At 50.8% G+C, this 57,397-nt stretch carries 56 protein-coding genes and 1 pseudogene (2 of these 57 only partly in view); 9 read left to right on the top strand and 48 right to left on the bottom strand.

What is annotated here, in order from left to right; all coding sequences use genetic code 11:
* On the bottom strand, positions 1-396 hold the beginning of the coding sequence (gene aspA / locus NK662_RS13215; RefSeq protein ID WP_254759411.1) for an aspartate ammonia-lyase. The gene continues 1,035 nt to the left of window position 1, outside the view; only the first 396 of its 1,431 coding nucleotides appear in the window; its start codon is at positions 394-396; its stop codon lies off the left edge, out of view.
* Between the two features lie 524 nt (positions 397-920).
* Here aspA and NK662_RS13210 point away from each other — a divergent pair.
* From NK662_RS13210 to NK662_RS13200, 3 genes are all read left to right on the top strand, one after another.
* Entirely contained in the window at positions 921-1,934 is a 1,014-nt protein-coding gene (locus NK662_RS13210) for an LCP family protein (RefSeq protein ID WP_254759410.1), read from the top strand.
* Positions 1,935-2,277: 343 nt separating this feature from the next.
* Entirely contained in the window at positions 2,278-3,537 is a 1,260-nt protein-coding gene (locus tag NK662_RS13205; RefSeq protein ID WP_254759409.1) for a VanW family protein, read from the top strand.
* Between the two features lie 101 nt (positions 3,538-3,638).
* Positions 3,639-4,193, top strand: coding sequence for a TVP38/TMEM64 family protein (locus NK662_RS13200; RefSeq protein ID WP_254759408.1), 555 nt, complete (start codon positions 3,639-3,641; stop codon positions 4,191-4,193).
* On the opposite strand, the gene NK662_RS13195 is transcribed toward NK662_RS13200, so the two are convergent.
* From NK662_RS13195 to NK662_RS13180, 4 genes are all read right to left on the bottom strand, one after another.
* Positions 4,190-4,699, bottom strand: a complete 510-nt coding sequence (locus NK662_RS13195) for a hypothetical protein (protein ID WP_254759407.1) — start codon at positions 4,697-4,699, stop codon at positions 4,190-4,192. The genes NK662_RS13200 and NK662_RS13195 overlap by 4 nt on opposite strands.
* A 76-nt stretch (positions 4,700-4,775) precedes the next feature.
* On the bottom strand, positions 4,776-6,401 hold the full coding sequence (locus NK662_RS13190) for a M4 family metallopeptidase (RefSeq protein ID WP_254759406.1): 1,626 nt from the start codon (positions 6,399-6,401) through the stop codon (positions 4,776-4,778).
* A 198-nt stretch (positions 6,402-6,599) separates the two neighbouring features.
* Positions 6,600-6,887 (bottom strand): hypothetical protein, encoded by a 288-nt coding sequence (locus NK662_RS13185; protein ID WP_254759405.1) that lies wholly within the window; start codon positions 6,885-6,887, stop codon positions 6,600-6,602.
* Positions 6,884-8,158, bottom strand: a complete 1,275-nt coding sequence (locus tag NK662_RS13180) for a helix-turn-helix transcriptional regulator (protein ID WP_254759404.1) — start codon at positions 8,156-8,158, stop codon at positions 6,884-6,886. The genes NK662_RS13185 and NK662_RS13180 overlap by 4 nt, the downstream gene beginning before the upstream one ends.
* A gap of 203 nt (positions 8,159-8,361) precedes the next feature.
* Between NK662_RS13180 and NK662_RS13175 the strand changes: the two genes are divergently transcribed.
* A complete protein-coding gene (locus NK662_RS13175) occupies positions 8,362-9,828 on the top strand; it encodes a nicotinate phosphoribosyltransferase (RefSeq protein WP_254759403.1) in 1,467 nt (488 codons plus the stop codon).
* A gap of 20 nt (positions 9,829-9,848) precedes the next feature.
* On the opposite strand, the gene NK662_RS13170 is transcribed toward NK662_RS13175, so the two are convergent.
* The 10 genes from NK662_RS13170 to NK662_RS13125 form a co-directional block, all read right to left on the bottom strand.
* Complete coding sequence (locus NK662_RS13170; RefSeq protein WP_254759402.1) at positions 9,849-10,253, bottom strand: GNAT family N-acetyltransferase; 405 nt, start codon at positions 10,251-10,253, stop codon at positions 9,849-9,851.
* Positions 10,237-10,683, bottom strand: a complete 447-nt coding sequence (locus NK662_RS13165) for a GNAT family N-acetyltransferase (protein ID WP_254759401.1) — start codon at positions 10,681-10,683, stop codon at positions 10,237-10,239. The genes NK662_RS13170 and NK662_RS13165 overlap by 17 nt, the downstream gene beginning before the upstream one ends.
* On the bottom strand, positions 10,680-12,947 hold the full coding sequence (helD, locus tag NK662_RS13160; protein WP_254759400.1) for an RNA polymerase recycling motor HelD: 2,268 nt from the start codon (positions 12,945-12,947) through the stop codon (positions 10,680-10,682). The genes NK662_RS13165 and helD overlap by 4 nt, the downstream gene beginning before the upstream one ends.
* 148 nt (positions 12,948-13,095) lie before the next feature.
* Positions 13,096-13,764, bottom strand: a complete 669-nt coding sequence (gene modB / locus NK662_RS13155; protein ID WP_254759399.1) for a molybdate ABC transporter permease subunit — start codon at positions 13,762-13,764, stop codon at positions 13,096-13,098.
* A gap of 109 nt (positions 13,765-13,873) precedes the next feature.
* Entirely contained in the window at positions 13,874-14,971 is a 1,098-nt protein-coding gene (locus tag NK662_RS13150; RefSeq protein WP_254759398.1) for a Ger(x)C family spore germination protein, read from the bottom strand.
* Positions 14,944-16,056, bottom strand: coding sequence for a GerAB/ArcD/ProY family transporter (locus NK662_RS13145; RefSeq protein ID WP_254759397.1), 1,113 nt, complete (start codon positions 16,054-16,056; stop codon positions 14,944-14,946). Before NK662_RS13145 ends, NK662_RS13150 begins: the two co-directional genes overlap by 28 nt.
* A gap of 94 nt (positions 16,057-16,150) precedes the next feature.
* Entirely contained in the window at positions 16,151-17,032 is an 882-nt protein-coding gene (locus tag NK662_RS13140) for a metal-dependent hydrolase (RefSeq protein WP_254759396.1), read from the bottom strand.
* 23 nt (positions 17,033-17,055) lie between these two features.
* Positions 17,056-17,979 carry an alpha/beta hydrolase gene (locus NK662_RS13135; protein WP_254759395.1) on the bottom strand — a complete coding sequence of 308 codons (924 nt, stop codon included), beginning with the start codon at positions 17,977-17,979 and terminating at the stop codon, positions 17,056-17,058.
* A 13-nt stretch (positions 17,980-17,992) separates the two neighbouring features.
* Positions 17,993-18,382 carry a globin domain-containing protein gene (locus NK662_RS13130; RefSeq protein WP_254759394.1) on the bottom strand — a complete coding sequence of 130 codons (390 nt, stop codon included), beginning with the start codon at positions 18,380-18,382 and terminating at the stop codon, positions 17,993-17,995.
* Between the two features lie 275 nt (positions 18,383-18,657).
* Positions 18,658-19,782 carry a nitric oxide synthase oxygenase gene (locus NK662_RS13125; RefSeq protein WP_438503618.1) on the bottom strand — a complete coding sequence of 375 codons (1,125 nt, stop codon included), beginning with the start codon at positions 19,780-19,782 and terminating at the stop codon, positions 18,658-18,660.
* A gap of 104 nt (positions 19,783-19,886) precedes the next feature.
* On the opposite strand from NK662_RS13125, the gene ytvI reads away from it, so the two are divergent.
* Both ytvI and NK662_RS13115 read left to right on the top strand, forming a co-directional pair.
* The gene (gene ytvI / locus NK662_RS13120) at positions 19,887-20,918 is read left to right on the top strand and encodes a sporulation integral membrane protein YtvI (RefSeq protein ID WP_254759392.1); all 1,032 of its coding nucleotides are present in this window, start codon (positions 19,887-19,889) and stop codon (positions 20,916-20,918) included.
* 119 nt (positions 20,919-21,037) lie between these two features.
* Positions 21,038-21,676 carry a LysE family translocator gene (locus NK662_RS13115; RefSeq protein ID WP_254759391.1) on the top strand — a complete coding sequence of 213 codons (639 nt, stop codon included), beginning with the start codon at positions 21,038-21,040 and terminating at the stop codon, positions 21,674-21,676.
* Positions 21,677-21,718: 42 nt separating this feature from the next.
* Here NK662_RS13115 and NK662_RS13110 read toward each other — a convergent pair whose 3' ends face one another.
* The 14 genes and pseudogenes from NK662_RS13110 to NK662_RS13050 all read right to left on the bottom strand — a co-directional run bounded on the left by NK662_RS13110 (position 21,719) and on the right by NK662_RS13050 (position 35,596).
* Positions 21,719-22,405 carry a PspA/IM30 family protein gene (locus NK662_RS13110; RefSeq protein WP_254759390.1) on the bottom strand — a complete coding sequence of 229 codons (687 nt, stop codon included), beginning with the start codon at positions 22,403-22,405 and terminating at the stop codon, positions 21,719-21,721.
* Positions 22,406-23,227, bottom strand: a complete 822-nt coding sequence (locus NK662_RS13105) for a hypothetical protein (protein ID WP_254759389.1) — start codon at positions 23,225-23,227, stop codon at positions 22,406-22,408.
* Positions 23,228-23,379: 152 nt separating this feature from the next.
* Positions 23,380-24,207 carry an MBL fold metallo-hydrolase gene (locus tag NK662_RS13100; protein WP_254759388.1) on the bottom strand — a complete coding sequence of 276 codons (828 nt, stop codon included), beginning with the start codon at positions 24,205-24,207 and terminating at the stop codon, positions 23,380-23,382.
* 112 nt (positions 24,208-24,319) lie between these two features.
* Positions 24,320-25,144 carry an NAD(+) synthase gene (nadE, locus tag NK662_RS13095; protein ID WP_254759387.1) on the bottom strand — a complete coding sequence of 275 codons (825 nt, stop codon included), beginning with the start codon at positions 25,142-25,144 and terminating at the stop codon, positions 24,320-24,322.
* Positions 25,145-25,217: 73 nt separating this feature from the next.
* Positions 25,218-25,499 (bottom strand): annotated as a pseudogene (locus NK662_RS24340) (MOSC domain-containing protein); the annotation flags it as partial.
* A gap of 53 nt (positions 25,500-25,552) precedes the next feature.
* Complete coding sequence (locus NK662_RS13090) at positions 25,553-27,247, bottom strand: methyl-accepting chemotaxis protein (RefSeq protein ID WP_254759386.1); 1,695 nt, start codon at positions 27,245-27,247, stop codon at positions 25,553-25,555.
* Between the two features lie 35 nt (positions 27,248-27,282).
* Positions 27,283-27,672, bottom strand: coding sequence for an STAS domain-containing protein (locus NK662_RS13085; RefSeq protein ID WP_254759385.1), 390 nt, complete (start codon positions 27,670-27,672; stop codon positions 27,283-27,285).
* 2 nt (positions 27,673-27,674) lie between these two features.
* Positions 27,675-28,094 carry an ATP-binding protein gene (locus NK662_RS13080; RefSeq protein ID WP_254759384.1) on the bottom strand — a complete coding sequence of 140 codons (420 nt, stop codon included), beginning with the start codon at positions 28,092-28,094 and terminating at the stop codon, positions 27,675-27,677.
* The gene (locus NK662_RS13075; protein ID WP_254759383.1) at positions 28,081-29,751 is read right to left on the bottom strand and encodes a SpoIIE family protein phosphatase; all 1,671 of its coding nucleotides are present in this window, start codon (positions 29,749-29,751) and stop codon (positions 28,081-28,083) included. The genes NK662_RS13080 and NK662_RS13075 overlap by 14 nt, the downstream gene beginning before the upstream one ends.
* A 192-nt stretch (positions 29,752-29,943) precedes the next feature.
* Positions 29,944-30,771, bottom strand: coding sequence for a carbohydrate ABC transporter permease (locus NK662_RS13070; RefSeq protein WP_254759382.1), 828 nt, complete (start codon positions 30,769-30,771; stop codon positions 29,944-29,946).
* A gap of 13 nt (positions 30,772-30,784) precedes the next feature.
* Positions 30,785-32,104: a carbohydrate ABC transporter permease gene (locus tag NK662_RS13065; protein WP_254759381.1), complete on the bottom strand. Its 1,320-nt coding sequence runs from the start codon at positions 32,102-32,104 to the stop codon at positions 30,785-30,787.
* A gap of 79 nt (positions 32,105-32,183) precedes the next feature.
* The gene (locus NK662_RS13060) at positions 32,184-33,494 is read right to left on the bottom strand and encodes an ABC transporter substrate-binding protein (RefSeq protein WP_438503619.1); all 1,311 of its coding nucleotides are present in this window, start codon (positions 33,492-33,494) and stop codon (positions 32,184-32,186) included.
* A 26-nt stretch (positions 33,495-33,520) separates the two neighbouring features.
* Positions 33,521-34,540 (bottom strand): LacI family DNA-binding transcriptional regulator, encoded by a 1,020-nt coding sequence (locus NK662_RS13055; protein WP_254759379.1) that lies wholly within the window; start codon positions 34,538-34,540, stop codon positions 33,521-33,523.
* A gap of 315 nt (positions 34,541-34,855) precedes the next feature.
* Entirely contained in the window at positions 34,856-35,596 is a 741-nt protein-coding gene (locus tag NK662_RS13050; RefSeq protein ID WP_254759378.1) for a helix-turn-helix transcriptional regulator, read from the bottom strand.
* 133 nt (positions 35,597-35,729) lie between these two features.
* Here NK662_RS13050 and NK662_RS13045 point away from each other — a divergent pair, with 133 nt between their 5' ends.
* Positions 35,730-38,012 carry a glycoside hydrolase family 65 protein gene (locus NK662_RS13045; protein WP_254759377.1) on the top strand — a complete coding sequence of 761 codons (2,283 nt, stop codon included), beginning with the start codon at positions 35,730-35,732 and terminating at the stop codon, positions 38,010-38,012.
* Between the two features lie 55 nt (positions 38,013-38,067).
* On the opposite strand, the gene NK662_RS13040 is transcribed toward NK662_RS13045, so the two are convergent.
* From NK662_RS13040 to NK662_RS12950, 19 genes are all read right to left on the bottom strand, one after another.
* Complete coding sequence (locus NK662_RS13040; RefSeq protein WP_254759376.1) at positions 38,068-39,486, bottom strand: glycosyltransferase family 2 protein; 1,419 nt, start codon at positions 39,484-39,486, stop codon at positions 38,068-38,070.
* Complete coding sequence (locus NK662_RS13035; RefSeq protein WP_254759375.1) at positions 39,464-40,510, bottom strand: HEAT repeat domain-containing protein; 1,047 nt, start codon at positions 40,508-40,510, stop codon at positions 39,464-39,466. Before NK662_RS13035 ends, NK662_RS13040 begins: the two co-directional genes overlap by 23 nt.
* Before the next feature lie 90 nt (positions 40,511-40,600).
* Entirely contained in the window at positions 40,601-40,837 is a 237-nt protein-coding gene (locus NK662_RS13030; protein WP_254759374.1) for a hypothetical protein, read from the bottom strand.
* Positions 40,838-40,917: 80 nt separating this feature from the next.
* Positions 40,918-41,577, bottom strand: a complete 660-nt coding sequence (gene thiE / locus NK662_RS13025) for a thiamine phosphate synthase (RefSeq protein WP_254759373.1) — start codon at positions 41,575-41,577, stop codon at positions 40,918-40,920.
* A complete protein-coding gene (thiD, locus tag NK662_RS13020; RefSeq protein ID WP_254759372.1) occupies positions 41,574-42,389 on the bottom strand; it encodes a bifunctional hydroxymethylpyrimidine kinase/phosphomethylpyrimidine kinase in 816 nt (271 codons plus the stop codon). The genes thiE and thiD overlap by 4 nt, the downstream gene beginning before the upstream one ends.
* On the bottom strand, positions 42,386-43,198 hold the full coding sequence (gene thiM / locus NK662_RS13015; protein WP_254759371.1) for a hydroxyethylthiazole kinase: 813 nt from the start codon (positions 43,196-43,198) through the stop codon (positions 42,386-42,388). The genes thiD and thiM overlap by 4 nt, the downstream gene beginning before the upstream one ends.
* A 453-nt stretch (positions 43,199-43,651) precedes the next feature.
* Entirely contained in the window at positions 43,652-44,899 is a 1,248-nt protein-coding gene (gene bcbE, locus NK662_RS13010) for a bacillibactin exporter BcbE (protein ID WP_254759370.1), read from the bottom strand.
* Positions 44,900-44,984: 85 nt separating this feature from the next.
* Positions 44,985-45,497, bottom strand: a complete 513-nt coding sequence (locus tag NK662_RS13005; RefSeq protein ID WP_254759369.1) for a DUF3231 family protein — start codon at positions 45,495-45,497, stop codon at positions 44,985-44,987.
* A gap of 242 nt (positions 45,498-45,739) precedes the next feature.
* Entirely contained in the window at positions 45,740-46,885 is a 1,146-nt protein-coding gene (locus NK662_RS13000) for a cation:proton antiporter (RefSeq protein WP_254759368.1), read from the bottom strand.
* Between the two features lie 260 nt (positions 46,886-47,145).
* Positions 47,146-47,838, bottom strand: a complete 693-nt coding sequence (locus NK662_RS12995; protein ID WP_254759367.1) for a hypothetical protein — start codon at positions 47,836-47,838, stop codon at positions 47,146-47,148.
* Between the two features lie 172 nt (positions 47,839-48,010).
* Positions 48,011-48,775, bottom strand: coding sequence for a C39 family peptidase (locus NK662_RS12990; RefSeq protein ID WP_254759366.1), 765 nt, complete (start codon positions 48,773-48,775; stop codon positions 48,011-48,013).
* 125 nt (positions 48,776-48,900) lie between these two features.
* Positions 48,901-50,178: a sensor histidine kinase gene (locus NK662_RS12985; RefSeq protein WP_254759365.1), complete on the bottom strand. Its 1,278-nt coding sequence runs from the start codon at positions 50,176-50,178 to the stop codon at positions 48,901-48,903.
* An 11-nt stretch (positions 50,179-50,189) separates the two neighbouring features.
* On the bottom strand, positions 50,190-50,861 hold the full coding sequence (locus NK662_RS12980) for a response regulator transcription factor (protein WP_254759364.1): 672 nt from the start codon (positions 50,859-50,861) through the stop codon (positions 50,190-50,192).
* A gap of 281 nt (positions 50,862-51,142) precedes the next feature.
* A complete protein-coding gene (locus tag NK662_RS12975) occupies positions 51,143-52,459 on the bottom strand; it encodes a hemolysin family protein (protein ID WP_254759363.1) in 1,317 nt (438 codons plus the stop codon).
* A 60-nt stretch (positions 52,460-52,519) separates the two neighbouring features.
* Positions 52,520-52,915: a MerR family transcriptional regulator gene (locus NK662_RS12970; protein ID WP_254759362.1), complete on the bottom strand. Its 396-nt coding sequence runs from the start codon at positions 52,913-52,915 to the stop codon at positions 52,520-52,522.
* Positions 52,916-53,073: 158 nt separating this feature from the next.
* Positions 53,074-55,491, bottom strand: coding sequence for a heavy metal translocating P-type ATPase (locus NK662_RS12965; RefSeq protein WP_254759361.1), 2,418 nt, complete (start codon positions 55,489-55,491; stop codon positions 53,074-53,076).
* Between the two features lie 72 nt (positions 55,492-55,563).
* Complete coding sequence (copZ, locus tag NK662_RS12960) at positions 55,564-55,770, bottom strand: copper chaperone CopZ (RefSeq protein WP_254759360.1); 207 nt, start codon at positions 55,768-55,770, stop codon at positions 55,564-55,566.
* A gap of 12 nt (positions 55,771-55,782) precedes the next feature.
* The gene (locus tag NK662_RS12955) at positions 55,783-56,103 is read right to left on the bottom strand and encodes a metal-sensitive transcriptional regulator (RefSeq protein WP_254759359.1); all 321 of its coding nucleotides are present in this window, start codon (positions 56,101-56,103) and stop codon (positions 55,783-55,785) included.
* A 115-nt stretch (positions 56,104-56,218) separates the two neighbouring features.
* Positions 56,219-56,608: a DUF302 domain-containing protein gene (locus tag NK662_RS12950; protein ID WP_254759358.1), complete on the bottom strand. Its 390-nt coding sequence runs from the start codon at positions 56,606-56,608 to the stop codon at positions 56,219-56,221.
* Positions 56,609-56,758: 150 nt separating this feature from the next.
* Here NK662_RS12950 and NK662_RS12945 point away from each other — a divergent pair, with 150 nt between their 5' ends.
* Both NK662_RS12945 and NK662_RS12940 read left to right on the top strand, forming a co-directional pair.
* Entirely contained in the window at positions 56,759-57,247 is a 489-nt protein-coding gene (locus NK662_RS12945; protein WP_254759357.1) for a hypothetical protein, read from the top strand.
* 1 nt (position 57,248) lies between these two features.
* A protein-coding gene (locus NK662_RS12940; RefSeq protein ID WP_254759356.1) for an FAD:protein FMN transferase crosses the window boundary here: on the top strand, positions 57,249-57,397 show its 5' portion. 724 nt of this gene lie beyond the right edge of the window; the window shows 149 of its 873 coding nt (coding positions 1-149); the start codon lies at positions 57,249-57,251; its stop codon lies beyond the right edge, outside the window.

Genomic DNA, 57,397 nt, shown 5'->3' with positions numbered 1-57,397 from the left:
GTTCGGGCTGATTGTCTTGTAATCACCCTTCTCCTTGCCAAGCAATTCAAGAGCCCGATTGGCAATCACTTCGTTTGCATTCATATTAATGGAGGTTCCTGCCCCTCCCTGAATCGGGTCGACAATGAATTGGTCGTGCAGTCTTCCCTCCATAATCTCATCGGCAGCCTCGATGATAGCATGGGCGATGTCCCGGGGAAGGTAGCCTGTTTCCATATTGGCCGATGCTGCAGCCTTTTTCACGATTGCCATCGCATGAATCAAGGATGGATGCAGCCTGTAGCCGGTGATGGGGAAGTTCTCTACGGCCCGCATGGTTTGGACGCCATAGTATGCTTGCTGAGGAACCTCCTTTTCTCCAAGAAAATCCCTTTCTATTCGCACATTGTCATGCATGTGTCCATCCCCTGTCTTTCATCCATTTTTAGTGGCGAAATCGCTTGTTTCCGCGGAAATACTGCCTGTTATACAAAATCCTTTTCCACCGCTTTCTGCTTCCGTCTTCACAATATAACAGATGGGGGAAGGCGCGATTGTCTTCATGGTATAACAAATCGTATGAATGACTCTCCCTTTGCCGCTGAAGGGCCGGGAGATTTTCTTATCTTTCCCCGCACTTCAGAAAATCAGGCATTCCGCCTGTCTATCCCATTTGATTCCTATCAGGTGTGTGCCATAGATTCCTGACATATGCACAAACTATACAGGATTCTGTCTGCTATACTCCCCGCATTTTGGGCACAAATCCCGCAATTGAAAGTATAGTCAGAGAAATTGGCAATTTGTATCAACAATGTAATGGTAAATGAATGGGTACATCATGTACAATAGGAATTGGTCATGCAGCTTTCCCATATGGACAGATATCATAAATATTGATACATTGGATAATAGTAATTATCACTAAAGGAGTCAGTTTAATGAAATCGAACTTACGACAGGAAAGAAACGAGAAGCGCAGCTCCAGGAAGCGCCGGATTATGCTGCTGGTGATTCTCCCCTTGCTGCTTATCATTGGCGGAGCAGTCGGATACGGCTCTTATATATACAACAAAGCAAGAGCTGTGGTGAATAACTCCTATAAGGAACTCGACCGTGGCACCAAGTCCAACAAACGTGAAGAAACCGTTCAGCCTCTGAAAGACAATGTCTCCATTCTCATTATGGGCGTCGATGAAAGCGAGCAGCGGAAAAAGGAATACGGGGATGCCGTACGGACAGATGCGCTGCTTGTCGCCACCATTAATAAGACTGACAAATCAGTAAAGCTTCTCAGCATCCCGCGCGATACCCGCGTATATATCCCGTCCCGGCAGAAGAAGGACAAAATTAACCATGCACATGTATTTGGCGGAGTCGACAGCACAATCGAGACTGTAGAAGGATTCTTGGACATCCCTATCGACTATTATGTGAAATTCAACTTCGAATCTTTTATCAAGATTGTAGATACCTTAGGCGGCATTGATATGGATGTGCCTGTCACCTTTACCGAGCAGAACAGCAAAGACCAAGCCGGTGCTGTCCATCTGAAGAAGGGCTATCAGCATCTCAATGGAGAGCAGGCTCTTGCACTGGCGCGGACACGCCACATTGACAGTGACCAAATGCGCGGGCAACGGCAGCAGCTCGTATTGGAGGCTATCGCAAATAAAGCCCTGTCTGCAGGGACAATCAATAAGCTTGGGCCGCTCATCGACGCCATCGGAACAAATATGAAAACAAACCTCACCTTTGATGATATTATGGCAATCGGCAAAAATATGGCCGGTTCGAACCTGAATATGGAGAAAGTACAGATTGAAGGCGAAGACCAGTATATTGATAAGATTTACTATTATGTTCCAAAGGAAGAAAGCGTAAATAAGCTTTCAGAGCTGCTGCAGCAGCACCTTGGAGTATCGGGCAAAGAAGAGCATAAAACAATTAAATAATTGTGCTGTATGATGTAAGGCAGTTTATAGAGGATCTTTGACAAAGGACTCTACAGGCTGCCTTTTCCTTTTGCAGCCAAATGAATTTCCAGTAAAAACTCAGGAGGGAAAAGCGCACTCTCCACATATCTGCACAAGATTATCCCATAATATGAACAATCTTGCATTTCCAAGGCTGCCTGTATGCAATTGAAAAAAATGGATTGAATTTTACGGAATAGTAACAAAAATTATGATTTCATTACACAACTCTCATGATTGATAGTATAATAGAGGCTAAGTACATGGAGGCCTTGCAATCTCAGATAAGCATGATTGCATATGCGTTTTTGGGGGGAAGTATATGAAGATGCGCAATTGGATGATTGGCACTGTAATTGCCGGTACCCTTGGGATCGGTGCGTTAGGGGCAATGGCTTACAACTACACCACAAAGCTGAATCATGAGCTCGATACATACGTATTGCCCCACACAACCTTCGAGGGCGTTTCCCTTGACGGCAAAACAAAAGATGAAGTGCAAAAAACCATTCAGCAAAAGGTGGAGGAATGGAACAACAAATCTATTACGTATTCTCTGCAGGGCAAAGACAGCACTTACTCTTGGAAGGAATTAGGGGTTAGCTACAAGGGACTGGACATCGCAGACACCATCTTTAAGGAACAGAAAGGCTCTCTGCAGGAGCGCTATCAGCTGCGCAAGAAAGCAAACCAGAATGGCTTGAATCGTTCCTATAAGCTAGAACCATATTTAGATACTGCAAAATACGACGCAACGATGAAGGATCGTTATAATGAACTGCTGACAAAGCCAAGCAATGCCTCTATCAGCATTGCCGGCACGGCTGTTGCGATTACTCCGGGCACAGACGGACAGAAGGTCAATAAAGATAAGCTGAGGGAGCTGTCCATACAGGCAATCAAAGACACAGCAGCCAAAGTGGAAGTCCCTCTGACTGCGGTAAAGCCGGAGCGCACCGCTGAAGACATTGAAAGCATGGGCATTAAGGAAGTCATCGCGGAGTACCGCACCTCCGTTTCCGGCCGCAATTCCAGCCAAGTCTTTAACGTGGCACGCGCCGCCAACACGCTGTCAGGCGTGTTTATCGCACCTGATGAAACCTTCAGCTTCAACAGCCGCGTTGGCATCACGGACGCTGCGAACGGCTACAAGACAGCGGCTGTATATGTAAATGGCAAAGTAGAGCAAAGTGCCGGCGGCGGTGTATGCCAAATGAGCAGCACGCTGTATGGCGCCATTCTGCAGGCCGACCTTTCCATTGTAGAACGGAGCAACCACTCCATGCCGGTCCACTATGTTCCGCTCGGCCAGGATGCAACAGTGGCAGACTACGGTCCGGACCTGAAGTTTAAAAACAACACCGGCCACCATATCTACATCCAATCCTTTGTTGAGGGCGGCAGCACGGTTGTCCGCATCTTCGGCACCAAAACCGGCAAAGAGGTATTTGTCTCGTCACAGGTTGTCGGCGAGAATGATAAATCCATTACTGTCGTAACATATAAGACAGTGAAGCAAAACGGCCAAGTAATCCAAAGCGGCATGTTAAACAGAAGTGTATACAAAAAATCAGCAGCATAACAGAAAAGAAGGCAGGAGCCCGCAGGCCCTGCCTTCTTTTCTGTTGCTTATCCTCCTGCCCTGTCATACAATCAAAAAAACTGTACATAGAGGACAAACCGATGAATTGGGATATACCTGCATTTTTAGAAGGATACGGGCTTTGGGCTGTTCCCGTCAGCATTTTACTGAACATCTTAATTAGTGTCGCAGGGCTGCTGCCCAGCTTCTTTCTCACAGCTGCAAACCTGGCGTCGTTTGGTATCGTGGAGGGGACCTTGATTTCCATTGCCGGGGAGGCAATCGGGGCCATCGTTTCCTTCCTGCTGTACCGCCGCGGACTGCGCCGCACTGCTGCAAGAAAGACCTCAGCTTTCCCGGCCATGCACCGGCTGCTCCAAATCGAAGGACAGGAAGCCTTTTGGCTGATTCTCTCTCTGCGGCTGCTGCCCTTTGCGCCATCCGGGCTGGTTACCCTGTTCGCCGCCTTGGGAACAGTCTCGTTGCCCGTATTTGCGGCTGCCAGTACAATCGGCAAGATTCCTGCTTTGCTGCTGGAGGTATACTCCACCTATCAGGTGCTGAAGGGAACATCACAGGCCAAATGGGTGATTGGCGCTCTTGCTGCTTTTGGCGTCCTTTATGTATGGCGCCGGAACAGGCAAAGCAAATCTTAAATGCTTTCCGAAGCGCCCTCTATGCTTTGCCCGCCTTCAGCCGGCCGGTACCATACCGTAAAGAAAATTGTGCCGCCCCAGGCGAGAAAGGCGCAGATGCAGCCAATGACAGCCAATAGCATTTGCTCAAAGGATTTGGTTACGCATTCGTATAAAAACAAAACAAACAGCATCAGATAAGGAACACTTCCCAGAAGTCCTCTTCTCAAGCGGCCGCCCATCCCTTCCGTCCGGCAAGCCCCCAGCATGCGCCAAATGGATACACTGGATATCCCCCAGCAAGCCGCGGCTGGAATGGATAAATACGGCGTAATGTCGGAGCTGCCGGCAACGCCAAGCAGCGCGCAGGCTGCCAGCAATCCATTCAGCCCCAATATGAAAAAACCGGTCTTGCGCCAGCCCTCCTGAAGCATGAGCTGAATCCGCTCCTGGTTCCATTTCATATAAAAAGCAAGCAGGATACACAGCACCATACTGAGTATGCCAAAGACACCGAGAAGACTCATATGCATCAGCGCTCCTTCCCATTTTTTCCATTATACAAAGAAAACAGGCACACGGCTATGCCGTGTGCCTCGCTTTTTAATATACGCCGACTGCGTCGAACGCCTTCTTGACGGAAGTTACAACGGAAGAAGTGGAACCATACAGGTCCACTGCCGCTTGTACCACTGCCGCACGCGCCTGGCTGAAGGTCGCAGACTGTGTCAGATAGTAGTTGTTGGCGCGGTAGAAGACCGCACCCGTTGCATCGTTGCCAACGCCTGTCACGGTTACGCCATAGTGCGTGCCGCCGTTTGCCAGCAGGTAGGCCGCTTTGTTGATGATGCTGCTGTTTGTATGAACGCCGCCATTATCCTGCGTGCCTGTATAACGCTTGGAGTAATGGTCAGGGTCGCCGTACTTGGACGGATCGCTCAAGGAGCGGAGCGCGTCACCGGCTGTTCCCGGCGTATAGATATCTTCGCCCATTTCCCAATCCGGTGTCCGGTTGTTATAGTATTCTACCAATGTACCAAAGATGTCGGAGATAGATTCGTTCAGTGCGCCGGACTCGTTTTGATATACGAGGTTGGAGCTGTATTCTGTCACCGCGTGGGACAGCTCGTGCGCCACAACATCAAGGCCGCCGGACAGAGAACGGAAGGTTACGCCGTCGCCGTCGCCGTAAACCATCTGGGAACCGTTCCAAAACGCATTGTTATAGCTGCGGCTGTAGTGGACGGAGGAATATAAAGGTGCTCCTGCGCCGTCATAGGAATTGCGGCCGAACTTGTTCTTGTAGTAGTCATAGGTTACGCCTGCATAGTAATGGGCGTCAACAGCCGCCGCATCATAGCTTGCGTTGAATACATTATCCACATCAGACCAAAGGGAGCCTGGGAGTGTTGTACGGTTCTTTGCATCGTATGTGTAGATCTTTGCACCGCGCGTGTTATCCTGCAGGTAGTAGTAGGAACCGGACTTTGTCGTATTGATGGACTTTGTATCCCCCAGTACGCCGCGTCCTGTTCCGACTGCGTTTGTTCCTGTAACCTCGTGCAGTGTGTTGAACTTATTCAGGATCTTTCCTGTTGCCGCATCCACGAAATAATAGTAGTTGCCCGCTTCCGGCTCCAGGAAGTTCAAATTCACAACATAAGCGTATACAGCTTCTGCGCCATTCTGGTACACATATACTTGTGGAGATGGCTTCTTCTCATACTTTGGCTGGAAGCCAAGGTCTGCTTCTGCTGCCTTTACAGCATCCGCTTCAGAAACCCTCTTGTTTAAGAATGATAGGCCTGTCTGCTTGTCCAAATCAGCAGCAACAGAGCCGGAAACGACCTTCAGTGTACCATCCTGCTGCACATGGGCGACCTGCTGGGAGCCCCATACCGGATACCCGTTATACATCTGCTGCATACGCATAACCGTCGTGCCAAACTGGTCCTGCTCCTTCTTCAGCATTTTAAAGGATTCCTTCGCTGCCTTTTTGCCCAGCTTGTACTCGGCCTTGTTTGCTTCCAAGTAGTCAAAGACAATTGTCTCTGCATCCTTGGAGGATGGCTTTGTCAATGCGCCAGATGCGAATTCCAAAGACTTTGTTGCCTCATTGAACTTCTTCGTGGACAGCACATTTTGGGACGCTGCAAATGTTGCAGACGGCGCGAATGCCGTAATTGCCAAACCTGCTGTCAGGGCTACTGCCAAGCTTTTCTTTCTCATAACCTTCCCCCTAACGGATCTCTTCTCTTCTCTTTTTTCGGAAGAGTAACCACATCTTATCATTTGCCAGATAGTTTGAAAATACTGAATTGACACTTTATAACTTTCTCAAGTTTTGCATGCATTTCTTAAACAATTTTTATATAAATTAAAAAGTCCTGCTTTACCAGGCACGGTAAAACAGGATTTTTTACTGGCTTATACGGTTGCCTGCACATCGCTTCCCTTAGCGAACAGGCCTGGATGGTCTGCGTCAAACTGCGGCGTTACTGCTCCACGCTTGGCAAATAAGCCTGGATGGTCTGCGTCAAACTGCGGCGTTACCGCTCCACGCTTGGCAAATAAACCTGGATGGTCTGCATCAAACTGCGGCGTTACCGCTCCACGCTTGGCAAATAAACCTGGATGGTCTGCATCAAACTGTGGCGTTACTCCCCCTAGTACAAGGGAACCCAAAACCAATCCTGTTAATAAAATTTTTCTCATATTTTCTCCTCTCTCCCCTGTTCTGCTATTTGTACAGCTAATTTATAATAGCGTGCACTTTCCTTATATTCTAGCTTCATTTCAAAATATTCTGCAAGCTGTAAATATACTTTTTTCAAATTATGCCAACTTTTTCTATCCTTAAAAAATGGAATGGCTTCCTTCTCCAGAAACTCCTTATAGAGTTTAGAGTTTGAACAATATTTGTAATAGGCTGCCTGGAATATGTATTTCCAGTGTTCTTCCACCACTCCTTGAAGTGCAATCTCTACCCCGACAGTAATCCAGCTTTTTGCCTCCTCCAGCAAATTTAGAGACAAGTATTGGCTCACGAGTTCCTGCAGAGTAACCAGGTAGCTGTCGGTACCTGACTGTTTATGCCCTAAGCTTTTCAAATACCATTTAATTGCGCTTTCAAGATTATGCTGATGAGAATGTACGTGTCCCATATTGTGATACACAATGGCATATATCTCACTTCGATCCGAGAATGAAGCCGCCGCCTGCAAAATCTTCTCGTAAGTCTGCAGTGCCCGCTCATACTCCCCTAAGCGGGTATAGTTGATAGCCATAATGATCTGGCAGTTAATAATTACACGGAACATATAGTCATTCTGCAGCCCATCCATCGCAATCTGTGCAAAATACAGCGACTTGTATACGTTGTGCATCCTGCTGTGGGCCAGCGCGAGATTGTAGTACATGCCTGCTTCAAAGTATTTCAGCTCTCTTGCTTGCTTTTCGGCTTCTGTCAGGACATGGATCCCCTGCCCCCACTCGCCCTTTATACAAGCCATGATTCCGCATACATATGTGTAAAGCATACGGTGAAACGGCGCATACTTTGCCGCCGCTTTCTTTAGATCCTTAGCCAGTTGTTCCGCTTCCTGCATGTCCCGCACCAGCACCTTGTATCGCAGGCGCAGCACATTATAGTAGTTTAATATCTCCGCGTTGGAAATGCGTGCAAGCTTTGCCTCCAGCTCCCCGTACAGCTCTGCGGCTGCTTCACGTTCCGTATCCCGTAATGCGGCATTCCATTTATCCAGCTTGTCAGCTACATCTTCCTCCATGTCTCTTACACTATCTTCTTCAATTCCGAGGCGCTCGCACAGCAGTCGCAAAATATCAGCAGAGGGGACAAGCCTGTCGTTTTCAATCTTACTCAAGTAGGATACCGAACAAATACCCCGGCAGAGCTCCTCCTGCTTCATCTTCTTTTCCAGACGCTTATAAAAGAGGTCCTTGCCAACCAGCTTTGTCGACTGCAAGTTCATCCCTCCATCCCTTCTTCATTGTGTCTCTATTTTACTCTCTCTGTTCTGGAAAGAAAACAAGGAATCGTCAGACTTTTGTTACATTTTCAAGTCCCGGCAAGGCTGTGGACAAGGAATTTCATCCCTTCATATAGAAGGGAATTTTTAACAGCATTCTGACTCATACTGTATAACAGACCAAGGATGGAGGGGTCCAGATGGAGAAACATTATGCGGATGACAGCTTCGGGCTGCATACGGACTTATATCAAATTAATATGACAGAAACATACTGGCGCGATGGCATCCACAATCGCCGGTCTGTGTTCGAGATTTATTTTCGCAAGCTGCCTTTTGGCAATGGCTATGCGGTATTTGCCGGTCTGGAGAAAATCATTCAATACCTGCAATCCTTCCGCTTCACAGAAAGTGATATCGCCTATCTGCGGGAGGAATTGGAGTATGAAGAAGAATTCCTGGATTACTTGAGCAAGCTCCGCTTCACCGGGAATCTCCGGTCCATGCAGGAGGGAGAACTTGCGTTCAGCAATGAGCCCCTTATCCGGGTGGAGGCACCGTTGGCAGAGGCACAGCTGATTGAAACGGCTCTGCTCAATATTGTCAATTATCAAACCTTAATCGCCACGAAGGCATGCCGGATGAAGCAGGTGGCCGGCAATGGCGCACTGATGGAATTCGGGACACGGCGGGCGCACGAATTTGATGCTGCCATTTGGGGAACACGCGCAGCCTTTATCGGCGGGTTTGCCGCTACGAGCAACGTGCGTGCCGGCAAGAAGTTCGGCATCCCTGTTACAGGGACACATGCCCACGCTCTCGTACAGGCCTATCGGGATGAATACAAGGCCTTCTGCGAGTACGCAGCCTCACACCGAAAGTGCGTGTTTCTTGTGGATACGTACGATACACTCAAGTCCGGCGTGCCGAATGCTATCCGTGTGGCCAAGGAATTTGGGGACAAAATCGAGTTTGTCGGCATCCGCCTCGACAGCGGGGATATGGCCTATCTGTCGAAGGAAGCGCGGAAAATGCTCGATGCTGCCGGCTTTCCGCAAGCAAAAATCATTGCTTCCAGCGACCTCGATGAATACACGATTATGAACCTGCAGGCGCAAGGGGCCAAGATTGATATGTGGGGTGTCGGCACCAAGCTGATCACAGCCTTTGAACAGCCGGCCTTGGGGGCAGTCTACAAGCTCGTTTCGATTGAAGGTGAGAAGGGCGAGATGCTGGACACAATTAAGCTTTCCTCAAATCCTGAAAAAATCAGTACGCCCGGCTTAAAGCGGGTGTATCGAATCATCAATAAGGTGAATGGCCATTCCGAAGGAGATTATATTGCTTTGGAGCATGAGGAGCCGCAGCACGAAGAAAGACTGCGCATGTTCCACCCTGTGCACACCTTCATCAGTAAATTTGTGACTGACTTTGAAGCGAGGGAATTGCAGCACGATATTTTTCAAAACGGCAAGCTTGTCTACACCTTGCCCGACATCCGCGATATTCAGGCGTATGCTGCCGGCAACTTGGGCCTGCTGTGGGAGGAATATAAGCGGACGATGAATCCCGAGGAGTATCCGGTCGACCTCAGCCAGGCCTGCTGGGATAATAAAATGCAGCATATTCAACGTGTGCGGGAAGAAGCCGCGCGAACATCACAATAAAAAGCCGCGGCTGCGGCTTTTTATGCTTTCTTATACAATGCAGTCCGCGGGTTGTCAAAGGTGCGGAATTGCTGCTTTTCATAAAAGCCGGCGGCTTCCGGGGCGGTCAGCAGAAACAGCATCGTCCCTTCCTCCAGCAGCCCGGTCAGCTGCTTCAGCAGCTCTTCGCCAATGCCTTTTCCCTGATAATCCGGATGAACAGCCAGGTCATTCACATAGCAATCAAAGCAGGCATCCGTGAAGGCGCGGAGAAATCCGACAAGCCGTCCCTCATGACGCGCGGCAATCCGCACTGTTGCCCGGTCCAGCATCATCCGCAGCTTTGCCGCTTCCTGCGGCCGATTCAGCCCGGCTTCCCGGTACAGCTTCAGCACCTCTCCCACTTCGACTCCGCCATTAATTTCGTAGCTAATCTGCTGCTTCATCTCTTCTTCTCCCCTTATGTCGTATATATTTGCAAAAAAATCTCTCCACCCCTGGATACTTCTCTCCCAAACTTGAAACAGCAAACCCGCAGCTTCGATAGAATCCGACGGCATCGGCATCTGTTTCTGCTGTCAGCTGCTGCAGATGATACAGCCGGCAAACACGGCGAATCATATTGCCGGCAATGCCTTTCCTTTGACAAGAAGGAGCGACAGCAAGATGACAAATCTCCGCTGCACCCGCCCCGGACAGTTCAATCCCAATGCAGCCGACAATATTTTCATTCTCCATCCAAGCATATAATCCTCTATTTTTGTTTATTACATATTCCTTATAAATAGCAGGAATTTTGTCTGCCGCCGCAGCCAAAGAAAGCAAATCATACAGCTCCGGTTGTATGATTTGCTCGGTCATCTTCTTCATCTTCATAAGCTCAGCAGCCCTTCCGGCACACTGCCGAGCAGCACAGCACCAGGCTCTTTCGCATATACATGCAGCCGGTGCAGCGGCCTTGTCATCCCGACATACAGCAGCTGGGCGTCCAGCTCCTCCGGCTGATAAGCCTCGTGATAGGAGACAATCCCGACACAGTCAAACTCCAGCCCTTTGGCAACATGGACAGGGATGACTGAGAGAAAGTCATGATCCAGCTCCTGCTGCTCAGTCATCAGCTGGACAGGAAGCAGGCTGTACTTCTCCAGCACTTTTACCACCCGCTCGCACTCTTCCTTCGTTTTCCCCAGCAGGGCAAAGGATTTCAGCTTCGCTTCCTTTCCTGTGCGCACCATGTCCTCCACAAAAGCAGCCAATTCACCATCAGTCTCATATCGCCGGCACTCCGGCAGTCTGCCGTGGCGGACAACCGGCACCGCCAATGGCACCTTCACCTCACAGTAGCTGCTCAGGACATGATTGGCCAGATTCATAATTTCAATGGTAGTCCGGTAGCTTTTTTCCAGGGTCATATAGCTTGCCTGCGGAAACAGCTGCTGCTGCAGCTTCTCCCAGCGCCCAATGCCGCGGTAGCTGTGGATGCCCTGCGACAGGTCGCCGAGGATGGTGAACAGCTCGGTCCGGCATACCTTTTTTAAGGCATACATTTCAAACATCGTATAGTCCTGTGCCTCGTCAATCACGACACTTTTCGTTTTGACTTCTACCTTTGTTCCGTACAAATAGTGCTGCAGGTACAGAAGCGCCGCAGCGTCCTCAGCCCGGTAGCTCCGCTTCTTCGGCAAACGGGAGGCCTGCAGCTCTGCCGACAGCTCCTCGCTCAGCTGCGGGCCGTACTGCCGGAGGACCGCTCCATCTGTCAAAAACTCCTCATAGTAGCTATAGATGTCCCGCTTGTGAAACTTCTTCATGTATGCGTTCGCTGCCGTCCGGCATTCCCGCTTAAATTCCTCCAGGAGCGCTTCCTTTTTCTCCATGACCCGGGTGACCATTTCCTTCCGCTTCTCATCGTTCTGAATGGCCAGCGCCTTTTCCAGGCTCACCTCGTACCGTTCCAGGATGCGCTCCTCCAGCTCCTTTTTCTTCGTCCGCACGTAATTCTGCAGGACATTCTTCAGCTTTTCCATACGGCGGTAGACGGGCAGATACTTATATTCATGCAAAAAGAGCTTGCGGATCCGCTCCTGCCGCATCACTGTGATGGAGCCGATTTTGAAATCCTCCTGCGGCACGAGCGCTTTTTCCACATCCTTGGCATATTGCTGCACCATGCGGGCATACTGCAGCGATCCCTTAAAGGCGACAACCTCTTCACGCTCCTTGATCCCCGACAGAAGCGGAACCAGGTCCTGATCCATTCGGGTGAATGCCAGCTTCTCGTCTACACATTCCCGGACAAAATCGAGAAAGGTCTTCTGCTGTACCTGATCCACCCCAAGCTCCGGCAGCACCTCGGAAATATACGTCAAGAACAGCTTGCTCGGCGCCAGAATCATGATGGACTGCGGCGAAAAATGCTGTGCATGCTTATAGATGAAATAGGCGATCCGATGCAGAGCAATTGTCGTTTTCCCGCTGCCCGCCACGCCCTGCACAATAAGGGGGCGGTACAAGTCAGCGCGGATAATCCGGTTCTGCTCCTCTTGAATGGTTGATACAATATCGGTGAGGCGGTTTTGCGCACTGCCTGACAGGGCCTCCTGCAGCAGGTCATCATGGGTTGTGATATCAATATCCCGGATTTCCTGCAGCTCCCCCTCCTCGATGATATACTGCCGCTTAAGCGAAATGTCCCCTTCAATCACTTCATCTCCGACCTCATAGGAGACATAGCCGATTCGGCCGTCATAATACACATTGGCTACAGGAGAACGCCAGTCCACAATGATATTCTTCTGCGTATACCGGTCATATAGGGATACCTTGCCGATATACAGAGGTTCCGGCCTGCTTTGTGTGGTATCCTGAAAATCAACTCTGGCAAAGTAAGGGCGGTTCTGCACCCGCTCCAGCTGCTTCTGCTCCCGCTTGACCATTTCCAAAAACTGCACGTTTGTAAGCAAGCTTGTGTAGCCAAGAGAACTGTCCAGGGAATTCAGATTCGCAAAGGCCTCCCATATATTCTCCTGAAACTCCTCACCGCTCTGCCTTGCTTCCTTCAGCACCTGTTGAATATACGTTCTCGTAGACTGTAAGTAAGCCTGCTCCTGCTGATAATCCGGATGCTGCTTTGCTGACATGTGTATGCCTCCTTCCAAGGGCAAGAAAAGGACAAGCCTCATGCAGCCTGTCCTTGCTTCCTGTACCGTTCTTACTAAAACAGAAAAATATTATAACAGCTATCCCCATCTATTTCCAGTTATTTCTTTACAAAAATCGGGAAAGCCTTTAGCCAAGCCACTTTGTATGTAACACTTGGATGACAGCCAAGAAAGCCAGCGACAAGCTGACTGTCAGCAGCACCCACAGCCACGCCAACTCCATATTTCCGGCGTCCATCGCCATATAAATGGCCAGCGGCAAGGTTTGGGTCCGGCCGGGAATGTTGCCCGCAAACATGAAGGTTGCCCCAAACTCCCCCAATGCCCGGACAAAGCTGAGAATGGCCCCGCTCAACAAGGCCGGGAAAGCGAGCGGCAGCGTGATGTGCCAGAACACCCGCCTCTCATCCGCCCCAAGGTCACGGGCGCTTTCCTCAAGCGCCCGATAGTTGCCGGAAAAGCCGCTTTTGGCAGACTGATACATCAGCGGGAAGGCAACCACGGCGGAGGCAAAAACTGCCGCCCACCAGGTGAACATAATGGGCTGCTGAAATACCGCTTCAATGAACTGGCCGATTGGGCTGGTCCGTCCAAAGATGACAATCAAGAAGAAGCCGACTACAGTCGGCGGCAGCACAATCGGCGCCAGAAACAGCGTCTCAAGCAGCACCTTCCCGCGAAAGGAAGACTTGGCCATAGCACGGCCGGCAAGCGTGCCCGAAATCATGGCGATCAGGCCGGCCGCACAGGCTGTTTGTATCGATAGCATGACAGGTGTCCAAAATTGTGAATGCATGATTTTCACTCAATTCATTGAGATTTGAAGCAGTGCTTCTCCCTTTATTATAGGAAGCAGGCATATGAAACAGCAACGCCAAAATAAATAAGTCTCCCCTGCCGGAGACTTATTCAGTCAAGCCTGTGCTTGTCAAATCCACATCGGCCTTCACCTGGAACCGCAGCTTTGGGTAAATCCCCTCCCAGGCCTTCATTTCAGCGGCAACCGAATCTGTATGCCGCGCCCGGTAACGCATCCCGAGCCCCAGCGGGTCGATATTTTCCTTCTGCATATCCTCCAGAAACTGCTGAACCTGCTTTGCCAGCGCCGGTTTGGCCATCCTTTCATACTTCGGCATATCCTTCGCCTGCAAATCCTGAAGCGATTCTTCAATGATTCCCTTGAACGTAACATGAAATGCCGCATAAGGCTGATCTCCATCTGTATGCAGCACATATGAAATCTTTGGATTATTGGCTGACACAACAAAATGTATATTGTCGTTTGAAACATTTAAACCCACATTGCTGAAGGAGTTGGTCAGCACATTCAGCATCCGCGTCTGCCGCTTATTCAGGAGAACCTCTTTCTGATCATGGATCACCACTGCTTGATTAATAGAGAAGAGGTCTTTCTCTTCATTCGCCTGCATGACAGGCAGTGCCGGATCAATCCCTTCATCGAACAGTTTGCGGCGGAAATCAAATAGATAGGTGGACGTAATGAAAGGGGTTTGCGTACCCGCCTGGCCGAAGGAGAGGAAGATGCTGTTGGAAGGCAATCGCTCCGATTTTGGCTTAATGAGGAGAACTGTCTTTGCATCCGGCTTCCCTTGGGCCATCCAGGCAATCTGCTGAATATCACGGCGTCTGGCAAAAAAATCCACAGTCTGGCGTAAATTGTCATGGATAATTTTCTCGCCAAGTATAATCACTTTGGCATGGCCAAAGTCCAGCTCCTTGTCAACCTTCGACTTGATGACCCGGATTGCTTCGGAAATGGAAGTCGCCTGCTCTGAAACCACAATGAACGTATTATCCGCCACCTTTGGTGTGCCGTTCGGAACTGCGAGCTTGAGCGACACCTCATATGGCTTTTTGTCATCACTGCTTCTATCGACCCCAATCGTCACAACGAAAAACCGTTTGTCAATATCCTTGAAGGAGCAGCCTGATACAAGCAGAAAACATGTACAGATTAAGAGCTTGATTCTGATGGCCGCCATTTCTTTTCCCTCCAAACAATCCAAATCATCAATCCTGCAGCAAGTATATTAATTGGCAACAGCGCCTGCAGATAGATTCTCCCTATGTTATAAATCAAATACTCATCCACTTTCAGTGCAAGACTAATGGAGATGGAGCAAAAAGCAAGCAGAAAGATGCCGGGCACAACAGGCATGCCCTTCCACTTCAGCTTTTGGCCCGGCAGCACTTCCTTCCCCAGCTCGATAGAGACATGCCACAGAATGGAAACATAAACCAGTGACATAGCCAGGTACAGCAGTAAAAAAACAAACAAAACCCGCTCAATGAAGCCGTATTCCATCCGCAGTGCATCGGCAGTCATAATCCAAGGGTATACATAGTCCTGAATCCCTTCCACGCCATTGACGCCAATGGGGATGTACATGGTTGTAAATAGATTGACCATTCCCCCGACACCGATAAGCAGCCAATATTTCCAGGTGATTTTTCCCTTCAGAATCCGATTGAACACAGCAAGATTTGAAATGCCAAGCATCGTATAAGATGCGGCGGCAACCCCATTCCATGACGGTGGCTCCCTATAATGGCTGAGCGACTCCAGCACCGCGTCCCAGCTCATGTACTCGTTCGCATAAGCCTTGAAAAAAATCAGAAGAACCAACGGCACACAGAAAATCATCACCAATTCCAGCGCATACAGAATCCGGTCGGACTTCATCACAGCGCCAAAGCAAACTACAACAAGATAGATGCCAATCAGGTACCCTGGATTAATTTCCGGGTCAATAAAGCGTTCCGAGAGATGGGAAAATGCCTGTAGTGTCAATAGTCCGGCCGCAAACCACATAAGGGAAACAAACAGGACATAGACGGTCACCAGCCATCCCGGCATATGTCTCTTGACAATCTGCGGATATGTTTCCCCGGGAAATTTCGACATAGTCTTGTAAAAGATATATGAGAACAGCAGTCCAATGGGCACGGCAATCAGCATAGACAAAACACTGCCCGAGAGGCGCTCCTCAAGCAGCATGTGCGGCACATACGCCACCACATTCGTCAGCATATTTAACATAATTAAGTATAAAAAGTAGCGGTTCATGCGCTCTCCTTTCCTTATGCCATTTCTCTCCAGTTATTCTCTTCCCCCCAACCCATTTCTATCCATAAAAAAAGAAGAACCCTGCTGGTTCTCCTCACCTTTGCACTTCCCCATGCTTTTGCATATACTCAAACAAAAAGGACTGGCCGTTCCGATAAAAGCGTGGATCATACACACCAATCCGCTTGTTGTCATCCACGACCACAACAAATGGCGCCCATTGATACAGGGTTTTTGCTGCCGGCACGGCTCGAAACAGCGCCGTTAAATTGGCTTCCTCCTTGGAAGCGAGAGTGGTTTGCAGCTTCGCTTCGCTCAATAAACTGTCATCTATAATATCCACTCTTTCCCCCTTCTTGCCGATGACCGAATAATGCCACGGCAGAAAGCTGGCAGACAGGGCAACCTGGTCGTACTTGCCGGCATACTGCTGATACAGCACATACCCTTGCGCGCTTTGCAGCAGCACATGCAGAGCCATGGCCGCGAAGGCCCAGCGGTATATAACAGGCGCCTGCTGCCTGTGCGTTCTCGCCATGAGATATGCCGTCAACAAAATAAACCAAAACACAAAATCGACAATGGGGATGGTGCCGAATGTGACCCTCATCTTGGAAAATGGTTCAAAATAGCCGGTGCCCCAGGCGTTGAACAGGTCGCTGGTGCTGTGGATCCATACAGCAAGCAAGGCCAGCCAATATAAGCGGCGGTCCCGCACCCCAAACAGCAATACGCCCAGCCCGTAGAACAGCAATGCCCACAGCGGCATCAAGAAGAGAGAATGCGTGATGCCGCGATGCCACATTTGATACAGCCCTTCTGTATCCCATAGCTGGGATACAACATCAATATCAGGAATTTGGCTTGCCCCCACAGTTGTCAGCAAGCAAGCCCGTCTCTCCTGCTTTGTCATCTCATCCTTGCGAACAGTCCCGTACAGCCCGAGACCGAACAGAGTATGTGTAATTGTATCCATGGAAAGCTCCTTCCCGAGCGGATTTACAATTTGGCCCGGAGCCATTGCCAAATATCTTCATGCACTTCCTCCCGGTTCACCTCATGCAGCATTTCGTGCCGCCCCTCCGGATACAGCTTGCAGGATACGTCCTGCAAGCCCGCTTCCACGAAAGCCTGATAGGCGTGCAGCACACCCTTTGTTTGCTGTCCGACAGGGTCCAGACTGCCTGATACAAAGAAAACGGGAAGCTGCTTGGGCACACTGGCGATGCCCCGCTTATCCATGATGGCTTCTGAGCCTGTGAATAAGTCGTAGAAGAAGCCGGCGGTGAAAATACCGCCGCACAGCGGGTCCTGTATATAAGCGTCCACTGCTTCACTGTCACTGCTCAGCCAGTCGAACGGCGTGCGGTTCGGCTTAAATGACCGGTTGAATTGGCCAAATGATATCTCATTCAGCACGTGGCTCCGGGCACGGCTGCCCCGAATTCGCTTCTCCATGCCGGCAATCAGCTTTCCAAGCTTCAGGAGAAAAGGCGGGTTGTCGCCTGTTCCCGATAGAATAAGCCCCCGTACCTCTTTTCCATACAGCTGCACATAGCGGCGGGCCAGGAAGGAACCCATGCTGTGCCCAAACAGCACGATCGGAATACCCGGATTCTCCTGCTGAATCCGCTCTGTCACCGCATGCATATCCTCCACAACCTTCTCAAAGCCGGCTTCATCCGCAAAATAGCCGATATCTCCGGCTGCCGCTGCAGTCCTGCCATGCCCGCGATGGTCATTTCCATATACCGCAACACCCTTACTGACGAGGAAATGGGCAAATGCATCGTATCTGCTGACATGCTCAGCCATGCCATGGGCAATTTGGACGATTGCCCACGGCTGTTCCGTGCCGCTCCACCGCTGCACAGAAAGCTGAATATCATCTGGTCTGCTGATTGTGAACCTATGCTGTTCCATGCGCCTTGCCTCCTTAGTTTGTCTGCAGCATGGTATTGACCATAATGGGCGCAATTTGCGTCAGCCGGGCAAACAATGCCTGCCCCGCTTCCGTTTCGCTCAGCCCCATTTCATCGAAAACTTCCTTCATCAAACGAAGCCACTCCTGGGCACGCTCCGGCGTAATCTCAAATGGCAGATGGCGCATCCGCATATTCGGCGGGCCAAATTCCTGTGAATACAGCGGCTCCCCCCCTGTAAGCTGTGTCAAAAACATATATTGCTTCCGCATGATTTCCTCCATGTCGCCATGAAACAGCGGGCGCAGCTTTTCGTTGCTGTATACCTTCGGGTAGAAGGTTTCGACAATACGGCGGATAGTTTCCGCTCCGCCAACTTGTTCATAGATGGTCTGCAGCTGCATATCTGCACCTCTTTCGCAGCTCTCACTCCAGCGGCTTGCCGCAGTGAGGGCATAGATTTTTTTGATATTCCCTGGCAATGCGCCTATTGCAATGGCGGCATGCCTTCAACAGAGCTGCCGGCCGATTGTCCATGTCATTGGAAAAACCGTAGCTGTCGTTCAAAAACTTTAAGGCAAAGCGTATAAGCAATCCAAGAATCAGACCGGATACAAGAATGGGGATGAGCAATGACGGTAACCCTCTTTCCTATTTCATCTCCCAACAGTTTACCATATCAATACGGCCGATCCTGATACAAATAGTTTGGCGCAACATACTTGTTCTCATAATTTTTATGGAACATGTGCGTGGCTGCCGGCGACATCGGCGGAATGAGCCAAGACCATTCCCCCGTCACAGGGCGTTCTGCGGCTGCTTCCTGCTCCTCAAACAGCTTAAATTGCTGGGCTGCTGTATGATGGTCCACGATGCTGGCACCCGCCTCTTTGAAGGAATACAACACAGCCGCATTCAGCTCCACCAAGGCCCGGTCCTTCCATAGAGAGGAGTTCCGCTTTGTATCCAGCCCCATGAACTCCGCGATTTTCGGCAGCAGGTTGTACCGCTCCGGGTCTGCCAGGTTGCGGGCGCCGATTTCCGTGCCCATGTACCAGCCGTTAAAGGGGGCCGCTGTGTATATGAGTCCGCCAATTTCGAGCTTCATATCCGCAATCATCGGCACAGCATACCAGCGGAGCCCCAAATCCTGAAACCAATCCAAATCCGGATGGATGAGCGGCACCTCCAGCACAAGCTCCCTGGGCACCTCAAACCATTTGGGCGGCCGGCCGTCCATGCCGATGACAAGCGGCAGAATATCAAATGATGTCCCTTCTCCCTGCCATCCCAGCCCCTGGCAAACCTTTGTGAAAGGAACAGAGGCCGGATCGCCCAGAATGCCATGCTCGGTTTCGTAGCCGGCGTAGCGGATGAGCTGATGGTTCCAAAGGCGAATCTCCTTCTCCTCTCTTTCGGCACGGAAAACAGTGATGGCCGGCCTGATTTTCCCATCGTTTGTCGCGTATCGAATATGGCGGAGGAGCGCCGCATATACTTCCTCCTCTGTTTGGCATTGCCGCTCATCCCAGACCGTCAGCATATTCCAAAAGAGCCGGCCGATGCAGCGGTTGCTGTTGCGCCAGGCCATTTTGGCCCCATGCGCCAGCTCCTCAAAGGTATGCTCGTAGGTTCCGGTTTCCTCAATCATCTTTTGAATTTCCCGCATTCTGCTGTCAATCTCCTGCGGCCTCCCCAACTCCTGATAGCAGGTGTGAATAAAGGCTGCTGCTTCTTGCAATAAATTTTCTTGAGTTAACACAGGTTCCTCCTTGTTTTTGCCCATGATGTACGATACCTTCATTATAAGAGACTTGACTTCGAATAGAAAAGAAAGCGTATTTGACAAAATGGTGTCAGAGCATTCGGCACACATTTTACCGCGACTGAGGGAGGGGGACATCCGACATGTGGAAGAAATGGCTGTTGGTTGCCTTGCTTGTGCTGATTGGCATCTTGCTGATTCCATATAGTTTACCAATTATTTTTGCCGGCTTGACTGCTCTGCTGCTGGATGGCGCCGTTTCCGCCATACAAAGATATTGGAAATGGCGGCGGCTGTATGCCGTGCTTGTCATTTTCCTTCTATACATAGCTTCCTTGGCAGCTGCTGCTTCGTTTTTAATTAACACCATTTTTAAACAGATGGTCATTCTCGCACAAAAAACGCCGGCATTTGCCCAGGAGTTCTATCACTCTACCCTGATTCCCCTCATTGATGAAGGGAAGCGGTATGCAGAGACGCTCCCGGGAGAAGTGCTGCTTTCAGCAGAACGGGCGCTGGAGCGCAGCATCAATTCCTTGGACAGCTTAGCCCAAGGCTTAATCCAAAAGGTGTTTGGCGTGGTCACAGTCGTGCCGGGCTTCATGCTGGAATTCCTGATTTATATGGTGGCTCTGTTTCTGATCAGCCTGGAGCTTCCGCGTCTGAAGGAAAAAGCCCAGTCGTACTTGACTCCGTCCACAAGCCGCAAGGTGCAGCTGGTCACCTCACAGCTGACCAGTGCCGGCGTTGGCTTTCTGAAGGCGCAGGTGATCCTGAGCGCCCTGACATTTCTGATGGCTGCTGCAGGGTTGTGGTTCCTCGGCGTTCCTTATATTGCCCTATTATCCCTGTTGATTGTGCTTGTGGACATTTTACCGATTCTCGGCACTGGCTCCGTCCTTGTTCCATGGGCCATCGTGGCGCTGCTCCGTGATAATCAGACGCTGGGCATCGGCCTGCTGGTGATGTTCGTTGTGATTACAGTCGTGCGCCGGACGGTTGAACCGAAAATCTACTCCCAGCATATGGGGATTTCACCGTTGGCCGCTCTTGTCAGCCTGTATATCGGTTTTAAGCTCCTTGGCTTTGTCGGCTTGTTTGCCGGCCCGGCTCTTGTCATTCTCTATGAAACGCTGAAAAATGCCGATGTCATCCATATCCGTTTCAAGCTATAAGACAGCCTGCTGCCCGCAGGCTTCTTTTTATTGGAAAAACCTGCATAAAAAAGCATGAATGCATGAAACTAGTATGGTCATATAGTACAAGGAAGACAAGTCATTTGGAGGTACCTGTCATGGAAGGAGCTCTTACATTTTTGCAATTTATCGTTCTGGGGCTGAGCCTGGCTGCCCCCATCGGCCCCATGAATGTGGAAGTGATGAAACGCGGTTTGACAGAAGGATTTCTTTCCTCCTGGCTCGTCGGGCTGGGCGGATTAACAGGTGATATTTTGCTGCTGCTGGCCATCTACTTCGGCTTTGCCGGCTTTATGCAGCTGACCATCGTGCAAATTGTCATGTACGCGGCCGGCTCTCTCATGCTCGGGTACTTGGCCTATGACAGCATGAAGGGCGCCTTCAGCAGCCGGCTTGCTTTGCTTTCCGGAGGGAACAGCGGCCATTCGCGCAGTTCCTTTGTGACAGGGCTGATTATTGCTGTGGCAAACCCGCTCAGTTTGCTGTTCTGGTTTGGCATATACGGCAGCTCGCTGCAGACGCTGGCCGCCAGCTCCTGGATGTTTTCACTCGTTTGCAGTTTCGCCGTCATTCTCGGGCTGTTCCTATGGAACTTAAATATTGTGCTGACTGTCCATTTTTCCAAGCGGCTGATGAACGAGAAATTCATCCGCGGCATTACCTTTGCCGCCGGTATGTGCCTCTTTGGGTTCAGCATTCATTTCGCTGTTCAGCTGTACAGGCTTGTAGTGAATTAATGCAGCAAAAGCCCCTGCCACAGCAGGGGCCTTTCTGTATTCTTATGCGGTTGGCTGCGGTTCTTTTTCCGGCTGCGCCTGTGGTTCCAGCTGCTTCTTCAGCAGCTGCAGCTCACGCTGTACAGCGCTCTCCAGTTCCACATTCACAACAGGGGCCTGCCCCCGGAAATAAGCCTGGGCTGCCGCTTGCGCCTCCAATTTCTGCACATATTCTTCCGCGCGGGCAAATTCTTTTGTAAAGCCGGTTGCCTGGAAGGATTGGAGGACAGCTTGTGTCTGCTGCGCCAGCTTGGCAGCATGTGCTCTGGATTCCAGCACGAGCTTCTTATGCCGCAGCTCTGTATACTTGTCGCGCAGCTGGTCAATTTGCTCGTACAGGGCAGCTGTTTGCTGCTTTACTGCTGCGTGCTGCTCCTTGTATGCGTCCAGCTTTGCTTCCCGCAGCAGCTTTTCCTGCAGCGCCAGTCTTGCGATATCATCTTCACCGCGTGACACCGCCAGCTCAGCTTGGCGCGTCCGCTTGGCCACTGCCGCTTCCGTCTCCTGCACAAGCTGCTCATGGCGCTTCTCCAAATACAGCTGCTGTGCCAAAGCATGCTTCGCCTTATCCAGCTCGCCTTCCATATCCCGCACATACTGATTCAGCAAGCCCAATGGCTGCTCCATTTTATCCAACGTCTCATGTACATCCGCCAAAAGGATTGTCTTGATACGCTTGAACACTCCCATTTATTTCTCCTCCTTCCGAATGTTTCGCTCCCATTCGTCCAGCTTGGCTGCATTGCTTGTTTCCGCATACATCTCCTGCAGAGCAGGTGCTTCCACCCAATCCTGAGAAGGCGCTTTTCTTCTTGTATACAGCCAATACCCGACAGCCGCAATCATGATCACAGGCACTACTGCTGCGGAAAGCAGCATGCCAAGGCCAATTGCCATCAGCGCCCATCCTGTCCATTTCTTCCAAGCTGTTTCACCTGCTCCGCGGCGCAGGAACCAGCCAAGAATGAGAGCTCCTGCTGCCAGCAGGTATTGTGCGAAGCCGCCGTGCTTGCCATGACCCATCTTGCCGCCATGGAAGCCATCCCGCTGAAAGCCATCTTTTCCTTGCTTCATCATGCCAGCCCGGCGCGACCCGCGTTCATGCTTGCCGAACTGCTGGTTCAGCGCCTGTTGGCCGCCTTGTTGATTTGCGGCAAAGGTCTGCTGGTTTTGCGGATTCTGAACAGCAGCCTGTTGATTGCTTTGCTGTTGCGTATTCTGTCCTCCGAAAACCTGTTGCGTGTTGCTTTGCTTGCCAGTGCCATTTTGTTGATTGCTGTGCTGCCCAAAGGCTGCTTGTGCCGTATTCTTGCCTTGCTGCCAAGCGGATTGCAGTGCCTGCTTTGCATCATACTGGCCAAAGAAGTTCTGTACCTGCTGCACCTGGGGATAGCCGCCCAGATGAAGTGCCCGTGCGCCACCGAAAAGAATGATTGCCAGCACCGGCAGCAGGAGCAGCAGCTTCCAGCCTTTGCGCCGCTTCTTTTCCTTCTTGTCCTTTTTCTCCTTCATCATGTCTCCTCCTCTGCTATTTACTTTTTACTCGCTGTGTTTCTCACGTACTCCTTACAGTACTCATTATGTAAAACGTTCCTTAAGTTTTGCTTAAAGAAAAAAGGATGTCCCAAAAGTTTAAAAACTTTTCGGGAACATCCTTTTTTGTTCTATTCGTTAACATACCGGCCTTGTTCCGGCACAGCGATGGTATCAAAATCACGCACCAGCCTCGCCAAGCTTTCTGTTAACTCTTCACCGGACATCGGGAATCCGTGCCCGGTGATGGCCGCGGCCGGCTTCAGTGCCGCCAGCTTCTCCACAGAGGTGCGGGCAGCATCCCAATCCGGGGTGAAATACTTAGGCGGACCGCTGATTTCCTGCTTTTGTGTGACAACCTTATACAGCGACTCCTGCTTTACAGTAACAAACGCATCACCGGCAATCAGCAGCTTGTCCGCGTCCCGGAATAGGGAGACGTGCCCAGGGCTATGGCCCGGAGTATGAATCCAGCGCCAGCCCGGCATATCCGGCACACTTCCGTCTGCCGGGAGCGGCCGTACGTTCTCTCCCAGCTGAATCGGATCACGCGGGAAGGCCGGGGACAGTTGCGCCACCATGCCGCCCACCTCCGGCGAAGCCGGCGGATAGGACTGCTGTCCGGTCAAATACGGCAGCTCCAGCTCATGGGCGTAGACAGGCACACCATACGCCGCCACAGTCTCCTCGACCGCGCCCACATGGTCAAAGTGGCCGTGGGTGAGAATGACCGCCTTCGGTCTGCTCCCGTCACCAAACCTGCTTTTCGCTTCTTCCATGATTTTCTCAAATGACTTCGGCATACCGGTGTCAATGATCACATACTCGCTTGCTTCAGCCGGACTTCCATAGAAGCAAAGATTCACGATCTGCGTACAGAGATATGATACATCCGGGGCCAGCTCCTGTGACACGCCGCTGGCAATGGACGTCATCGGCATCAGCTTATCCTCTTCCATCTTTCTTCCTCCTCGTCATACTGCTCCTGCATATTGTGGCTGTTGTCCCAGGTGAATATGTGTGCCCCGCTGCATAAGAAAAAGACTTGGCGCTTTGCACCAAGTCCCTGTCTTATTCCTTCCACCATGCATCGAACATAGTGGCCGGCAGCTGCCGCTTATGCTCCGACATGAGGTACCGCTTTTCAACCTTTGCTGCCACTTCCTCGGAGACAGCCTTGCCTTCGAGATAGTCATCAAGTTCATCGTACGTGATGCCAAGCTCTGTCTCATCTGCCTGCAGCGGCTTATTGTCCAGCAGGTCGGCTGTCGGTGCCTTCAGGTACAGCTGCTCCGGACAGTTCAGCTCCTTCAGCAGGCTTTTTCCCTGGCGCTTCGTCAAGCCAGTCAAGGGCAGCAGGTCCGCCCCGCCGTCTCCATACTTTGTAAAGAACCCTGTTACTGCTTCAGCTGCATGGTCCGTACCAATCACGAGCAGGCCTTCCTGGCCGCCGACAGCATACTGGGCAATCATGCGGGCTCTTGCTTTGACGTTTCCTTTATTGAAGTCGCTCAGCTGCCCGCCGGCCGCTTCTTGGTATTGTAAAGAGAATGCGTCCACCGCTCCTGCAATATCGAAATGGATGAGGCGGTCCGGCTGCACAAATTCGACGACAGCCTTCTCATCCTCAGCGTCCTTTTGTACACCGTACGGCAAACGCACCGCCACAAAATTGGCTTCATAGCCTTCCCCGCGCAGCTCCGTAACTGCCATTTGGGCCAGCTTGCTCGCCAGCGTAGAGTCCTGGCCCAGGCTGACGCCGAGCACAAGCCCCTTTGCCTTCGCTTTTTGCACATATTCCTTGAGAAAATCCACCCGCTTGCGGATTTCCTGCTTCGGATCGATTTGCGGCTGCACATGCAGTTCCTTCATGATTCGCTGTTGTAATGATGTCATGCTCCTTTGCTCCTTTACTTATGATGTTGTATGTACTGCTCCATTTTCTCCTGCTTTGTTCTTCTTGTCTACCACGAAGCAAGCAAAACAGCCTTGTTCCGGAATTCGGGTCCACCATGACAATCAGACAGCGCCCACAATAGCGTTTCAGCTCCAGCACCGCCTCTTTGCCAAGCTGTATGCGCATGCCAAAGCTGTTATCTTCTACGAAAGGCACTTTGTTTCGCAGCGCCAGCAGAAGGTTGGGCCGAAAGCGCTGATCGTCCACAGCCCCTCCCCATATTCTTTCCAATTCCGCCAGCGAAGCATCCGTGACAAGCTGTCTTAGCGCAAACCCCTGTGGCCCCTCATACAGAAAGAGATAGCCCGGAACGCAGCAGCATTCCAGGCTATCTCTTTCTTGTTCACTTAAATTTTAAATCGGCGTACACGCTCCTGAAGGCGCTCAGCCATATGAGAAAGCTGGACAGAGTTTTCCGTGATGCCTTGAATCGTTGCAGACTGCTCCTCGGCAGAAGCCGCCACTTCTTCTGCCACCGCTGCAGCTTCTTCTATTACAGAAGCAATCTCTTCCACTGACTGGCGCACTGCGGTGGAAGTCTGGCTGGTTTGCAGCAGGATTTGCTCCACCTCGCGTGTTTCTCCCTCGGTGCGCTCCACCACGGCCACAATTTCCTCCAGTGCCTGCCCGCCTCTCTCCAGCACGCCCACCTGTAAATTAACCGCTTCAGAGTTGCTTTCCATCGTCCGTACTGTCACTGATGTTTCTGCCTGGATATCGCTGATCAGCCCCGTAATCAGGTCTGCCGCTTCCTTCGATTGCTCGGCCAGCTTGCGTACCTCTTCTGCAACAATGGCAAAGCCACGGCCGTTCTCCCCGGCCCGGGCTGCTTCAATGGCCGCATTCAGAGCCAGCAGGTTTGTCTGGTTGGAGATGCCTGTAATTGTCGTAATGATGCCGCCAATTTCCTCTGAACGTCTCCCCAGCTTTTGTATGGCATCTGTTGCAAAATCCACTGTTCTCGTTACATTTCCAAGATTGCGGATGGCTTCCTGAATGGCAACGCTGCCTTCACGGGCCATTCTGCTCGACACGGCAGCATTTTGCTTCGTCAATTCTGCTTTTTCCAGGCCGACTGTCAGTTGGTCCAGCGAGCTGTTCACCATATCCAAAATGGAGGAGGAATGGCTGGACTGCTTCTCTGCTCCCTCAGATACAGTTACGACAGCGGATGCCACTTGCTGGGCTGCCAGCTCCGTTTCCTGCATGGAGAGAGAAATATGGCCAGTCACTCCGCTTAGCTGTACGGCACTTTGATTTACCTCTGCAATCAGCGTATGCAGACTCTGCTTCATTTCATTGAAGGCACGGGCAAGCACACCCAGCTCGTCTGTATTTGCCAGTCTTACCTCGTCAGCTGTCAAATCCCCGGCTGCCACTGCTTGTGCACTGCTTGTCAATGCCCGAAGCGGTCTGACAATCATGCGGGAAATAATAAGAGCGACAACAACCGCCAAGGCCAAAGCTGCCATTGTAACAAGCAGAATTTCTGTTACAGCTGTCCGGATCATGGTTTCATTCTTCTGCATGGCTTCCTTCATCACATCGTATTGCTTCTTATCTGTCTGTTCAGCCAACGTCCGCATGTCAATTCCAAAAGGGATGACTTGCTCATTGGCATTCTTGACTGCTTCGGGCAGGTTTGTCCCGGCAATCAAGACAGCTTCCTCTGCCTCTTTGGCAAATTGTTCATTATATTTCTTCAGTTGCTCCAAACTGCTGCGCACCTCGGCCACATGGACCTTTGGGAGCGTTTCATCGATCAGCCGGGCAACCTCTTTATTACTGTTGCGGACCTTGTCCGCGTTCTCTTTGAACTTAACAGGATCCAGCAAATATCCGCGCAGAAAACTCACCTGCTGAGCAGCATTATATTGAATGTCCTTTAAGTTCATCAGGATGACATTCACACGATTAATCATGTCTCCATAGGAGCTCTCAAGCTTTTGTATATAAGCATAGGAAACCCCGCCTGTTACACCTACTAAAAGCGCCAAGGCCAAAAATCCGGATAGTAGCTTTGTCCGAATGGAAAACCGCATGTTCTTCTCCTCTCTCCAAAAGCAGCTGTATGTGATCAGTATTCTTCCAGCTGCAGCTTTGTCTGTTTCTTCTCCTGCAATGCCTTTACTGCACCCTCAAGCGTATGTTCAACCGGGAACAGCAGGTGCAGCTTGGAAATGGAAAAGAGCTCGCGGATCAGCGCGTCCTTGACGATCACCGCAATATTTTTGCTGCCTGCCTTTTTGGCAAAATTGATAATGACGCCAAACCCAACGCTGTCAATGGACTGCAGCCAGGACAGGTCTAAGATATACTCCTTGTCCGGCTGGGCGATGTCCGCCAACTGCTCCTTCACCTCGTTTGTTTTGCCGTATACAAGTGCTCCGTTCAGTGAAACCTTCACATAATCGTAGTGGGATTCCACCTTCAATTCCGCTTCTTTTCCGTACATCTCCTTGTTCATATCTAGTTCCCCCGCTTTCTGATAATTAAAGTTGTCATGTCGCCTTCCACCTGGTAAAACACCTCATCTGCCAGGTGTTTGATAAGAAGCAGCCCGCGGCCGCTTTCCTCCAGCAGGGCATCACCCAAGCCTCCTGTCTCCAGCTTCTGCAAAGACTGGGCCGAAATGCCGCCCGCTGAGTCCGAGATTTGAATTTCTGCCAACCCGCCGTTTGCGGCAATCCGTATAGAAATAGGGTGCGCCAGCGTTTGACCGTAGGCCACCTTAGTGGCTTCGACCGCGTTGATGAGACCCTCATGAACGGCAAACAAAAGGCGGTCTGTATGCGAAAAGCTGACTTCCTCCAGTATTCTCCGGCACAGCCCTTCCATGAAATCAATGGTATGGACCGTAGGCGGGCCATTCCATTCAATCCACTCCATCTTCTTTCCTCCATTCCGCCTTCCGTAAGCCCGTGCCGGAGAGAACAGCCGTGATGATGCAAATATCATCATAGGCATGCTGCTTGATCCGCTTTTGCGCCACAAGCTCCTCCTGCTCTTCCGGGCTCCTGCTGACCCAATCCAGGACATCCTCTTTATTCAGCTTGGCTCCGGCCTCCGGGCTGATGAGCTCCAGCAATCCATCCGTATATAACAGCAGCTTTGCTTCACCGCTGTAGGAAATAGTCCCCTTTTCCGCCGGCAAGTCAGGCATAATACCAAGCGGCATGCAGCCCTTCGTCATAGGTACCAGTTCCCCTGTCTCACGCAGAAGATAGCCGGCCGGATGTCCGGCATTCACATATTCAATTCTTTGCTGCTTCGTGTCTACAAGCACATATATACCTGTTGCATAAGACATGAAATGCGCATCTTCGCTTGGATACAGCACGTTGAGCTGACGGTTCAATTCTTCCATGACCTGTATCGGTTCCGCCAAGCGCTTGACCATGCCCCGCAGCAGGGAACGGATGGACATACTGATAAGAGCAGCGGGCACTCCGTGACCCATGACGTCGAGCACCATAATGCCGTACCTGTGCTCATCGATTCTGCACCAGAAATACATATCGCCGGACAGCTGCTCCGAAGCCATGTACAGTGCCTCCACCTGAACCTTCTCATTTCTGATTGGATCAGAGAGGACAACCTGCTGTACACGTCTGGCCAAATCCAGCTCCTCCTGCTTGATCTGCTCAATGCGCCTGCGTTCAGAAATATCCGTAAGGGTACCGGCAATCCCAATCATTTCACCCTTGGCATTGCGGAACCGCTGAGAGCTCACCTTCACCCAAATGGTATCCCCATTCTTATGCAAGCCCTTTATCTCCTTGTGGTACATATCAATTTCCCCCTGCAGCACACTTCGAAAATCAAGCGTTACTTCCTCGTGGTAATCCGGATGTACAAATGCCACGAAGGATTTCTCCAGCGACTCCTCAGGAAGAAAGCCGGTAAGTGCTGTCCAGGACGGATTCAGAAAGGTCCAGTTCCCCTCCTGATCAATCTGAAAAATAACCTCCTGCACATGCTGAATCACATGCTCATACTTTGCTGTCAGCTCATACAATTCGTCCTTTGTCACCCGCTGCAGCTCCATATTGGCCCTGAGGTCCAGCTCGCTTTCGACCCAGCCGCCGAAGCTGCTTAGCATCTCTTGCTCCTGCCGGGTAAACGTCCTCGGCTTTGTATCCATAATACAGAGGGTTCCGATCACCGCATTTTGCAAACGCAACGGAACCCCGGCATAAAACTGAACCCCCAGCGCGCTGATTACACTTTTGTACTCTTCACCCATTTGCTGCTGCGGCTGCAGCATTACCTGTGCGGCCTCGGCAGCATATACAAACTTGCAGGGAGCAAAGTCAAGCGCTACTTCCCGTATCTCTTTGGGCACGCCGGCAGAGGCTTGTATACATTGCTTTTGTCCCTGCCGAAAAGAAATCAGGCATAACGGCACCTGGAAGGCCCGGCTCACCGTATCCGCAATTTGCTCCAGCGAGGAGAATGAAAAATCCTCAACAAGCTTGGCGACAAACTTCTCCTGCTGTTTTCTTTCCTCCATTGCGGCAATAATTTGAGCTGCATTTCTGCGCATGGCTACCTCCGAATATGTGGCACTTTCGTACCTATCATTGTTGTACAGAAAGCAATAATAACTATATTATAATTTAATATGTTAATATAAGAATAGTAATTGTACTGGAATCAGGTGCAGATGTTTCCACAAATGAATGTATATCCCTTAACTGCCCTGCAAATAAAAAAAAGACGACATCATGTCGTCTTTCTACTCCTTCACAGAACCGGATGTCAAACCGGATACAATGCGTCTTTGGAACAGCAGTACCATTACAACAAGCGGTACGGTTACAATTACAGTTGCTGCGGAAATCTCGCCCCAAGGAATTGTATACTGACCTTGGAACATCCCAATTCCGACTGGGACTGTCTTATATTTGTCTTCTGTATTCAAAACAAGCGCGAAGAAGAATTCGTTCCACGCCGCAATGAATGTCAGAATTGCCGTTGTAAACAAGCCTGGCAATGCCAACGGCAGAATCACTTTGAAGTATGTCTGCAGCGCAGTCGCACCGTCCATCTTCGCCGCCTCCTCCAAGTCCAGCGGGATTTTGCGGAAGAAGGTAACAAGCAGCCAGATGGAGGACGGCAAAGCAAATGTTGTATACGGAATGATCAAGCCAAGGTAGCTGTTTGTCAAACCGATATTTTTCAAAAAGATATAAATTGGCGAAATCGTCGCGACCTGCGGGAACATGGATACCGCCAGCACAATGCCGAGAATGACAGATTTGCCGCGGAAATCCAAGCGCGCGATCGCATAAGCGGCAAAGGCTGCCACAAACACGGAATACACGGTCGTAATGAATGCAACAACTGTACTATTCCACAAATAGCGGCCAAACGGATAATTCGTAAAGACTGATACGTAGCTCGCCGTTGTTGGGTTTTTCGCAAACCAATTGAACGCCGTCTCCCCAAACAGCTCTGTCGCCGGCTTGACAGATGCCAGCAAAATCCAGAGGAACGGGAACATGACAAGAAATACAAAGGCTAACAGAAAAATATAAAATAAAGGACCTGCCTTCTTTTGCACGGTGTCACACTCCTTACTTTTTCGAACCGTCAGAAATCAAATCCGCACCAAGGAATTTGATGTAGATGATGGAGATAATGGCCACACAGATAAAGACGATCACTGCGATGGCAGAGCCTTCCCCGAAGTTGGACTGCGAGAACATGAGGTTGTAGGCCATCATGGAGATGGTTTCTGTCGAGTTCGCCGGGCCTCCGCCTGTCAGTACATAGATCAAGTCAAACACGCGGAATGCATCCAAGGTACGGAACAGCAGCGCTACGAGAAGACTGGATTTCAAGAGCGGCAGCGTGATGGTAAAGAATTGCCTTGTCTTTGTTGCGCCATCCATGGATGCAGCTTCATAGAGGGAATCAGGGATGGTTTGCAGGCCGGCCAGCAGTAGAAGCGCCATATACGGTGTTGTCTTCCAAACGTCCGCAAAAACCACGGCAAACATCGCGCCATTTCCTGTTGTCAACAAATCACTCATCTTATGAATAATGCCGAGATCAGCAAAATACTTGGCAACGATTCCATTCTGTCCATCGTATAAAAACTTCCACATCAGTGCTGATACGGCTGTCGGAATGGCCCAAGGAATCAAGATTGTCGCACGCACAAGACCACGGCCAAAGAATGCCTTATTGATAAGAAGAGCAATTGCCAGACCCAGCACTGTTTCCACAATAACTGAGATAATGGTAAAAATACCTGTATTTCTTAAGGCGTGCCACATCCGGTCACTGGACAGCAAAGTCTTGTAGTGCCCCAATCCAATCAAGTTCGGCTTCACAATGGACTCATCCAAGGAGGAAGCCAAGCCCGCCACTTTGTCGCCGTCCTGCAGCACCTTGCCATTCTTATATTGGTTCAGCTGCTTGGCAGCATCTGAAAACACTTTGTCATACTGGTTCGCTTCATCAGCGGAAATTTGGGCAAACTTCTGTTTGTCAGTCGGATTTTCATAGTTCAGCACCATTTCACTGACTTTATCGTACTGTTCCTTATGATTCTTCTGAATGCCTGCATCGGCCTTCCGCAAATCCTCTATGATTTGGGTGAGCTTGCTCTTTACATCCGCATCTTTGGCAGAATCGGTTTCTGTCTGCAGCGATTTCATCAGGAATGGATAGTTATTGGCATAGCGCTCCAGATCCAGCTGTGCCTTTGTTTGAATGGATGATTTTGCAGGATCAGTCAGCTTATAATCAAACAAGCTGAAATAAAATGATTGCAGCACCGGCCATACAGCGATAGCCAGGATGAGAATCAGGGCGGGCGTCACAAGGAGATAGCCAAGCCTTCTCTCCGCTTTCTTCTCGCTTGAATAGGATTGCTCTTTTTTTGCCACTGCGATGTCCTCCTTTATGACATAAAGGATTAGTCTTTCTCAGGAGAAGGCTCTCCCGAGAAAGACTAAAGTTTTTGCCTTATTTCTTTAATGCATCCTTCAGTTGCTTCTCCATTTCAGCAGCTGCCTGCTCTGCAGTCATTTGGCCCGCAATCGCTTTGGACAGGTTGATCTGCATGATTTCGGATACCTTCGGATAGATTGGTGTAACAGGACGCGGAACAGCTGCACTCAATGCATTGACAAAGCCCTGCTCTTTAAAGAACGGGTTCTTCTTTAGAATGTCCTGGTCGTTGAACAAGTCTGTAAGAGTTGGAGCCAAACCGCCTTCAATCGCAGAAATCTTCTGGCCTTCCGCACCGTTCATGAACTTCACAAACTCCCATGCTTCCTGCTTATGCTTGGAGTATTTGTTGATGGCGGACATCCAGCCGCCCAATGTCGCTGCAGAGCCCTTGTCGCCCGCCGGCAGCGGAGCTACGCCAACCTTGTCAACAACCTTCGATTGCGCCTGATCCTGCACCATGCTCCACATGTAAGGCCAGTTGCGGATCATCACGCCTTGACCTTCCAGGAAGGCTGTATGGGATTCGATTTCCGTAAATGTGTTATTGTTGTCAGGCACGAAATCAGACTTGGCAACCTCCACAAGCTTCTTAATGCCCTTGATGGCTTCCGGGCTGTTAACAGCCACGTTGCCGTTTTCATCAATAACCTTGCCGCCATAAGCAGCGATAAACTCTACTGCGTTACATACAAGACCTTCGTACTGCTTCGCCTGCATCAGGTAGCCAAACTTTGTGCCGCCTTGCCCCTTTGTGGCCTTTGCTGTGGCAATCAGCTCATCCCAAGTTTTTGGCACCTTGCCGTCAGGGACAAGGTCTTTGCGGTAGTACAGCATACCGGCGTCAATGAACTTCGGCATGGCCCACTGCTTGCCGTTGAAGCTTGCTGCCGCCACAGCACCTTTGTTGTACTTGGCCATGTCAACATTGTCTTTTTGAATGAAGTTATCAAGCGGCAGTACATAACCTGCTTGTGCAAATTCTGCCGGCCATACTACGTCAAGATCCATTACATCAATTTCAGAGGACTGGGCATTCAATGCAGTTACGTATGCATCGTGCTGCTTGCCGGAGTCAGATGGCATTTCGCGGAATTCAACCTGGATATTCGGATGCTTTTTGTTGAACTCTTCCACGATTTTCTTTGTCGCGTTGGTGGTGTCTTTACCGCGTGCATAAATCAGCTTCACGGTGCCGCTCTTGGCAGTGTCCTTGTTTGCCGTGCCTTCATCCTTCTTCGTATCATTGTTGCCGCCGCAGCCTGTCAATACAAGCGGAGCTGCAAGCGCGAATGGAGCGATTTTCTTGATAAGCTTCATAATCATGACCTCCAGTGTAGTTGGTATCGTTTTCATTTTTCTTTTGTGGGCAACACGCTTACACATGTTGACTCCCTGACAATCAACTCGAGCGGATACTCGTATACTTCCCGCTGAGTATACTGGCGGGACTCAATCTTCTCAGCCATGAGTGCAATCGTTTGCTGTGCCATCAGACCAATTGGCTGCCGGACTGTTGAGATGTTGGGCTCCATAAGAACCGTAATCTTCTGGTCATCAAAGCCAATGACCGCCAAATCCTCTGGAACACGGCAACCATGCTGCTTTGCCCCGGCAATAATCCCCGCAGCTACTTCATCTCCCCCAGAGAAAACAGCAGTCGGCCGGATTTTCATGTCCTTAATCTGCGCAAAGACACGGATTCCATCCTCAATCGAGTACGCATCGCGAAAAATATATGTGTCTGGAAGAAATAATGAATGCTCCTGCAGCGCCTTTCGCAATCCTTGTTCCCGATGAAATGCAACCTGACTTCTTGTTCCTCCCGAGCAGCAGGCAATTCTCGTATGTCCCATGGCAAGCAAATGCTTGCCGGCTATGTAGCCTCCATACTCCTGGTTAAGACGAATCATCGGCACTTCCGCAGCATCATCAAACTCATTGCAGAGGACAATAGGCCCATATCGAACATATGGAGCAATCGCTTGCCATTCATTCTGAATAGAAGTCATGACAATCCCATCCACTTGCTTGCGTCTGAGCAGTTCTGCATACTTCAGTTCCTTTTCCTGCGAATACATGGTTTGGCACACGATGAGCTGATAATCCCGCTCGGATGCTGCAAGTTCCATTGACTGTAGGAGCTGACTGAAAAAGGGGTTCATCAGCCGGGGCACAAACACGGCGATAAGGCCGGTGCGCTGTCTTCTCAGACTTTGTGCTGCCGAATTGGGCACATAGGCTAACTGCTGCATCGCCGCCAGGACGCGTTGGCGTTTTGCTTCGGACACGTGCGGATAGCTATTGATGACCCGCGACACAGTTGACTTGGACAAACCGGCCAGCTTAGCAACATCATCTATAGTCGACAAAAACTGACTCCCCTTCCTGTTTTGGTAAATCATCCCACAAAATTGAAATTGATTTCAAAATCATTCTACGATGTTTTGGAAAGGCTTTCAACATTATTTTTTGAAAGTTTTATATACACTTTATATTCTGATATTAGAAGAAATGAATGCGATTTATCTTTATATCGAGATAAAAAGAATTAATTTACTTAAAAAATGATTTGGCTCTCGCATACATACCTGCGCCAGATAGAGATTTGTCGAATTTCGTGATAATTTCTGCTATAACATTTGCCGCCACAGGAAAAGCTAAGTGCACTCCCCCGTTGCGGCATTCTATGGCTGCTCCCGCTGGCGGAATTCGCGCGGTGTCAGGCCGGTGTATTTCTTAAATAATGCTGTGAAATAGCTTTGGTTACAAAACTGGAACAGCAGCGCAATGTCAGAAATACTGTAGCTCGTATGCAGTAAAAAATACTTTGACTCTTCAATCCGCTTTTGGTTGACAAAGTCCGTAAAGCTTAAGCCGGTCTCCTGCTTAAATCTGCTTGAGAGATAACCAGGATGCACATGGGCCTGCTGTGCAGCCTCATCAAGGGAAAGTCTCTGCAGAATATTCTCATGTACATATGCGGCGGCTGAGCGGACAGGGAGACTGTAGCCGTGGACCTCCTGCTTCCCGCGCACTGTCTCCGTGAAATGATGGAGCATATCATACTCCATCTGCTGCAGGGCAGGTAAGCTGCTCAGCTTTTCAATTTCAAGAATGTATGCGTCACTCAACTGGAATGCTGTCTCTGGATGTACCCCGCCCTCAATTACAGCCCGGGTAAACAAAGTACAGGCAGCAATCAATGAGTTCTTGCGTGAACGGACCGGATCTTGGGCCAACCTTGCCCCCTTTAAAGCATTGATGCGCTCCAGCACTTCTTTGGCATGCGCTTCTTTGCCCAGCCGAATGGCTTCAAGCAGCTGCCGCTCATATTCAAAAGGCGGATGAAGATAATTCTCCTGCTGATGCTGTTCCCGGGAACGCAGGTATTGCTTTATAACAGATTGTTGAATTGAGCTTTGCATGCTTTATCACATCCAACCTTAAATTTTTAACAATATCCTTTATATTTTAATAGAAAATAGCTATTTTTCCCATTACAATGCAAGTAATTCCATCTGGCCCCGGCCGGAATGATGAGGTAGGAGTGCAGATACGATGACATGGATCATTACAAAAAATGAGCTGACTGAGTCAGACCTTCTCAATACAGAAAGCCTGTTTGCACTGGGCAACGGCTATCTTGGCGTACGCGGCAACTTCGAGGAAGGCTATGCTTCCGGCATGAACTCCATCCGCGGTACATACCAGAATGCCTTTCATGATGTAATTGAAATCTCGTATGGAGAAAAGCTTCACGCCTTCCCGGAAACACAGCAAAAGCTTGTAAACGTGATTGACACGCAAACTGTTAAGCTGTATTTCGGCGAACAGGAGGAGGAATTCTCCTTGTTTGATGGCGACGTCTCCTCCTTTGAGCGCACGCTGCATATGGATCATGGCTACACAGAGCGGCTCATCCATTATCGTTTGCGCAATGGCGAAGAGGTGCGCATCCGCTTCCGCCGCCTTGTATCCTTTACGACACGAGAACTGTTTGCCATTGATGTTCAGATTGAGCCGGTTACCTTCCGCGGTCAGGTGAAGGTGGTTTCCACAGTAAACGGAGATGTTTCCAACTATGTGAATCCCATGGACCCGCGTGTTGGCGGAGGCCATGCAAAGCTGCTTCATACAGAGCAAGCCGGCTTTCAAAATGATTGTTTGTATGTGATGAACAAGACAACAGCATCCGGGCTTTCCACTGCCTGCGTGTCCCGCCATGCTGTACAAGGTGCACACCAAGTAGAGATGCGCACAAGTGAAAAAGCTGCAGAAGCCATCATTACCTTCTCTGCTTTGACGGCACCTGTTTCAGTCACAAAGCTGAATGTGTATACCGATACACTGCGCCATGAAAAGAACTTGATTGAAAAGGGTATTTCCATTCAGGAAGAGCTGCGCTCTGCCTCGTTTGAGGATATGCTTGGCTGGCAGAAGCAGTATCTGGATGAGTTTTGGAGCAATGCCGATATCATCATTGGCGGCGAAGAAAGCCTGCAGGAGGGCATCCGCTTTAATCTGTATCACCTGCTGCAATCAGCCGGGCGCGACCCGTTCAGCAACATTTCCGCCAAAGGCCTCTCCGGCGAGGGCTATGAAGGCCACTATTTCTGGGATACAGAAATTTATATCATTCCCGTATTCCTGATGACAAAGCCGGACTTGGCCAAGCAGCTGCTGATTTACCGCTATTCCATCCTGGACGGTGCCCGCGCACGCGCGAAGGAAATGGGCCACCGCCAAGGCGCTTTGTTCCCGTGGCGCACCATTGCCGGCACCGAGTGCTCCGCCTTCTTCCCGGCAGGAACCGCCCAGTACCATATCAGCGCGGATGTGGCTTACAGCTACATTCAATACTATTTGGCAACAAGAGATACGGCATTTATAAGGCAGTACGGTGCCGAGGTGTTATTTGAGACAGCACGCCTCTGGGCGGATACTGGGCACTATGATAATGGCCTGTTCAAGATTGACGCCGTGACCGGTCCGGATGAGTATACCTGCATCGTCAACAACAATTACTACACGAATGCCATGGCGAAGTACAACCTGCTTTGGGCATCAAAAGCGTACGATATTTTGGCAGAGGACGAGTCTGCTTTTGAAGCGCTGCGCGGGCGCCTGAACCTGGACGCGCAAGAGCCGTTGGAATGGGAAAAGGCTGCGGCGGCCATGTATCTGCCATATGACGAGGGCCTGAAAATCAATCCGCAGGACGATTCCTTCCTGCATAAAGCCGTATGGGATTTTGATAACACACCGGATGACCATTATCCGCTGCTGCTGCACTACCACCCGCTGACATTATACCGTTATCAGGTATGCAAGCAGGCGGATACTGTATTGGCGCACTTCCTGCTGGAGGACGAACAGGATTTGGAGACCATCAAGCGTTCCTATGACTATTATGAAGCAGTCACAACGCACGACTCCTCCCTATCCTCCTGCATTTTCAGCATTATGGCTGCAAAGGTTGGCGACCAGGATAAGGCGTATGAATATTTCAACGAGACTGCCCGCCTTGACTTGGACAACACGCATGGCAACACAAAAGACGGCCTGCACATGGCAAACATGGGCGGCACTTGGATGTCCATTGTCTACGGCTTTGGCGGTGTTCGTCTGAAGGAATCCGGACTATCGCTCGCGCCGATTCTGCCATCACAGTGGAAGAGCTATTCCTTCCACCTCCTGTATCAGGGCCGCAAGCTGAAGGTGGAGGCAGAAAAGAAGCATGTACGCGTTACACTCGTGAATGGAGAGAGCCTCACGCTGAAGCTGTATGGCGAAGATGTGCAGTTGACTGCGGGCCATGCTATAGAACAAAAGCTTCATTGAGCAAGAAAAAGATGTCCCGCGGGACATCTTTTTCTTGTTGCGGCTATGTACTTCCTTATTTGATGACTCCCTTCCGTTTCATCTCCCCCCATCCGGTTTTGCCGCGGATGGCCTGGAATGTGGCAATCAGGCGCCAATAGGAGGTCACCGGCCGGTACCAAAAGGATTCTGACAGCGCATAGACGAACAGCTTGGTTAAATCCCGAATGCGCGGGTAGTTGCGGACCCCCCAGTTTTCCAGCAGCACTGCTGCCGCAGAGAGAAACGAACCGTACAACGCGCCGACAATGAACACCATAATCACAAACTCGCTGAAGCCCCTCATCACAATGGCATCTATCACTACAAATACATACCCTGTGAATTCAATCAGCGGGCCCAGCAGCTCTACAATAAGAAAATACGGCATGGCAACAAGTCCCATTCCCCCGTAGCGGGGATTGAACAGCATAGCCTTATGGAGCCACAAGCTTTCATACAAGCCCCGGTGCCAGCGGGTGCGCTGCGACTTTAAAATTTTCCATGTATCCGGTGCTTCGGTCAGACAGATGGCTTTTGGCACATACAGAATACGCCCCCTGCTTTTTTGCTCCCGCTTTAAGCGGTGCAGCCGGACGATGAGCTCCATATCCTCCCCCACCGTTTTCTCCCGATATCCGCCAGCCCGCACGATCCAGGCTTTATTAAAAATACCGAAGGCACCAGAGATGATGGGAAGAATATTATAGCGGCTCAAGCCAAGGCGCCCAATTAAGAAAGCCCGGATGTATTCAATAATTTGCATGACGACAATCGGGCTGTCAGGCAGACTGATTTTCTTCACTTCCCCCTTCTCAATCACGCTGCCGTTGGCAATGCGGACGCTGCCGCCGACGGCAATGACCTCCTCGCGGGACTCCAGCACCGGCTTCATAATATTGGCCAGCGCATCCTTTTCCAAAATTGAATCGCCATCCAATGAACAAAAATATGGGTATCTCGATGCATTGATCCCCGCATTCAAGGCATCTGCCTTGCCGCCGTTCTCCTTGTCAATCAGAAGCAGGTTGCTAAAACGCGCGGAACGGTAAATGCCGCGCACTTCCTTCGTGTTCAACTGCCGGCGGACAACGTGCTCGGTCTTCTCCATTTCGAAGGTCTCCAGCATCACCTGCATGGTGGCATCCTTTGAACCGTCATTGATCACGATCACCTCAAAGAGGGGATAATACATGTCCAGCAGGGATAAAACGGAGGCCCGAATGACCAATTCCTCATTATAAGCAGGGACAAGAATGGACAGCGGCGGCACATTTCCGGTTTGCTGCAGGAGATCCGTATAGGATTCCCTCAAATTCACTTCATTTTCCCGGTACATGCGGGAAAATGCAATGAGGAACAGAATGATATAAAAGCTGCACAGCAGGAGAATATAGATGAAAATGGGAATGGCCAGCGCTTCAACAGCATATCTAATCCATTGAAGTACGCCCATGCGGCACCATCCTTTCCAGACGCTCCTTTGCGATATCACGGGCAAATGCATCCCTGCCTGTACGCACGACCTGCCAGAGCACATCCCTTCCAGTGCTATAGCCGGAAATCGCTTGCGCTGCCGCCAGACGCACCCACCAGGATGTGTCTGATAACAGCTGCACGAGGTACGGAAGGAATTCCTGCTTTTGAACAATCCCCATCGTCTTGGCAGCCATGACCCGCTCCTGCCAGATGGAAGAGCCCACAAACGGAACAAGCATTTCCGGGTGGCGCACCAGTCCGATTTTACTGATGGCCTTCAGCGACCGGGTCCGGATTTCCGGGTCAGTCTGATACAGCAGCGCCTCCAGCTGCGGCAGAAAGGAAATATCTCCCTTGTCTCCCGCCACATCCAGCAGATTATATTGCAGCCGTTTCGGATAGATGGAGAGGCCACGCATATACTCCCGGAACCGTTCCTCCGGCAGCCGGTGCAAAATATCCCGGTATAATACATCAGGCCAGTCTCTGGCATGCTTCAAAATATTCCTGATGCCGGCATAATCTGTTTTGGCAAGAATCCGATAGGCCTCCAGACGCTCTAAATCCGTGGTTCTCTCCCGCATCAACAGCTGCAGCAAATCCTCTGTCAGCTGCGGGATATAAAATTTGTCGATCAGTAGCAAAGCATTATAACGCACCCCTAGGCGAGGATATCGTAATCTTTCCCGGTAATATTCCACAAGGAGCCGTTGGGCGAGCCGTGATAAACGAAGGCTGGCCTTCCTGCTCTTTAACACATTCATATATTGCTCCAGCAGTTCTTCGACAGCCTCCAGCTCCATCTGTCTGGTGAGCCTGAGCCGGAGGAGCTCCCCTGTTTTCACACAATGGGCCACCAAGTGCCGCAGGTGCTGCTTATGCTTTTCCTTTCGCCGCGCACGTTTGCGTTTCACAACATAGCGCAGCACCAGATAAAGATAAATCAACAGCAGAATGCTCAAAAAGCCTGCCGCTGTCCACATCATATAGGTTACCAGCATACATACCTCCGCCAGCCTGTTTTTCGTCTCTATATTGTGCCCCATGACACTGCATTCTTGCCTGACAGTTTTGCACAGCAAAAAAGACGGCTATCTGGAGAAGCCGTCTTTTTTGCTGTACCATTCTGTTATGTTCTGCCCTTGATGCATCTGCGGGCCGTTCCAGCGTTCGTATCCCTTCTGCAGGCCGATCGCCGCCAAGTATCCGAGCAAAAGAACAAGACATAATATGCCGACATTCATAATCATCTTTACATTTTCCAAAGCCTTCGGTTCTGCCAGCGGACGTTCCTCTTCGCTCATCTGCTTATACTTTTCGGTGTTCATTCGCGTCCCGCCTTTTCATCCCGTCGTGACACATTATATGCAAATGACAGGCTGTACGAGACGCAGGCATAAAAAAGTTTCTAGCCCTTCCGCACTTGGCTGTTCACTGCCTCCAGCAGGTCCTGCGCCGCCTTCAACGGCGAGCCGGCCTGGCTGATGGCAGTAATGACAGATACCCCATCAGCACCAGCTGCAACCACTTCTCCAGCGTTGCCTGCATGGATGCCGCCGATTCCGACAATCGGAATATCCATGCCCAGCTCCCGAAGCTTCTGAATCAGCGAAACACCCTGCACTTCCTTCGCATCCTCTTTTGTTCCAGTCGGAAACACGGGTCCAAGTCCGAGATAATCAGCTCCCTGCGCCACGGCCAGCTTCGCTTCCTCGACCGTATGGACAGACACGCCAAGAAGCTTATTGCCAATACGCGCCCGTACTTGATCCACTGGTTCATCCTCCTGGCCGATATGGACGCCGTCTGCATCCAAAGCCACCGCCAAGTCAATATCATCATTGACAATGAACGGGATGCCATGTGCCCGGCAGAGCTGCTGCAGCCCCCGCGCCAGGGCACGCTTAGCTTCACCCTTCAATGCATGGCGGCCCTTTTCCCGGAACTGAAATATTGTGATTCCGCCCGCAATCGCTTCTTCCAGCACTTGAAGCGCCGGCTGTTCCGTGTTCGGGCTTCCCATAATGAAATAGACCTGCAGCGCCTTCCGCAATTCCCCTTGTGTCATGCTTTCCCTCCTAAAACTGCCTGTCTCCGTCCATAAGCCCAATGGTTCGTAGGGCCATGGCCGCCGCCAATTTGCAGGTCATCCGCAATGGCTGCCTGAATGAAATCCTTGGCTGTCTGCACGGCTTCCGCTGCCGTTTTCCCTTTTGCCAGTTCCGCTGTTACAGCCGCGGCAAAAGTACAGCCAGTGCCATGCGTATTCTTGGTAGGCAGCCTGTCGCTTGTAAAGTACTGAAAATGCTGTCCATCATACAGCAAATCCGATGCCTGGCTGCCTTCATCGTGGCCGCCTTTGATCACGACATGACGGACACCGGTATCAAACAAGCGGCGGGCTGCCTCCTGTTTATCCGCCGGGCTTTCAATCTGCATCCCTGTCAGCACCTCCGCTTCCGGAATATTCGGTGTGATGACAGCGGCCAAAGGAAGCAGATGCTCTTTAAGAGCCTGCACAGCCTCTTCTTGCAGGAGCGGAGCACCTCCCTTTGCAATCATTACCGGATCAACCACAATATTTTTCCAGCCGAAGCGGCGGATTTGCTCTGCCACTGCTGCGATAATTTCACTGCTGAACAGCATGCCAGTTTTCACCGCATCCGTTCCTATATCACTGCCGACAGACTGAATCTGCTGTACAATCGCCTCCACGGGAAGCGGATACACCCCCTGTACCCCAAGGGTATTCTGGGCCGTCACCGCAGTAATTGCCGACATGCCGAATACGTCCAGCTCTTGAAAGGTTTTTAGATCTGCCTGAATCCCGGCGCCGCCGCCGCTGTCCGAGCCTGCAATCGTGAGGGCTTTATACGTCATACTGTTTCCCCCTGCAGCAGCTCCGCTTTGCCAAGCGCCAGCACGTCCTGTACGGACACAAGAGCAAGCTGATTCAAGAACTCGATTTGGAAGCTGCCCGGCGCTGCAGCCTTGCCGGCTGCCATTTCAGCCGCTGTCCCATAGTATACAAGCGCTGCCGCTGCTGCAATTTGCGGATTCTTCTCCACGGCCGCGAAAGCGCCAAGCACAGATGTCAGCAAGCAGCCGGTTCCTGTCACCTTCGTTAAAATTGGATGGCCGTTGCGGATGACATATACGATTTCGCCATCTGTGACTACATCTTCTTTGCCTGTAATGACAACCGTGATGCCCAATTGCTTCGCCGCTGTTTTCGCCAGCTCCACAACACTTCCGTTGCCCTCTCCCGCATCTACTCCTTTAATAGCCCAGTTTTCACCGATGACATTGGCCACCTCCGCCGCATTGCCGCGAAGCATTGTCAGCTTGACTTCACTCACGATTCGGCGGGCTGTCTCGGTGCGGTAAGCGGTAGCTCCGGCGCCGACAGGATCCAGAATGACAGGCACGCCATGGGCATTCGCAGACTTTCCAGCCAACAGCATGGCTTCCACTTCTGTTTCATTCAGCGTGCCGATGTTCAGCACCAGCGCACCGGCAATGCTTGCCATATCGGCAACCTCTTCCTTCGCATAAGCCATAACGGGAGAAGCCCCAAGCGCCAATAATCCATTTGCGGTAAAGTTCGTCACTACTACATTCGTGATGTTGTGTACGAGCGGATTTCTTTCTCTTACTTGCTCCAATACTGCTGACAGCTGATTTAACATATTATGTCCCCCTTAAAATAGAAAAAATAAAAGCCGTCCTGCGCAAGCAAGACGGCTGGTAGATACACTGCACCCGTGATCTCTTCCTGCGCTGGCATTACCCAACAGGTTCAAACGGTCTACGACGGATTGGTCGTACTCTCAGCTTGCTTCCGCAGGCTCCCGATTCCATATATTCGTTTACAAGAAAAATTCTAATACTTTTGAAAATAGAAAGCAAGTAATTCAAAATGAAAGCAAAATTGACTTTTACAGCAGACAGACTTACAATGGGGCAGATAAAATGCAGAAGGATAAAGAGGTGTAAGGCTTTGCAGAAGAAAATTATCATGGGCGTCGGAATCGTAATCGCCGCACTTGTTTTGACTTTCATCTTCCTCGTTGCCAAAGGCTTGTTCAGCCTGTTTTTTTCTTAAAAAAGCGAAAAAGCCTTGTGGATACAAGGCTTCTTCATTATGTTTGCGGCACACTTTTTGGTGCGCAAGAGTCAGACTTGCTGTCCTCGTTCTTGCTGCTCTTCGGCTTTACGAAGAACATGATCAGCAATGCCCCGGCCAAGCCGGCTGCCCCGGAAACCCAGAAGATATCCTGGTCAGCACCTTTCATGAAAATGGCGTATAACGGCGGGCCTGCCGCCACCCCGACAAAGCGCATAGAGCTGTAAAGCGAGGTAATGGTACCGCGCTCTTCCTTTTCAATTCCCTCTGTAATCAGCGCGTCCAGACTCGGCAAAGCCAATCCAATGCCGACTCCCCCTATGCTCAGGCTCGTAACAAGTGTGTATACATTGTTGAAAAAGACCGGGATGATAAAGGAGCCTGCCAAGATAAAGAATCCCAAATAGGCACAGCGCCGCATAATTTTCTTGTCATCCCCAATTTTCTTCCCGGTAATAAAGGAACAAAGTGACAGTGCGCTCAGAGGGATGGCAAGGATAAGCCCCTTCCAAATGCCGTCCGTATGATACTTCGTTTCCAAAATGGTTGACAGATAAAACAATGCGCCAAACAGCACGAACATGATAATGGCGCCGGCGATAAAGATGGTGACAAGCCATTTGCCTTTTTCCTTCAGCAGCTTCCAGACGGAATGGACAAATTCCTTTACAGGAACAGGGTCATCCTGCTTCTTCGGCGGCTTGACAAGAAAAATAATCAATAAAACCGCGATGGCACAGAGAATAGGGATAAACCAAAATGGCAAGAACCAAACAACTGCAGCCAGCGCTGATCCGAGAATCGGACTGAGTACTTTCCCGAAGGTATTGGATGTTTCAATCATGCCAAGGCCGCAGCTGATATCCTTTTCATCTTTAAACATATCCCCTACACATGGAAGCACTACCGGCATGGCACCGGCAGAACCAATTCCCTGCACAACACGGCCGGCGAGAATAATCCAATACGGATCGCTCATCTTCCACGATGCCCAGCCTGTGATGGCCCCGCCGATGCCTGCAATGATCAGACTTGGAATAATTACCTTTTTACGACCCCAGCGGTCAGATAAATATCCCGCAATTGGAATAAGAAGAATGGCTACAATGGAGTACACCGTAATAATCATGGAGACCTGGAAGGCTGAAATATCCAGCTTCTTTTCAATTGCCGGCAGAACAGGGATGAGCATCGAATTTCCCAAAGTCATGACAAGCGGTACAGAAGACAACGCCCATAAACAACACTTATCTTTAAGTTCCATTGCTACTCTCCATGTCTACAGAATGGTAAAAGCCGCTCCGGCATCCTGATCCGAGAAAGAACTGCCGAAGCTGATTTCGCATATTTTACGCTTGCTTTGTTTCCTGATGAAGCGGAGGCGGCATAATCCAGCCCTTTTCCTTCATCAAACGAAGCAGTCTAATCCCATCTTTCACTTTTTTGGCATGTAGCTTTTCAAATAGGGCTCCGACGTCTTCACGGATGGATTCAGCAATCAGCTTGCTGTAAGCCGGAAGACAGATGCCGATATCCATGGCCACTGTGTTGGCAATTTGCATATCATGCAGACGCGCCCCTGCCGGGATTTGCTCCAAATCCGCTTTTGGCCGGTCAGCCGGTGTTGGCGGAACCGCAATCTCATTATGAAGCAGAATATCCTCCATATCTTCAATAGAAGGGCGGATGGTGGACTGCATCACATCCTGCAGGAACCCCCGCAAATCTTCATCACCGGTGTGATTGATGTATACCTGATATGCATCAATCGCTGCTTTCGCCACGCTCAGGCTGGACCAAATACCGTATATTTCGCCGAAATGAAGCGGTTCTTGCTTTGGATTGCCGCTTAGAATTCCCATTTGAATTCCTCCTTTGTATTGTGTTCCATATGCCTATGTAATATGACTTACCCTTTTTACCATTCCCATCTTCTTTGTTTTATAAAAGACCACAGCATAGGAACAGTGCCATCGCTGAAAATCGCGGCAGAAAGGCGTCCGTCCAAGCCTGGCCCTTTCCTTTAGTTATGAGCCGAAGCGGCACAATCCTGTCCGCATGAAAAAGGGGATGCAACGCCCGCAGGCATTGCATCCCCCTTTTTTTATATATGAGCTTCTGTTGGTGCTTTTCTGAAGAACAGCTTCATCACAGGCGGGGTAAAGATTGTCGTGACAAGGACCACCATGACAATGATGGAGAACATGGATGCCTCAATTAAATCTGCATCCAATCCAATGGATGCGATAATCAGCGCCACCTCGCCGCGCGAAACCATGGCTGCCCCGATGCCCATTGCGCTTCTCCAGCCAAATCCGGCCGCCTTCGCTCCCAAGCCGCAGCCCACAAGCTTCGTGAGAATAGCGACAACACTCAGCCCAAGAATCAGCGGCCATTGCTCCTTCAGTCCCGTGAACTGCACCGCAACGCCAATGGAAGTAAAGAAAACAGGAACAAAGATGGAGTAGCTGATGGTTTCCACCTTCTCAAACACTTCATGCCTAAAGTCAGTCAGACTGATGGCAATGCCGGCAATATAGGACCCGATAATAGCGGCAACTCCTGCATATTCAGCGGTATAAGCGAAGAAAAAGGCAATAATGAGCGCAGCTGAAATGACAGACTCTGTCACCTTCAGCGAGGCAAGGCGCTTCATGATCCACGGAACAGCTTTCCAAGAAATCAGGATGATGCCGGCGAAGAAGATCACCTTTTTTAACACGACCATCCCGAGATTGACATCGCCTCCAGCCAGACTCATGACAAATGCGAGAGCAAGGATCACAAGGATATCATCAATCACCGCTGCCCCAAGAATTGTGGCACCTTCCTTGGATCGCAGTTGCCCCATTTCCTTCAAAGCCTGCACCGAAATGCTCACGCTTGTGGCGGACAGCAGCAGACCCAGAAAGACTGCCTGCATGGACGGCATGCCAAGCAGCAGACCTGCTGCATAGCCCAGGCCAAGCGGCGCAGCCACACCGGCAAGCCCCACAACCGTGGCAGCACGCGCCGAACGCTTAAACTGCTCCACGTCTGTTTCCAGCCCGGCAATGAACATGAGCAGAACCACCCCGATATGGCTGATTTCCTGCAGTGTGTCTGTTTCCTGTATCAATCCAAGTACAGCAGGCCCCAGAAGAACCCCGATCAGCAGCTTGCCGAGCACTGCCGGCTGCCCCAGCTTCACACTGATGTCACCAGCAAGCTTGGAGGCCAGTACGATAATGGCCAATTCCAAAATAAACATATTCCCACTCCCTTTTTCTGAAGCTTCTATCTGCAAAAGAACGCAAAAAGGAGCCTGCAACTGCAGGCTCCTAAAAAAGACAAAAAGAAGCCCCCAATGACAGACTCCTCCAAAAGCAATTCTATATGCGTTTTTCTTATTCAAGTATAACATAACTGGATTGCTTTCGTAAATCCATTACTATTTTTTATGCCATTATGCACATAATCATTCCGAAATCCTGCGAGTCCCCGCATAGCCAAAGAGAGCCCGCAAGCCCCCTATTCCTTCGCCGGCTCTTCAGGCTGAACTGCCGCCCGCTTTTTCTTGCGGCGATGCCGGATCCACATAATGAACAGAATGAGCAGCAGCAGGAGTGCCCCGCCGGCAGCAATGGCAATGTTGCGGATGTTGGGCACCTTCACCGTCATTGCCAGTTCATTCTTGGCAATGGGATTGATATTCCAAGCAAGCGTCTTTCCGCCATCTGTTTTCTTGTCCGCATTCGAGGAGGCTGCCTGAATCGGCAGGCTTACCTTAAATTGCAGATCCATATGCTTCTGCAGCTGGTCTGCCGCATACTGCACCGCAACTGCAGTTGTCCCCAATTGCTTTCTTGCCGTCGCCAGCACATCCTGATAGACTCCGGAGAAGTCCATTTTGCTCTTCACATCGTACACTGTAAAAAACAGCTGCTCCTTTTTGTTGTACTGAAAGGAAACAATGTCAGCAATTCCTTTGCCGCTTGCCGGTTTAATTTGCTGCTGTTGAAAGTCTTCCAATGACTGATAATGACGGGATGCTTCAAATCCGAAGTCCTGCTTCCGGTCATAGCCCTTCACAGCAAAGCCGTTGTTTTGCAGCATGGATTGAATGTAGACGAAGGGGTTGAAATCCCCCAAATACTTTTTCACCTGCTGCTCCGCTCCAAAGCGGACGTTCATATCGGCACTTCCGTTTTGATTGATTTTCAAATGCCCATCTCCTGATACACAACCGGACAAGAGCAGAGAACTCAGCAGTAAAAGATAGAGATATCGCTTCATTGTGACCTCCACAATCCATCATGTTTCTCCTATTTTGCCATAACCGGTGTATTGTCATCCATCAAACAAGAGAGCTGAACATGGTCAGCTCCCGGTTTGCTTATACTGGAGAATAGGTGATGGCCTGGCTGCCCATCTGAAGCCAAGCCTGCTCAAAGGCAGCCCGATTTTTCGGCACAGCCGCGCTTCCATTCAGCGGATCATTGACATAAATATGTGTGGCATCATAGCCGACGATGACAACACTGTGCTCTCTATACGTAATCTTGACCGGCCCGCCGCTTGTCTGCCAAGTGGAAAAGGCACTTTCATCAAGCTGTGCAAATGTCGAATTTGTAACAATCCAAACCGGTGTCCCTTGGTCCAATGACTGCAGAACCTCCGCAAACGATTTGCCGCTCAAATCGACGACTCTGCCGGGCAGGTATTTCTCCGCCAAAGCGGCAATCGGCTGATGATAGACCCCGTATCCCGACTCTTCAAAGGTATACATGTTGCCGACAAAGCCCGCATTCGGGTTGCCCCGCAGTGCTCCTTCCCGGAACGGCACCTTCGCAATTTGCCGGGCCAATGTCATTTTGTCAGCCGGCACACCGGCATGTCCGAGCAGCATCGCCAGGCTGGTGACCTCACAGCCGCGCGGCAACTCCGGCATTTGCTGCAGCAGCGGGACGTGATCAAGCAGGACCTTCTCCGGCTTTGGCTCCTGCACCACTTCATCCGCAACCTCTACCGGCGCCTCTTGAATCTGCTTCAGCTCCGCCGCTTTCGTCACAGCCTTCTCCTCCGGCGAAGGAGCAAAAGCTATATACAGGCCAGACAGCAGCAGCAGAGCCGCCGCCGTCCATACTAATATGCGTTTCATATGGATTCCCCCTTACTCTCTGCTCCAATCTTACAAAAGGTTTCTTAATTTTCACTTAAGGCCAAAGAAATAGACCTCCGCTGAAAACCTGTTACAAGCAAGGTTTTCAGCAGAGGTCTATCTGTTTACTTTTGATGTTTCGGAAAGGTGATTTCAAAGCTCGTTCCTTCCCCTAGCTTGCTTTGCACCTTTACCCGGCCATTATGCTTGTCGATGATCCATTGGGCAATGGACAGGCCCAGCCCAAGCCCGGCATCCTCGGCAATGGTCCGCGCTTTATCACTTTGATAAAAGCGGTCAAAGATGCGCGGAATATCCTCTTCGCTCATGCCGATGCCTGTGTCCTTCACCTGCAGCGTGATGGCAGAAGCTGTCTGTTGGCAAGCAAGCTCAATCCGGCCGCCCTCACCGGTATACTTCATGGCATTGTCGAGCAGGATGACAAGCAGCTGATGAATCCGCTCCTTATCTGCGGTAAACATCACCGGCTCCGGCACATCCATCGTCAGGCTCTTCTCCTGATAAGAGGCAATTTCCCCGTACTGGTCCACCAGATTCTCCAGCAGCTCATGCAGGGCAAACGGCTCCTTCTTCATTTCAATCTGATTGGAGTCTGAACGTGCCAGGGTCAGAAGCGTTGTCACCAGCTTGGACAAGCGGCGGCCTTCATTCGAAATGGTGGAAATATCTGTAATTTTATCCTCAATCGTTGCGGATGGGTTGCGGAACAGCAGATCTGTTTTGGACTGAATAACCGCCAGCGGCGTCCGCAGCTCATGTGAAGCATCAGAAACAAATTGCTGCTGCTTGTTCCATGCCCGCTGGATCGGCACAAGCGCACGGCCGGCCAGGAAGTAGCCTGCTCCTACGGCACATATGATGCCGACACCGCAGCCGACTGCCAAGATAATAAGCAGCTTCTCCAAGAATTCCTGCTCGGAGGTGACATTCCGGATCAGCTGTACTGTCACCATGTCCGAGCCGACATAGCCCTCTGATGCAACTGTGCGGAAGGTAAAGCCTTTCGCTTGCACCGTCTGCACTTCATTCAGCACCTTTGGCTGCACCAGCTTGCCATATTGCTGCAGGAAGAGCACCTCCCTGCCATCCCCTTCACTGACAAGGTTTCCGTTTTGGTCCCAAATAAGGACAGAAACCCGCGGGTCGCCGACAGCAAGCGAGACATCCCGCGTGCCGCCACGGCCTCCCCCAAATTTATTATTCTGCGGTCTGCCATTCTCTCCATGCCCCGCCTTCTTCACCGTGTCCATTAAACTCATGTCCACAGAATGGTACAAGCGGTCATAGGTGTAGGCATAAATGACGCTTCCAAGCGCCCCGATCAAGACAATGAATACCAATGAGTTCAAAAGTGTCAACCGAATATGCGTCTGCCGAAACATGCTGCTCCCCCTTACTGCTCCTTCAGCCGGTAGCCGACACCCCGTACTGTTTTAATATCTTCATGATAGCCGAATGGCTCCAGTTTTTTGCGCAAATGATGGACAAATACCTCTACAATGGCGATCGTTGTATCAGAATCAAAGCCCCAGACACGGTCATAGATCTGCTCCTTTGTCAAAATGGCGCCGCTGTTTTGAATCATATACTCCAGCAGCTCGTATTGCTTGGCTGTCAGCTTCAGCGGCTTGCCGTCCACCTTCACATCCTGATCCTTGCCATGCAGTTCAATGCCCCGGTAGCGCAGTGTGTGCTCTGTTGTCAGGCTGCCGCTCCGGCGCAGCAAGGCCCGGATGCGCGCCTGCAGCTCCGGCGCCTGAAACGGCTTTGTTAAGTAGTCATCGCCGCCGTAATCCAATCCCTTCACCCGGTCCTCCAGCGAATCTCTTGCCGTCAAGAACAGCACGGGTGTCTGAATGCTGTCGCTGCGCAGACTCTTCAAAATCTCAAAGCCGTCCATGCCCGGCAGCATGACATCCAGGACGATGGCATCGTAAATATTTTGAGCTGCCAGGAACAGGCCTTCTTCACCGTCAGAAGCGCTGTCCACTTCAAACTCCTGTGACAGAATTTCCACAATGGATTCCAGCAACGGCACATTGTCCTCAACCACCAATAAACGCATACACAATTCCCCCTCATGTTTTCCTATATTACAACAAGTCCGTAAACTTACTCTTTGGATGTTTGCTTTTCTTATCCTTAAGATACCGTGCTTCGCTTAACTTTTTCTTAAGGATCACAATGAGAAGCTGCTTTTGGAAACAGGATGCTGTAAGCCGCCCTTGGATTCCCGGCAGCTTTTCCTTCAAGTTAGGTTTGATGGGCGGCTGTTCACACAGACACAAAAAGGGGATGACCCAGAAGCCTGCCTCCAGACTGTCTTTTGGGTCATCCCCTTCCCTTCTACAGAGCCGCTGCTTGCTCCTCTGCCAGCTTCTGAATTTCCACCCGCTTAATTTGGTGGGAATCCTTCATCAGCACCTTGAATTCATAGTCGTCCATTATCACGGACTGGCCCTCCAGAATTTCATGATTTTGCATCATCATCCAGCCCCCGATGGTGTCAACATCCTCCTCATCGACATGGAGGCCCAGCAGATCATTGATTTCGCTGATCAGCACTTTGCCGTCGACAATCTTATGATATTCACTGATATGCTGCACGGGCGGATGTTCATCCTCATCGTATTCATCGCGGATTTCTCCAACAATCTCTTCCAGAATATCCTCGAGTGTTACGAGACCCGCTGTACCGCCATACTCATCATAGAGGATGGCCATCGGAATCCGCTTCTTCTGCATCTCCAGCAGCAGATCGTGAATCGCCGTTGTCTCCATCACTTCAATCACCGGGCGCATGAAATCACGAATGGATTTCCATTGCGTGCCTTCTCCATTCATATACCGGATGAAGAAGTCCTTTACATTCACCATGCCAATGATATGGTCCTTATCCTCGCCAAACACAGGATAGCGCGTATATTTCTCGCTTTGGATGATCTTCATATGCTCTTCCACCGGATCGTCTGCATACAAGCCGGTGATCTCTGTGCGGGGCACCATGATTTCCTTGGCAATGCGGTTATCGAACTCAAAAATGTTATTTACATACTTGTACTCAGCTTGGTTAATTTCGCCGCTTTCATAGCTCTCTGACAAAATAAGGCGAAGCTCCTCCTCGGAATGGGCTTCGTCATGCTCCGATGCCGGCTTTAAGCCGAACAAGCCTGTAACAACACGGGCTGAGCTGTTCAAGGTCCAAATGAATGGATATGCGATTTTATAAAACAGCATTAAAGGACGGGAAAACAAAAGCGTAATTTGCTCCGCCTTTTGAATTGCAAATGTTTTCGGCGCCAGTTCGCCGATGACAACATGCAAGAAGGTAACAACAGAAAATGCGATGATAAAGGATGCTGTGCTTGCGACTGCCGCAGACAACTGCAGCTTGATCAGCAATGGGTGCAGCAGGTTATGAATGGTCGGCTCTCCCAGCCATCCAAGGCCCAATGCTGTCACTGTAATACCGAGCTGGCAGGCCGACAGGTACTCATCCAAGCCGGATGTCACCCGCTTCGCCGCTGCCGCCCCGCGCTTTCCTTCTGCCACAAGCTGGTCAATCCGGCTGCCGCGCACCCGGATAATCGCAAATTCCGCTGCTACGAAAAAGCCCGTGAGAGCGATTAATACCGCTACCATGACTAAATTAAATATGTCCAAGAATCTCCCTTAGCTCTGAGAACTAAGGTGTCCACCTCCTGTTTTTTGTCGCTCAAAATGTTAATGCTGCCATAACAAGGCTTGCATCAGCGCAGACACAGACGGTGCAAGCTGCCGCTTCAGCTTTTCCTGCTGCTCTGCCGTCAGCAGGCGCAGCTGCGGCTGAATATGCAGCAAATCGCCCTCGATCCGGCGCAGCAGCTGTGCCAGCTCTTCCACTTGCATCGGTGCCTGCTGGCTTTCCGCCCTTTGCTCTAGTAAGCTTTTAATCTCGCAAAGAGGCATATGCATCCTTTTGCAGTGCTCAATCAATCTGAGCGTCTGCAATGCCTGCTCATCATAATACCGATAATTGGACTGTGAACGCTGTGCCGTCAGCAGCCCCAGATTTGTGTAATAATCAATTGTCCGCTTCGATACATGTGCCAGCTCTGCCAACTCTCCGATTCGATACACGTTCCCAATGCATACACCTCCCCCCGGTCCGTATTTGTTAAGCATATCGTACCATGTGAAAAAGTGTACAGTCAAACGTCATAGTTTTCCGTTTTCCGCATGGGAATTGACAAATTTTCCGGAAAACAGACGAAAAACCGGCTGAATCAGCCGGTTTCCTACAATTTTATGCGCTGCAGCCGCAATGCGTTCAGCACGACAGAGACCGAACTGAAAGCCATGGCTGCACCTGCCAGCCACGGAGCCAGAAAGCCCGCTGCTGCAATCGGGATGCCAAGAGCATTATAAGCAAGCGCCCAAAACAAGTTCTGCTTGATGTTGCGGATGGTCAGCTTGCTCATGAGAATCGCATCAGCAATGCTGTTCAGGTCACCGCGCATCAAGGTGATATCGGCAGCCTCCATTGCTACGTCCGTTCCCGTTCCAATTGCCATGCCAATATCAGCCAAAGCCAATGCCGGGGCATCATTGATGCCGTCCCCGACCATGGACACCTTTCTGCCCTGCTCCTGCAATCTTTTTACCTCAGCAGCCTTGCCGTCCGGCAGCACCTCCGCAATCACTTCCCGGATACCTGCCTGGGCCGCGATTGCCCGGGCTGTCCGTTCATTGTCTCCCGTAATCATGATGACTGTCAGCCCCATGTCCTGCAGCCGCCGGACAGCCTGCTTGGACGTGGTTTTGATCGTATCGGCAACCGCAATCATTCCGGCATATTTTCCATCTGCCGCTGCCAGCATGGCCGTCTTGCCGGCCTGCTCCAGCTCTGTCAGCTGATCCATAGCCGCTTGGGGCACCTCCACTCCACGCTCTTGCATCAGCCTTCTCGTCCCGACAAGAATCTCCTTTCCATCCGCCTCGGCCTTCACACCGTAGCCGGGAATGGCCGAAAATGCGGTGACAGCTGCCAGGCCAACGCCCTTCTCGGCAATACCCGTCACAATTGCTTGAGCCAGCGGGTGTTCCGATTGCTTCTCGGCCGCTCCAACAAGCCGCAGCAGCTCTGCTTCTTCTATTCCCTCTGCCGGCAGAACATCTGTTAAAACAGGGGCGCCATTCGTTACGGTTCCTGTCTTATCCAGCAGGACTGTATCGATGCGGTGCGTCAGCTCCAGGTGCTCCCCTCCCTTAAAGAGAATGCCGAATTCCGCAGCCCGGCCGGATCCCGCCATAATAGAGGTCGGTGTTGCCAGGCCAAGAGCACATGGGCAGGCGATGACAAGCACGGCAATTAATTTCTCTAAGGCACCGGCAAAATCTCCTGGTGCAGCCCAGAAATACCAGAACACGAAAGCCAAAACGGCAATGCCTACGACAATCGGGACAAAGATGCCGGAAATTTGGTCTGCCAGACGCTGAATCGGTGCTTTGGAGCCTTGTGCTTCCTCTACCACTTTAATAATTTGCGCCAGCGCTGTATCACGGCCGACTTTAACCGCCTGCACTTTTAAAAAGCCATTCTTATTGAGAGTTGCGCCGATCACCGTATCGCCAACTGTTTTATCGACAGGCACGCTTTCTCCTGTCAGCATGGACTCATCGACTGCCGACTGCCCCTCCAGGATGATACCATCCACGGGTACCTTCTCACCAGGCTTCACATGAACGATATCTCCTGCTCTGACCTCTTCAATCGGCACTTGGAGCTCCTCGCCATTCCGCTCAACAAGAGCAGTCTTGGCCTGCAGTCCCATCAGCTTCTTAATAGCTTCCGAGGAGCGGCCCTTTGCCCGCGCTTCAAACAGCTTGCCAAGCAGAATCAGGGTGATGAGCACAGCACTCGTTTCATAGTACATCTCCACCATATGTCCTCCGTCCCCAAGGGAGGCAAGGGTGAGGTACAGGCTGTAAAAGTAGGCGGCACTTGTTCCGAGCGCCACCAGCACATCCATATTGGCGCTGCCGCTGCGCAGCGACTTATAGGCGCCGATATAGAACTGCGCTCCAATCACAAACTGCACCGGTGTCGCCAGCGCCAGCTGCACCCACGGGTTCATGAGGGCGTCAGGAAGCGGAATCCAGGCTGTGAAGGAAAAGTGGCTGACCATCGCCCACAGCAGCGGCAAGCTCAGCACCAAGGAAATGAAAAATATATTCTGCTGCCGTTTCAGCCCTTGCTTCCGCTGTTCTTCCACATTCAGCTTCTCTTCCTTCACGACCGCCCCATAGCCGATTTTCTCTACGCGCTTTACAATATCGCTCGGGCTTACCTCAGATGGGTTGTATTCCACTGCCGCTGTTTCCAGCGCGAGGTTGACGTTTGCCTGCACAATGCCGGGCAGCTTGCCAAGCACCTTCTCAATCCGGGCTGAGCAGGCTGCGCAGGTCATGCCGGTAAGGTGAAATTCCGCCTTTTCGGTCACCACATGATAGCCGAGCTGCTCCACCTTATGCCGGACAGCCGCTTCATTTGTCACTTCCGGGTCAAAGGCGACAGCGGCCCGCTCCAGCGCCAGATTCACATTCGCCTCCTGCACCCCATCCATCCGCTTCAAGCCTTTTTCAATCCGGGCTGAACAGGCTGCACAGGTCATGCCTTCAATTTGAAAGCTCATTTCCTTTTGAGCTGCACTCATATAAGCTCCCCCTTATAAACCCCTACAGGGTATATAAATTTGCCAAAGAGAGCGCGCGCTGCTGCGCACGCCTTAGGCTACATCATAGCCTTGCTCGTCAATCGTTTCCTTAATAGTGTCCACCGTTACAGCATCCGGGTCAAACTCCACCTGAACAGTACCGGCTCCCAGGTCCACCTTCACGGCTTTCACACCGTTCAATTTGCCGACACTTCCCTCCACCGCGCTGACACAATGCCCGCAAGACATACCTTTTACCTGTAATGTAACGTTCTCCATTCTATATGCCTCCTACTTTTTCATTAATCGTCCGACTGTTGTTAAGAACTCATCCAGCACTTCCTGGTCGCCCGCCTGTATCCGTTCCACGACACAGCTCTTAAAGTGCCCTTCCATCAGCAGCTTGCCGACGCTGTTCAAAGCAGCCTGGGCCGCCGCAATTTGCGTGATAACATCGTCACAGTAAGTATCCTTCTCAATCAGCCCTTTAATACCGCGGATTTGTCCTTCAACCCGGTTTAAGCGCTGCATGAGATTCCGCTTCATTTCTTCGGAGTGATGACTTTTCCGCCCATGTTCAGCGGCACAGCATTCTTCATGATTGTGCTCCATCGAATCCCTCCCTTATACTTTATAATATACTATACCCCTCTAAGGTATGCAACTTCAGCTGCAAATGCTTCAAAAAATAAATGTCCGGCATGAAAAAGAGGGAGCGTGGCTCCCTCTACTGTACAACCTTATCAATTGCCAAAGCGATCCGGCGCTCCACATCCTCCGCAAACTGCTTAAGTTCATCTGTGTCGAGCATACTGATCAGCGCCGTCGGCTTCACCATGCCGATATGGACCTGCTCCCGCTCTGTGTACACCGCAATCTTGCAAGGCAGAAAATAGCTTGCCATCATGTTATGTGCGAGCACACGGTGCGCCTCTTCCGGATTGCACACCTCCAAAATTTGCAGTTCATGAGAAAAGGGCAGCCCCTTGCTTTGCAGCTTTTCCGCGACATCAAACCTCCAAAGCACGCCAAAGCCATCCTCCTGCAGGGCTGCCTCCGTTTTTTGCAATGTTTCCTCCATTGCATATGGAGAAATGACAGTGTAATGAAATTGCATCTTCCGTCCCCGCCTTCCTTTCCGTTATCCTGCTTAGAATGAGTTAACTTTTTATATTTCATTCCCGTTGTTAAGATTGTCTTAAGACTTCTCCCTTACAATGAAGACTATCAACAGCACCAATTCCATTCCATGAGAGGAGTCATTCATATGAATCAAAATACAATCAATAAATGGGGCATCGGCATCGGCAGCCTGACACTTGTGGCCGGCATGGTTTCTTATCTCGCCTTTGACAACGGCAATGTACAGATGCCCTGGAACACGCAAGCAAAACAGAATCAATCCGGAAACGGCCAGTCCATGAATGGACAGCAGAACAGCCAGAGCCAGCAATTTGGCAGCGGACAGGAGCAGGGACAGATGCAGCGCGGGTTTGGCGGGCGGCATGGCCATCACCGCGGGCAGGAGCAAGGCCAATGGCAAACAGGCACAAACGGGAACGGCAGCCCGGGAAATAACAGCAGCTCTGCGAATGCCAATTCCGGAGACGGAGGTTCACAATGGATCCCTGGAGGCGACAGCTCTCTTGGTTCACAAAACGGAGGCAACAACAGCCAAACTCAACAGAACGGACAGTTTTCACAAATGACACCGGAAAATAATGGAGGGTTCCATACAACAACAGGAGGCAGCTAAGATGCAGGCATACTCTTTTCAATCCATGAGCACAAACATACAGGCGGCTGCGGTTGATTTGCGTGCAGACACAGCTATGCAGGTAGAGGCTTTATTCACAGAAGCCGAACAAATCTTCAGCCGTTTCCGTCCGGACAGCGAGCTTTCCCG

The sequence above is a fragment of the Ectobacillus ponti genome (assembly GCF_024294785.1).
In the GTDB taxonomy this organism is placed as follows: Bacteria; Bacillota; Bacilli; order Bacillales; family Bacillaceae_G; genus Ectobacillus; species Ectobacillus ponti.
This window is presented reverse-complemented; position numbering and strand designations above follow the sequence as displayed.

What these genes read in the sequence shown, in the direction of transcription:
- NK662_RS13210 (WP_254759410.1), top strand. Translation starts at nt 921, where the DNA reads ATGAAATCGAACTTACGACAGGAAAGAAACGAGAAGCGCAGCTCCAGG.
- NK662_RS13205 (WP_254759409.1), top strand. Translation starts at nt 2,278, where the DNA reads ATGAAGATGCGCAATTGGATGATTGGCACTGTAATTGCCGGTACCCTT.
- NK662_RS13200 (WP_254759408.1), top strand. Translation starts at nt 3,639, where the DNA reads ATGAATTGGGATATACCTGCATTTTTAGAAGGATACGGGCTTTGGGCT.
- NK662_RS13195 (WP_254759407.1), bottom strand. Translation starts at nt 4,699, where the DNA reads ATGAGTCTTCTCGGTGTCTTTGGCATACTCAGTATGGTGCTGTGTATC.
- NK662_RS13190 (WP_254759406.1), bottom strand. Translation starts at nt 6,401, where the DNA reads ATGAGAAAGAAAAGCTTGGCAGTAGCCCTGACAGCAGGTTTGGCAATT.
- NK662_RS13185 (WP_254759405.1), bottom strand. Translation starts at nt 6,887, where the DNA reads ATGAGAAAAATTTTATTAACAGGATTGGTTTTGGGTTCCCTTGTACTA.
- NK662_RS13175 (WP_254759403.1), top strand. Translation starts at nt 8,362, where the DNA reads ATGGAGAAACATTATGCGGATGACAGCTTCGGGCTGCATACGGACTTA.
- NK662_RS13170 (WP_254759402.1), bottom strand. Translation starts at nt 10,253, where the DNA reads ATGAAGCAGCAGATTAGCTACGAAATTAATGGCGGAGTCGAAGTGGGA.
- NK662_RS13165 (WP_254759401.1), bottom strand. Translation starts at nt 10,683, where the DNA reads ATGAAGATGAAGAAGATGACCGAGCAAATCATACAACCGGAGCTGTAT.
- helD (WP_254759400.1), bottom strand. Translation starts at nt 12,947, where the DNA reads ATGTCAGCAAAGCAGCATCCGGATTATCAGCAGGAGCAGGCTTACTTA.
- modB (WP_254759399.1), bottom strand. Translation starts at nt 13,764, where the DNA reads ATGCATTCACAATTTTGGACACCTGTCATGCTATCGATACAAACAGCC.
- NK662_RS13150 (WP_254759398.1), bottom strand. Translation starts at nt 14,971, where the DNA reads ATGGCGGCCATCAGAATCAAGCTCTTAATCTGTACATGTTTTCTGCTT.
- NK662_RS13145 (WP_254759397.1), bottom strand. Translation starts at nt 16,056, where the DNA reads ATGAACCGCTACTTTTTATACTTAATTATGTTAAATATGCTGACGAAT.
- NK662_RS13140 (WP_254759396.1), bottom strand. Translation starts at nt 17,032, where the DNA reads ATGGATACAATTACACATACTCTGTTCGGTCTCGGGCTGTACGGGACT.
- NK662_RS13135 (WP_254759395.1), bottom strand. Translation starts at nt 17,979, where the DNA reads ATGGAACAGCATAGGTTCACAATCAGCAGACCAGATGATATTCAGCTT.
- NK662_RS13130 (WP_254759394.1), bottom strand. Translation starts at nt 18,382, where the DNA reads ATGCAGCTGCAGACCATCTATGAACAAGTTGGCGGAGCGGAAACTATC.
- NK662_RS13125 (WP_438503618.1), bottom strand. Translation starts at nt 19,782, where the DNA reads ATGAAGGTATCGTACATCATGGGCAAAAACAAGGAGGAACCTGTGTTA.
- ytvI (WP_254759392.1), top strand. Translation starts at nt 19,887, where the DNA reads ATGTGGAAGAAATGGCTGTTGGTTGCCTTGCTTGTGCTGATTGGCATC.
- NK662_RS13115 (WP_254759391.1), top strand. Translation starts at nt 21,038, where the DNA reads ATGGAAGGAGCTCTTACATTTTTGCAATTTATCGTTCTGGGGCTGAGC.
- NK662_RS13110 (WP_254759390.1), bottom strand. Translation starts at nt 22,405, where the DNA reads ATGGGAGTGTTCAAGCGTATCAAGACAATCCTTTTGGCGGATGTACAT.
- NK662_RS13105 (WP_254759389.1), bottom strand. Translation starts at nt 23,227, where the DNA reads ATGAAGGAGAAAAAGGACAAGAAGGAAAAGAAGCGGCGCAAAGGCTGG.
- NK662_RS13100 (WP_254759388.1), bottom strand. Translation starts at nt 24,207, where the DNA reads ATGGAAGAGGATAAGCTGATGCCGATGACGTCCATTGCCAGCGGCGTG.
- nadE (WP_254759387.1), bottom strand. Translation starts at nt 25,144, where the DNA reads ATGACATCATTACAACAGCGAATCATGAAGGAACTGCATGTGCAGCCG.
- NK662_RS13090 (WP_254759386.1), bottom strand. Translation starts at nt 27,247, where the DNA reads ATGCGGTTTTCCATTCGGACAAAGCTACTATCCGGATTTTTGGCCTTG.
- NK662_RS13085 (WP_254759385.1), bottom strand. Translation starts at nt 27,672, where the DNA reads ATGAACAAGGAGATGTACGGAAAAGAAGCGGAATTGAAGGTGGAATCC.
- NK662_RS13080 (WP_254759384.1), bottom strand. Translation starts at nt 28,094, where the DNA reads ATGGAGTGGATTGAATGGAATGGCCCGCCTACGGTCCATACCATTGAT.
- NK662_RS13075 (WP_254759383.1), bottom strand. Translation starts at nt 29,751, where the DNA reads ATGCGCAGAAATGCAGCTCAAATTATTGCCGCAATGGAGGAAAGAAAA.
- NK662_RS13060 (WP_438503619.1), bottom strand. Translation starts at nt 33,494, where the DNA reads ATGATTATGAAGCTTATCAAGAAAATCGCTCCATTCGCGCTTGCAGCT.
- NK662_RS13050 (WP_254759378.1), bottom strand. Translation starts at nt 35,596, where the DNA reads ATGCAAAGCTCAATTCAACAATCTGTTATAAAGCAATACCTGCGTTCC.
- NK662_RS13045 (WP_254759377.1), top strand. Translation starts at nt 35,730, where the DNA reads ATGACATGGATCATTACAAAAAATGAGCTGACTGAGTCAGACCTTCTC.
- NK662_RS13040 (WP_254759376.1), bottom strand. Translation starts at nt 39,486, where the DNA reads ATGGGCGTACTTCAATGGATTAGATATGCTGTTGAAGCGCTGGCCATT.
- NK662_RS13035 (WP_254759375.1), bottom strand. Translation starts at nt 40,510, where the DNA reads ATGCTGGTAACCTATATGATGTGGACAGCGGCAGGCTTTTTGAGCATT.
- NK662_RS13030 (WP_254759374.1), bottom strand. Translation starts at nt 40,837, where the DNA reads ATGAACACCGAAAAGTATAAGCAGATGAGCGAAGAGGAACGTCCGCTG.
- thiE (WP_254759373.1), bottom strand. Translation starts at nt 41,577, where the DNA reads ATGACACAAGGGGAATTGCGGAAGGCGCTGCAGGTCTATTTCATTATG.
- thiD (WP_254759372.1), bottom strand. Translation starts at nt 42,389, where the DNA reads ATGACGTATAAAGCCCTCACGATTGCAGGCTCGGACAGCGGCGGCGGC.
- thiM (WP_254759371.1), bottom strand. Translation starts at nt 43,198, where the DNA reads ATGTTAAATCAGCTGTCAGCAGTATTGGAGCAAGTAAGAGAAAGAAAT.
- bcbE (WP_254759370.1), bottom strand. Translation starts at nt 44,899, where the DNA reads ATGGAACTTAAAGATAAGTGTTGTTTATGGGCGTTGTCTTCTGTACCG.
- NK662_RS13005 (WP_254759369.1), bottom strand. Translation starts at nt 45,497, where the DNA reads ATGGGAATTCTAAGCGGCAATCCAAAGCAAGAACCGCTTCATTTCGGC.
- NK662_RS13000 (WP_254759368.1), bottom strand. Translation starts at nt 46,885, where the DNA reads ATGTTTATTTTGGAATTGGCCATTATCGTACTGGCCTCCAAGCTTGCT.
- NK662_RS12990 (WP_254759366.1), bottom strand. Translation starts at nt 48,775, where the DNA reads ATGAAACGCATATTAGTATGGACGGCGGCGGCTCTGCTGCTGCTGTCT.
- NK662_RS12985 (WP_254759365.1), bottom strand. Translation starts at nt 50,178, where the DNA reads ATGTTTCGGCAGACGCATATTCGGTTGACACTTTTGAACTCATTGGTA.
- NK662_RS12980 (WP_254759364.1), bottom strand. Translation starts at nt 50,861, where the DNA reads ATGCGTTTATTGGTGGTTGAGGACAATGTGCCGTTGCTGGAATCCATT.
- NK662_RS12965 (WP_254759361.1), bottom strand. Translation starts at nt 55,491, where the DNA reads ATGAGTGCAGCTCAAAAGGAAATGAGCTTTCAAATTGAAGGCATGACC.
- copZ (WP_254759360.1), bottom strand. Translation starts at nt 55,770, where the DNA reads ATGGAGAACGTTACATTACAGGTAAAAGGTATGTCTTGCGGGCATTGT.
- NK662_RS12955 (WP_254759359.1), bottom strand. Translation starts at nt 56,103, where the DNA reads ATGGAGCACAATCATGAAGAATGCTGTGCCGCTGAACATGGGCGGAAA.
- NK662_RS12950 (WP_254759358.1), bottom strand. Translation starts at nt 56,608, where the DNA reads ATGCAATTTCATTACACTGTCATTTCTCCATATGCAATGGAGGAAACA.
- NK662_RS12945 (WP_254759357.1), top strand. Translation starts at nt 56,759, where the DNA reads ATGAATCAAAATACAATCAATAAATGGGGCATCGGCATCGGCAGCCTG.